The organism is Rhodohalobacter mucosus (genome assembly GCF_003150675.1).
Lineage (GTDB): Bacteria > Bacteroidota > Rhodothermia > Balneolales > Balneolaceae > Rhodohalobacter > Rhodohalobacter mucosus.
In genome coordinates this window covers 173,014-230,684 of sequence record NZ_QGGB01000005.1, presented here as the reverse complement: position 1 = coordinate 230,684, position 57,671 = coordinate 173,014, and the positions used below count along the sequence as shown (strand labels likewise).

Genomic DNA, 57,671 nt, shown 5'->3' with positions numbered 1-57,671 from the left:
ACGTGCCGGCCGATCATATGCTAACCGGAATCAAGGAGATTATCCGTTTCGATCAGAAGGAGCTGGAAGACAGGTTTCAGCTCAACGGATTGAGCGGGATGAGCAATGAGTTTGTGGGGTGGGCAACCGACGGTGTGGAAGGCGGAGGTTTCTTGTACACCAATCGCGACACCATATCCCTGGGACTGGTACTCGGAATCAAGGATATGCGCGAAAAGAATAAGAGTCCTCATGATGTACTGAATCATTTCAAGTCGCATCCCGCAATTGCAGATATCATACGAGGCGGTGAGATTGTAGAATATACGGCTCACGTAGTCTCTTCCGGCGACAAACGCGCTATGCCGAAAGAGCTCTATAAAGACGGAGTTCTTCTGGCCGGTGAATCGGCAAACCTGCTGATGAATGCCGGCAAAGCCATACAAGGCATGGATTATGCCATGAGGTCGGGTATTCTTGCAGCCGAAACCATCGTGAAAGCAAAAGAGAAAAATGATTTCACGTCTGCCACGTTAAGCGGGTACCGCAAGGCACTTGACGACAGTTACGTCATGAAGGATATCAACGGGTTTCAGGATGCGGTACACCTGCTGCACACACCCACAATGCAGCATGACGTTCCCAACCTGATCTGTGATTTCGGCCGTCAGTTTTTCACCATTAAAAATGAGCCCACTCCCAAATCAAAAGATATGCTCAGGGGAGCCATCAAACGGCACTCTTCCTATTGGGATCTGATTAAATTGGGAGCCAAAGGCGCGAAGGCGCTTTAGCAGGAGGATTTTGTCAGTGGTCAGTGGTCAGTGGTTAATTTTGACTGAGGATATCCAATAATCAATAATAAATAATCAATAATCATTTAGAATGAAGCTTTTATCACTTCAGGAACGGCTTGGTTTGGTGAGCTACCGCAATCAGGCTAAATCGGAGATTAAACCGCATATCACGGTTGAAACGGACATTTGCAACTCCACCTGCCCGCACAAGTGCACTACGTACGTCTGTCCGGCCAATTGTTATACCATGGACGACCAGGGCAAGGTCCATTTTCAGGTAGAAGATTGTATTGAGTGTGGAACATGCATGTATGCCTGCGACCAGGGAGCGGTGAGCTGGGAGTTCCCCGATCCGGAAATCGGCCGCGGGGTTACCTGGAATTACGGGTGATGGTGTTTGTTATAAATCGCCGGTTTGATACCAGAGTTCGTTAATTAACCAGCCCTTTTGAAAGGCCTTATTTGGGTTCATATTCTATCATCTGAATCACGAAGTGTTCTTAATTTTTCATTGACACGTCATTCTGCAGAACCTTCTTCCCGTATAATATATCTGACCACATCCTCAAATCCGTTTTCGTCATTCTCGACTACATAGGCATAGCCTCCCTCCACATGAACAATTTTTCTTTCGGAAGGCCAAAGAAATGTTGAATGACGCCCGTCAGAATGGATCACATACCACTTGAATTCATGCCTCTTTTCTGTAATCGCTGACACCCATATTCTCCCCCCGTCGTCACTCACCATGGAATAAAGAGCCGGCCATCTCTCCGGATATTCAGCCGTCTGACGTACTCTCAGAATCTGCTCATTGTGACTGAATTGACCGTCAACGATCTCTTCCTTATCAAGCGGGGCACGTTCGTATCGGTGATAAATCGTATTCAACAGGCCATATTCCGGATCATGCTTTTCCAGAATAAAGTCGGAGGTATTTGCACTAACAATGCGGCCTGTTCTGTCGGCCGCCAACAGTGGGCGAACCGGACGCTCAAGCATAAATGCAGCGGGCTTTCCGGCATAATCGCCAACCAGGTACCGGCTATCGGATTGGATCAGAACAGAGTCTGCCAGTAGCTCACCTGTTCTGCTGACCGTTGCATAAACCACCTCTCTTTCCGGGAAAAACGCCGGATTGCGTGAATCTTTGAAACCAATTAAATAGGTTCCGTTTTCATATCTGTGAATCGGTGTTACAACCGTATGACGTGCAGATACCGAGTCCCTGTATTGTTCAGAACGCACGCTTAATGAATGGGTCAATTCACCGCGCTCTGCATCCAGTACGGTAATCCTCTCAGATTTACCGTCATAAACATGAAGCCTTCCGCCTGAAAACTGAATGTTGTCAATTTGAAGAAACTCTCCTTCATCCCGGCCGTATCCGCCAAATGTTCCGGTTCTGGTTCCATCTGTTTCGAACCTGTAAACTTCCCTTCTCTCCCAGGCTTCACCTGCAATCAGAACGGCTCCTGATTCATCGACCGCCACACCGTTCACGCGATCGAGAAGAAGCGAGTCTTTAAACGCAATATCCCGCTGCAGCGAAATCCGGCCGGTTTCATTCCCGCCGTTGAGTACTGTAAGCGGATCACGGTCGCGGAGGCTTTCTGGCAGTTCGGATCGCTCTGAATTCATACAGCCGGTCACCAGCAATATGATAGCAAGCAGGGTCAGGTAGGTCAGTCTCTTCAACAAAATAGTTCGTTAAAAAATTAGTACGGTTTATCCGGGGAGTTGCTTTTCTATCTCTTCGTTCAGGATATCCTGACGGATGCGTCCGTGTGAAGTACTGAAGACGGCCTCATCGTTCTTCAGAATGATTACCTGGGGTGATTCGTGGCGTATGGAGGTTTTACGCGCAATTTCTGATGAAAGTTCCCGGTTACGAATCACATCAACATAAACAAAATGTACACTCTCAGAATAGTTTGCCATAACCTGTTCAACGGCTCTTCTTGTCATAAAACAGGTTGCGCAGCGGTCGCTGTGTTTGTAGATCAGAACCGGTTTTCCGGATCCATTTACATGCTCTTTCAGATCGCTGAATTCTGACAGATGAACCCACTGAGATGATGCGTCCTGCTCATCTCCCGATAATGCTCTTAACCGGTCAAAAAAACTCACTTTGAATTACCCAGGCATATGCCGATCTCTTTTGCAGTAAGAATGGTATCGCTGTCTAACGGTACGTTTTTGACCTTTCCTGCTACATCCTCAAGCGGTATGCGCTTTATGCTGTTTTGCTGCATTACAATCATGCGGTTAAAATCCTTTTCATCCAGCGCACGGATGGCTGCTGCTCCAAAGCGAAGAGAAATCAGCCGGTCGTACGTTGACGGTGTGCCGCCTCTCTGAAGGTGTCCCAATACCAGTGATCTGGACTCTTTGCCGGTTTTTTCGCTTAAAACATCCTCCAGGTACTCCCCAATGCCGCCAAGCTGCTCCGATTGTCCGGGCTCTTTACCTTTAACAAATCTATGACCGTCCTCTTCAACGGCCCCTTCGGCCGCTACAATAATGGAGTAGGTGTCTCCCTTCCGCTGCCGTTCCATCACTTTCTCAGCTATGGCGTCGACATTAAACCTGATCTCAGGAATCAGAATGGCGTCTGCCGACGCAGAGAGTCCCGAATGAAGTGCTATCCATCCTGCATATCGCCCCATCACCTCCACGATCATAATGCGCTGATGAGACTGTGCAGTTGTTCTGATTCTGTCGATGGCCTCGGTTGCGGTGGTTACCGCCGTATCAAAGCCCAATGAAACATCGCATCCCCAAATGTCATTATCTATGGTTTTGGGTACGCCTACTACGTTTAGACCCTTTTGTGACAGCCGATGGGCGATGTGCATAGAACCGTCTCCTCCTATGGCCACCAGCGCGTCGATACTGTACTTTTCAAACTCCTCTACAACGGCATCCGAACGGTCTTCGAGCTCAACCGAACCATCTTTTTTTGTGACAGGCACCTCAAAAGGGTTTGCCTTGTTGGCCGATCCCAGAATGGTACCGCCCATCATGGTAATTCCTCTTACACTGTCGTAGGTAAGTTTCTTAAATGGATGTTCGGTGTAGATAGACCCGTATCCATTCATAATACCCATCACTTCCCAGCCCCTTCGCAGTGCCGATAGGGTTGCTGAGCGTATCGCCGCATTCAATCCGGGTGCATCGCCTCCTCCGGTGTTAATCGCAATTCTCATACGGGCACCCCGTCATTCAGTTCCATCCCTTCCAGGGCCAGCGCTTCGTCCAGCTTCTCCAGGCCAAGCCCTCTTCGCAGAAGTTCGGGTGTACTGCCGGTAAGGTCGAGAATGGTTGTCTCGACGGCTGGCAGCTCTTCCTGGTCGTCTACAACCACATCCACAATATTATCAAAGCGGCTCAGAAATAGCTCCCGGTCACCGTCTTCCGGATTGGCATGTTCAATCCCGGGAATTTTGGCCGTGGTTGCAAGTACGGGATGCCCCAGTTCATCAATTAAATCAAGGCATATGGGATGGTCGGGCACGCGTATTCCCACGGTTCGTTTCTTCGGGTGAGTAAGAAGCCTTGGCACCTCGCGGGTAGCCGGCAAAATAAAGGTGAAAGGGCCCGGAATGAGTCGCTTGATGAGTTTAAAATTATCGTCTGTCAACGTTGCAAAGGTAGATACATGCTGCAAGCTTTGGCACATTACCGTAAGGTGGCTTTTCTTGTCCATTCGCCGAATCTTCCTGATCCGGTCTATTCCTTTCTTGTTTTGGTAGTCGCACACCAGTGCATATTGGCTGTCGGTTGGAATAACTGCCACTCCTCCGTCGAGCAGTACATCCGTGAGTTCAAAAATTTTTTTCTTATGTGGAGAACCCGGATCCAGTTTTATTCGGTGTGGCATATCATTTATCATATTTTAATTCTGTTTTCAATCTGAAATAAGGTGATCTAAACGTAACGGACTGACTCAAATGGAACACTATGAACAAAGAAAAAATGTAAACCATTAATGAGTCCATCAGCCATTCCCGCCCGCATTTTACCGACAGGGTGATTATTTTTTTAAGGTTTCTTCTACCACTTTAAGCAATCTGTATGGGAAATTCATCATAAATAATAAACTTCCGGTATGATGATCGATACATGCGCTGATACATCGGGTAATCCTTTAGCGAGCATTTGTCCGCAATCGTAATAGATCTGATGGATTAGCCTGATTATCAACGAATTCAGACTGCCTTTTGTTTACCTTATACTGAATAAACAGCAACTAAATCAAAATAATTTTATGGATACAAAGATAAAAGCATGGTGGATGGGACACTCTGCATTTCGATTGGAATCACCTGCGGGAAGTGTTATTTATATTGATCCGTTTTTATCACAGAATCCGTCTACACCCGAGCAATTCAAACATCCGGATGACGTGGATTATATTCTTCTTACTCACGGGCATGAAGATCACGTAGGCGACACCCTCGAACTGGCATCTGAAACAGGATGCACAGTCGTAGCTCAGGTTGAACTCTCAAACCTGCTCAAAAACAGGGGGCTGAAAGATGACCAGCGCATAGAGTTTAACAAGGGCGGAACCGTACACTTTGATGATTTTTCCGTAACACTGGTCAGCGCCAACCACTCATCCTCATTCGATGGTGAATATGCGGGTGAAGCAGGCGGACTGGTTGTCTCTTTTGAAGATGACATCTGTTTCTACCATCTGGGCGACACCAATATCTTTTCTGACCTTGAGATTTACGGTGAGATCTATCAACCGCATGTTGCAGCCGTTCCTATCGGTGATCATTACACGATGGGACCACAGGAGGCGGCGATCTGCTGTGAAATGATTGGAGCAACCATGGCTGTTCCCATTCATTACGGTACTTTTCCGGTATTGACGGGCAAACCCGAAGATTTTAAATCGTTCACCAATGAGTACTGCGATACGGATGTTGTGATCCCTGAGCCGGGCGAACAATTTCTGGGGTCATGATAGACTAACTCTCAGATACGTTGCCTACAAAAGCCATTTTGCGCGAGCAGGATGGCTTTTCTTTATGAGGAAACCCCGGTACATACATCCTGACTTTGAAAAGAGTATAAAGTCTATCCCAAAGTCTCGGGACTGAACTCCGAGCCGCAGGCAATTCCCACGAAGTGAACTGCACGCAGCAGTCAACTACGCATAAGCTTCGTTGACCAAGGGGTGCAGGGTGCAGGGTGCAGGGTGCAGGGTGCAGGGTGCAGGGTGCAGGGTGCAGGGTGCAGGGTGCAGGGTAAAATCTAAATCAAAGATCTCCACCCTCCAATCTCCAATCAGATCCACCCCGTGTCCCTTTCATTACTCCCTTTTCACTTCTGCCTTTTCACTTCTGCCTTCTGCCTTCTGTCTTCTGCCTCACCTGACTGCACAATCCAGCCCCGATGTATTGGCCCGCTGTTTGAGGCGATCTATGGTGTAGGCTACATTGAAGGCATGAGTCCAGCCATAAATGCGCAGCCCGCCGGTAAATGTCCATATCGGGCTGCCACCACGAAAAGACGGGCCTTCACCCTGTCCTGGCAGATTGCTTGCGCCCTCGAGCGCATCAGCAAGGTCACGCTGGGTTGAATAGGATTCAAACGGCTGCGGCAGTTCATCCATAACCAGATGACCTGAACGACTGCAGGCTTCCAGCAGATAGTTCTCTTCGCCGGTGAGGTCATACCCAACCAACAGCATATGAATGCTTGAGAGATAGGACTCCATATCATGATCAAGCGGCGGATTGTAGTACATGCTTCTGGCATGAGTTACCAATGCGCGTTCCACGTCCGGACGATCCCTCATCTGAAGGTATTTGGAAAGCCCGTGTGAGATGTAGTTTTGCGAATATCCGTACCGGTCGATATTGGCCCTGCCTCCCTGTTCTCGCTGCAGTTTCAAAAAGATATTTACCCGGTCGTCCAGCTCCTTACCATAATCATAATCCTTGGTGGCGTCGTACAGTTCAGCCAGATTCCAGATTGACAGGTAGAGCCTTCGGCCTGTGAGTCCGTGGCCACCAAATATTCTCCTTACGTAGTAGTCGCCGGTAAGTTTGGCAACATCCAGTCCGCGGTGGTACCCGTCCAGGTAGTAGGAAGCAATCCAGCCCGGAACCCAGACGTGTGCGGAGAGCATGGAGATCCACTGCTGCCCTGCATGGCGGCGGCCCATGCCCACATAGGGCCAGATTTCATCCTGGGCCGCGTGGTCAAACCAATCGAGGGAACGGTTGGTGTCACCCCGATAATCGCGGGGTACGGGCCAGTGCGTATTGTCCACATCCATTGTATGCCGGCTGGCATCCCTGGCCATATCGTAATATTCCGGATTTCCGCTCCTCATGAAATTGAACCACCACTGAAAATCCTGTGCGGGTTCGTTGTTGGCCCACTGATACCATTCATAATTGAAGAAATAATTTTTCACATCACCGTAATCGAATGTACCGTACCATGGCTCCCAGTCGCGATTAAAGAGCATCCATTTCATTTTATATTCCACGCTGCGCTCCAGACCCTGAAAATTGTGATCTGTGCCCGCAAATGTACCATAAACACCTGAATCGCTATACCAATCGGCACCCGCATGGGCTACAGGGGGATTTAAAACCAGGTTCAGCGAGGTACGGATTGCAGCTTCATCAGCCTCTCCGTCGTGGAAGCTGATTGCCATTTCGGTGGTTTTGGTAAGGCCCTGGGCAAAATTACCCACCATGCCTCCATCAGGCTCCGTATCGGCACGTTCAAAACCCATTGGAATCTCATTGGGTGACCAGGAGTAAGCGTGTAACAGGTTTCTTGCGGAATTGACTGCCAGTTCATTCGGATACTCAACAATCATATTGCGCATTCCGATGCTGATGCTGCGCCTTCCATCGGTCAGCGATATCCATCCTTCCGATTTTTCTGACTCTGTCACAACATCTCCTGCGGAAACCCTGGCTACAAAACCTTCATCGATACGGGTATCCGCACCGGAATTGGCAACAGGGGGAATTCCTTTGGGATCCGGGCCGGTTTGAAACAGAGATGCTTTCTCTCCTTCACCGAGTGAATATTCAAATAATCTAGCCTCCCCTTCTTCCCACCAGTCTCCATCGAGCAGGGATGTGGTTATTTGTTGATTCTCTTCAAGATGATATTGAAGTCCAAAACCCATAGAACGGATCCGGTCATTGGGTTGCGTAAGACCCGGATCACGGCTGCGTACTTCCTCATCCACAAGCTTTTCAGTTTGCGTTCCGATATCCTCATGCTGCCGGCCATACAGCGGACTGCTTTTATCAGGTTTGCCGGTATAGGTAACCGTATGGAGTATTTTTACATAAGATTTGCCGGCATACGCGTGCAGGTAGGTTACAAACGGAGCATTTTCATGTCCCTCGCGTTCGTATTCGTATTCGCCTTCCACCCTCAGGATGGCATGCATGGGGCCGGATCCTTTCTCAATAAAATGCTGATGAACCACAGCTTTTGATGTATCCACGCCCGCATCGTCAAGAAGGTCAAGAAACGTGCCTCGTCCCGCAATACCGGTTAGAATGGTGTGCTCTTCATCAAAACCGTTCATTTCGCTGTTGAACTGCACCCTGTCGATGAAACCGGATTCATTGCGTTTATTGACCCTGATATGCAGCGTGCCGGTATTGATCTCTGCAAATCCGCTTTCGCGCTGATTGTTCTTAAAAATGATCGGGTTCTCCGTAAATACACTCTGACGCACGCTGTCTCCGTACTCAACCGTATACTCTTCGGATTCATCTGCAAAGAAGAAAACCCAAAGCCACTTAATGCTTGTATCCGCAGGTTCCCATGTCGTCACTTCCGTTTTTTGCGAGGCGATCTCCTCTCCCCTTGCATTCAGTACGCGCACATGGTCGGGTGATTGTAATGCCCCTTTTGGAAACGGCAGCCCGAATTTAACGGGGATGCCCGGTTCCGCATGCTGAACCGTTACGGTAACGCTGCCATCCTGTGCCATGGAGCTGCTGCAGCTTCCAAGCAGTGCAGCAACAAGCAGAATGAACATGAAATTGAATAAGCGAAGAGTCATTTTTCTGTTTTATTGACGTTTACATTGCTGCTGGCACACAAGGCCGCTGCACCGAGCACCGCAACGTGCTCGGTTTTGGAAACCATGATTTCAACGTTTTTTAACGAGTTGGGATACCCAAAACTTTTTAATTCACTTTCAAACCCCTCCCGGAACAGCGGAAAGGTGGAGCTTACCGATCCTCCCATTATGATCAGCTCCGGATCAAACGTGTAGAGTACTATCTTAATCGCTTCAGCCACGTGGCCGCCGAATTCAAAGAAGAGTTTTTTGGATGCGGGATCATTGTTTACGGCCCTTTGGTATACCTCTTCACCCCGCACTCCCACCAGGCGACTGAAAAACTGGCCGCTGCAGTAGTGTTCAAGGATCGATTGTTTGTAGGGAATCATCCCAAACTCACCCGCTCCGCAGTTACGGCCTTCATATATTTTGCCGTCCAGTATAATACCGCCCGCGAACCCCGTGCCGATGATCACACCAATCATGTTTTGTTTGCCTCTGCCATGCCCAAACATGTACTCTCCCAGGGCAAAACAATTTGCATCGTTGTTTAGGGATACATTTTTTCCCGTTTTCTCTTCCAGAAGGTCTTTCAGGTGTACTTTTTCCCAGCCGGGGATATTTTGGACGTCGTACACAATGCCCTCATCCGAATCCACGACGCTGGGAACACCGATTCCGATTTCCTCCGCTCCGTTATCAACGGATTCTATCATTTCGGTCATCACATTGAGAACAGACATCACGGATTTATCCTCCGGAAGTTCCCTTCGTTCAAGTGCATTAAGCCTGCCATCCTCAACCAATCCAACCCTGATATTGGTGGCTCCCAGATCAATCCCAATTATTGGTGCATGTTGTGTCATATACAGATCTCCTTAATGAAATGATGTAGCCACTTTACTGGATATGGTGATATATTCGTCTGGCTCACTTATGGTTAGAAAAGCCGGAAAGCCATCACACTCACCGGCTTTGGTACGTTATGAAGATTAGGTTAATTACCCAGCATTGGGAAAATCATTCGAATTTCATCATCTGTTGGCCTGTAACCGTACTCTGCAATTTCAAATGATTCCGCATATCTGAACTGCGAAGCTTTTTCCGGACCATACCATTTTTCCAGTCCGGCACGCTGTTCATCAGACATCTCACGGTTGATCCATCGCTGACGGAGCCAGTCAAGCCTTTCATCCGGATCCTCGGGCACCTCATCAAGGCGTCCTGCAGTCCAGGGGAGCCATTCATACATCTGTGATGTGTGCGCATCCAGTCCCGCAAGCTTGGTTTCAATCACATCATCGATACCCACCACGATATCGTGGCTGAATGGATTCGGCTTTGAAAATCTGTCCTGCATATAAAGAAATACCGGGTTGTTCGCCACAGGAGGCGTATCCGGAGCCACATTCGGCACAATCACCATATAGGAAGCATCTATTACAAGCTTGCCCGCATTCCGGTGATCGGGGTGATAGTCGTTGGGCCGCAATCCGAGAACCACATCCGCATTCCATTCACGAATGGCCCGAATCACATCCATGCGTATATGCAGTTCGGGGAGGAGTTCAGCATCGTGATTGTCAAAGACTTCATACTCTGCAATTCCCAGCCGTTCTGCAGCTTCATGAGATTCTTCTCTCCGTATCCTGGCCAGTGCTCCGCCTCCTTTTTCATGATGTCCTGCATCGCCGTTGGTAAGGGAGAGAAACTTTACTTCATGTCCCATTTCAGCCATCAAAGCTGCAGTTCCACCCATTTTTGACTCTGCATCATCCGGATGTGCAAAAATTGCAATCACACGAAGCGGCGTGTCGGCCGATGTGTTGATCTGGGCGCGTACCGGAAGAGCCGCAGCCAGCATAAAGGAAATTAAGATGAGGTACTTCATGTATACTCCGTTGATATTATTTTAATTGATGTTTTTCATTCGCTTTGTTGTACTTCCCCGGCATACCAAAGGCATGCGGGGAAATATCAACTGAACGAATAGGCATTGATATAATTAACTATTTATAAATGGCCGGTCTGCTTACAGTGGATTTTGAGTCAACGCACCCGGTGATGCATCTATCTCTCTCTGCGGGATCGGATAGAGCAATCTAACATCGGATTCGGTCACACCCTCATCCGAAAGAAAATCGGCCATTATCTGTTGTGCGACACCAAATCGTTTAAGATCGGGCCATCGCTTATTTTCGCCCGCAAATTCGCGGCGTCGCTCCAGGAGCAATACTTCATTATATGGTAGCCCCAGACCTTCTGCGGGATCAACCAGACCGGATCTTTCACGTACTTCATTGATCAAACCCCATCCTTCCGGTGATTCGCCAACAGCTTCTGCGAGCATCAACAATACGTCAGCATACCGGAATACAATAAAGTTGACATCCGAATCAAAAGCGATTGTAGGATTAGAGTCGTACTTCGTGAGATAATCATCACCGCCGGAGGTTATGCCGAATCCATCGATGAAACGATCGTCACCTGCATCATAAGCTGCCAGCAAGTCATCAGTTGGTGTCTGAGGAGCATTTCCGCCACCTACACCACCTGAAATCGCATTGTCCGGAGAGTAGTACTCGGTAAAACCGCTGCCAACTCCGGCTCCGCCTGACTTATACTGAATCTCAAAGATCGACTCGATATTGTTTTCATTACCGATACCCCAGATATCAGCAAAGTCGGGCACCAACTCGTACTGGTTAGACTGTACAACACGACGAAGTGCAGCTTCAGCAGCACCGGAATTGCCGTTAGTCAGTTCTACAAGACCAAGAAGCGTAGCTGCCGCACCGCTGGTTACTCTCCCTATGTCACTACCGGAGTAGGATGCGGGAAGCAAACCCTCTGCGGTTTCCAAATCATCCGAAATCTGATTGTAAATTTCGGTTGCAGACACCTGATTGATAGTTACACTTGGAGATGTGACCTCTTCTAGCTGGAGTGGTATGTTTCCAAACGCTACTGCTAAATTATAATAGACCAGTGAGCGGATAAACAGTGCCTCGCCCCTGATTCGATCACCTAATGCCGGGTCATCCAGTGTAGCCTCATCAAGCCTGCTAAGGATTGTATTGGTGCGTGCAATCACCGCATATCCGCCGGCCCAGGTATTTTCCAGTTCGCTCGCCGTTGTAAGCTCGTCGAACAGTGTGATCCGCTCAAGCGATTCGGCCAGACCGGTTGCACCACCGCCGTTATCCATATTATCGCTTCTCATTTCATTCAGCAGCATGTAGTTTCTGCCATATGCATCATTGGAAGCCAGCCCTGCATAGGCGCCGTTGATGGCTACTACGAAGTCTGTATCCGTTCTGTAAAAGTTCTCAACATTACGGTCTGATTGCGGAGCCAGTATTGTGAAATCTTCTCCACAAGAAACCAGAATCAGTAATGCGGGTATTACCAGCAATATGTTTTTTAAACGTTTCATTGAATTCACCATAGTTTCTTATTTGCGATTAAAAGGAGATGTCGATTCCAAACTGGAATGCTCTAGATAGCGGATAAGCACCGTAATCCTCACCCGGTGTCAGTCCGTTACCCTGCGAAAGGTTTACCTCGGGGTTGAAACCGATGTAGTTGGTCCAAATCGCAACGTTGGTTACCGATCCATACAGTCTCACACTTCTCGCAAAGTTTCCAATCAGGTTTTGAGGCACATTATATCCAAGCGTAATATTTCTCAGCTTGATGTACGAACCATCATCTACCTGGTAGGAGGACGGACGGTTGTTGTTTCCGCCTGAGTTTCGCTCAGCTTTTGGGTGCTTCCCGTTGCCCGGATCCTCTGGAGATCTCCATCGATCGTTCAAAACGGCATAGCTGTTAAAGTTCGCCTCACCGTTTCGAAGATGACGGGCCGTCAGATTGAGGACTTCACGGCCTTCAACACCCTGGAAGAAGAAACTGAAATCAATATTTCTCCAGTTAAACCGGTTGGTGATTCCCCACGTGTAGTCGGGATGATAACTGCCGATCACAGTCCGGTCATTGGCATCAATCACACCGTCGCCGTTCACGTCTTTAAATCGGAAGTCGCCCGGTGTGGGATTGCCTTCCAGATCCTCAGGGGCACTATCAATTTCCTGCTGTGTCTGGAAGATCCCTTCAACCACATAACCATAGTAGGAACCGATCGGGGAGCCTACCTGTGTAATGTGACGAACACCTGCAGCTCCTGATACAAGGATCGGGTCTCCTTCCGGTCCCAGTTTTTTCACTTCGTTGGTGTTGGTCGCAAAGTTGAAATCCGTTGACCAGTTAAAGTTGCCGGTCATATTTCTGGATGTAACCTGGAACTCAAATCCTTTGTTCTCTACCTCACCAATGTTGGTAAGTGCACGTGTGAACCCTGTTACAGCCGGGATGTTTACTTCAAGCAGCAGATCCTCGGTATTACTGATGTAGTAGTCAAAGGATCCATAAATGCGATCTTCCAGTACAGCAAAATCAAGACCCATATTAAGCTGTCTGGTGGTTTCCCACGTAAGCTCCTTGTTTCCTAAAGTCACAGGAGATACGCCTGATACAAGTTGATCACCAAATACATAATTGTTGGATGAAATCAATCCAATAGATCCATAATTCGGGATCAGGAAGTTACCTGTAACACCGTAACTGATCCTGGGCTTAAGTTCATTAAACAGGGTTTGATCCTGCATGAATGATTCCTGAGTCATCTGCCAGCCAAGTGATGCAGACGGAAAGATACCTGTTTGATTATCCACCCCGAATCTGGATGATCGGTCAGATCGAATGGTTGCAGTTAACAAATATCTATTCTTGAATACGTAGTTGGCACGTGCCAAGTAACTTACCAGAGACCACTCTTCAATAAACTGGTCACCGCCGGTAATCTGGCCTCCATTTACGGTTTTAACCTGGTCATCCGGGAAATTCTGTGCAATAACCCGGTTTCGCTCGTCTCGCTGCTTCTGTGCGGTGAAACCCACAACCGTGTCGAGCCTGTGATCTTCACCAAACGTGGTTTGATAGGTCAGCGTGTTTTCCCAGAGCCAGTTAAATCCAAGTGCGGAAGTTGACTCAGCGAATGGCCGCGGAGCACCGCCCCTGTAAGAGAGCTGAGTACCCTGGTAAAAAGAACGTTGGAAGTTATCAATATCATAACCCAGGAGAGACTTAAATGCCAGATTCTCCATGATGTTATAGGTACCGTAAATGTTACCGAATATGCGGTTGTTGTTTATACGCTCGTCGATAAAATCACGAACGGCCAGCGGATGGTTGGTTGTAGTGGTAGCACCACCCAGATCGTTATGGCTTCCGTCCTGCTGCCGGTAGGTTCCGTCGGGATTGAACGGATCAACGACAGGCGATTGCGTCATGGCCGAGTAGATGATACCCGGTGGAGAACCGAAATAGGGAGCATTCGCCGCTTTACGGTCATGCTCGGTAAATGCTGCGTTCAGTCCCAGACCTATCTGAAATTTTTCAGACAAATCGGATGTAAAATTTGCATTCAGTGAATATCGGTTGAATCCGGATCCGTCGATAATACCGGTCTGATCCATGAAACCGCCTCCCACGAAATAGGTAAAGTTGGTACCGCCACCGCTAACAGACATATCATAATTTTGAAGCGTGGAGGTATCCAGTACCAGGTCGAGCCAGTCGGTATCGGTTCCGTCCCAGTTTACATAAGCTTCCGGTATCAGGTGAGTTCCTGTTGCGCCGGAAGCTTCACGACCCGCATTGGTATCAGGATCATAAAGCGGGTTATAGAACGGACTTGCGGGGTTGGTCGGGTCCTGCTGACGCAAATAGGTATTATTTCTCGCGTCTTTGGTGTATTCAATTAATTCTTCGGCATTCATTAATTCAGGAACGTTAAATGCCGATTGAACACCTACAAATGAACGAACATTAATTTGTGGCGGGCTGTCGGTGCGACCACGCTTCGTGGTAATTAAAATAACGCCGTTAGATCCTCTTGAGCCGTAAATAGCAGCTGCAGACGCATCCTTGAGCACCTCAATAGATTCAATATCATTCGGGTTGATGGTTGCCAGCGGGTTCACTTTCGGAGCAGCGAAGCTGGATCTCTGTGATCCTACATTTGGCTGCAAGTTGAAGTTCTGCGAAACAGGCACACCGTCAATTACATACAGAGGCTCATTACCTGCAGAAATGGACCCTACACCCCGAATAATAATTTGAGGAGCGGCACCAGGTTCACCCGTTGATTCTGCTACGTTAACGCCCGCCAGACGACCCTGCAGGGCATTTTCAAAGCTGGAAACCGGTGCGCTTTGAATGGTTTCCGCACGGATGGATGTAACAGCACCCGTTACTTCGGTCCGCCTCTGAACACCATATCCGACAACAACAACATCATCAAGAAGGGCAACGTCCGATTCCATTTCAACATTGATCTCGGTTCTGTCGCCTACGGTAAACTCCTGCCGCACATATCCTACGTATGAAAAGGCAAGTACGGAGTTCTCGTCGGGAACATCAATTTCGTACCGGCCATCCATATTGGTTGTGGTACCTATCTGAGTTCCCACAACAAATACAGTTACACCCATCAGAGGCTCGCCCGTATCGGCGTCGACCACTTCACCGGTAATGACAACCGGTATGTCTTCCTCTGCCTCCTCAACCGGAAGGCTCTCTTTCACCATGATCTGTCTTCTGGAAGTGATAACCGGCTCAAAACCTGTTCCTGAAAGAGCTCTTTCCAATGCCTGGGCAACGCTGATGCTTCTTTCACTGATGGTTACCCTGTCATTGCCGGAAAGTGCGCTTTCATCGAATGCGATTTCAAGATTTGCCTCGTCAGCAATTCTAAAAAGCGCTTCCGAAACTGTCACATCAAACAGACTGACGGAAATTTTATTGGTTAACTCCGGTATTTGCGAGCTGTAATCTTTTACAGAATAGTACGTAACCAGATCGGGCAACGACGATTCTGACGACTGTTTTTGAGTGTATCCCTGAACCGGTGAGAGCGCTGTACTTAATAACATCCCCACCAAAACCGGAATAACTTTTATCAACGTAACGGTTTTCATACGCTTGGTGCTTTTTTTGTTTTTTGTTTGGACTTACTCCATCCTGTTATGTTGTGCTGTTCACACGTTTTACCTTTTGACGAGAATGCGATCCCCGTCCTCCAATACTTCATAATTTATGTTCATTGACTCACGGATTACGTCCATTACTTCTGTAACGGACCTTGTTTTCAGGTTTGCAGTGAATTTATCCTTCAGCTGCCCCTGAACCTCATTATTGATGGTGATATCCACATCATACCATCGCTCGAGTTCCTTAAATACATCCTCCAAATCTGCATTTCTGAATACGATGCGCCCATCCATCCAGCCAAAATAGGAGTCCGGATCCTGATACATTTCGAGTGTCAGACGCCCGTTTTCAGTATTTATCGTACCTTTATATCCCTCATTTACAATAAGCCTGTTCTCCTTATCATTATTATTCCGGAGCTCAACCGTACCGGTTTTAACCACAACCTGGATGAGGTTTTCATTTTCATAATAGCGAACGTCAAATGACGTACCCACCACCTCTACAACCGCATTTCCTGCTTTAATGTGAAATGGCCGGTTCTTATCGCGTTTAATATCAAAAAAAGCCTGCCCCTGCAGCGTAACTTCCCTTGTATCACTGCTGAATCGATCGGGAATTGTTAGTTTACTTGCTGCATTGAGTGTGACACGGGAACCATCGCCCAGCTCGATACCGGCCCTTTCCGCGTCGTACGTTACAATTTCATTGAATACGGGAGCCTGATAACTATTTTCATCAGACTGCTGCGGAGCATATTTCAGGGTAAGTATGCCGGATGTAAAAGCAACCAGTACGAGGGCGGCAACCTTTAACAGGTTGGAAAAGAACTGCTGGCGTTTTCTTATTTTCCTGAAGTGACGTATCCTGGCTCGTTTTTCTTCCGGGTTGCGGTTAATCTTTCCGGATACGCAGTTCCAGTCTTTCTCAAGATTGAGCTCACCTATAATCGATTCGCCCTGCTTCTCCTCTGAGGCTTTCCAGATGCGGTCAACCGAATGAAATATTCTTCTGTTCTCGTTGCTGGCTTCAAGCCATTCTTCCAGCTTACGGGCATCCGTTTCACTCAGTGAGTGGTCGTGATGTCGCGCTATCAAAGCCCAAATGTTGTCAGTATTGCTCATAAATTTTTCTGTATTACTGGAGTGTAGACAGCTTACAGCAGCCCTCCCCCCATTCTTTTTAAAAAATTTTCTGCAGATGGATTTGATTGAGGCGGGGTGCAGGCAGAAACAAATAATCAATAATAAATCATCAATCATCAATCGACAGTCGCAAGTCGTCCATCGTCCATCGCCAGTCACAAGTCGTCCATCGTCCATCGCCCATCGCTCATCGTCCATCAAAATCCTCTCCGTAACCCCTCGGCAGAGATCCGGGCGGTGTTAATGATCGCGCCTCGGGGTCAATGGGGTAGCCCATTTTCCAACCCGGGCTTCACCCGGGGCTATTGATATTCAACGCCTGCGGCGTTGGAAGTAACTAGCCTGCTGAGGCGGCGCAGATTGTTAAATTCATGAATTTGGGATCCTTATGCACCGTCACTGTCCCGTTTGCAGCTTGTCATCCCGAGTGAGAGATCCGTCAGCCGACGGAGATCGAATCGAGGGATCTCCCAGCATCTCATCTGGATAATCTTCCCAATAACACCTCGACATAAAGACGGTGCTGGGAAGGGGCTTCAGGTCTCTGACAGCAAGCCTGAGGCACAATCCAAACAAGCTGATAGCTGATTGCTCCCCGGTTCCTACAGATCCAGATTTTCCCGGAGGAATTTGAGTGATTTACCCATCTGATTTTCCACGGTTTTCCTGGCAATGTTGAGCACTTCCGCAATTTCGGCATAGGACAGTCCGTGTTTTCGGTACAGTATAAATATCGTACGCCTTCTCTCCGGCAGCTGCTCTACAAGCCTCCATACCTTTTCAGAAAGCTCCTCCGTATTGAACTCTTCTGTACGGCTCGATTCGGAGATCTCTTGCTGTCTTTTGAGACGTTTTTCAAGCCTCTCCATCTGCTTCTTTTGTTGCAAAAAGTTGAGTGATTGGTTCCTGACGGCCTGGTACAGATATGCCTTGAGAGACTGCCGGATGTAAAAGTTCTCTTTATTGTCCCAGATTTTAATGTACACTTCCTGAACAACATCCCTGGAAAGATCAAGCGACTTCACATAGCTGTTTGAAAAAACACAGAGCCTGGAGTAGTAGGCCTGAAAGAGCTGCTCGAAGGCCTGACGGTCACCAGCCCTGATCCTTTCAACAAGTTTCTGATGTCGTTCTGTAGGGTGTTTCATGAATCCTGATTCGAACAAAAAGAGATAACGGTTTCAGAGGAGCGCTCTTCCCCGTCACGGATTAACAGCCAAGAGAATGTTATGAGCATAAATTTGGAACAGGCAGCGATCTTAACCGGCGAAAAAAGGATGAATGGCAGTTATCTCTTTTAAATAACGTTTTCAGCAATCAGGTGCAATATGGTGTGTTCTTTGAAAGAAAAAAGAGTGATTTGCAGTTGTATATCAGCCGCTTACAATTGGGCTTCCCACCTTGAAAATCCTTCAATGGAATCGTATTCGGCAAGGCCCAGGCTGTCGTACGTTGCAGCTGTTTTGATGGTCCGTTCGTCGGCAATCATCCAGAATTCACGGCTCATCGAACCCGGATATTTCGGCTGATCCTTTTGAGATGCGTGCTTGAATATGGCACGCCGCTTTCTGAGTCTTTCACCCGGACTGAGCGGTACCGCCATATCAATTTCACTTACGTCCCAATCCTGCCATACACCCCGGTAGAGCCATACATAGCACTCATCCATCCATGATTCACTTTCCAGTGAGTTCAGGGATTCATGAATTGCCTCCCAGCAGATCCTGTGCGTACCATGCGGATCCGACAAATCTCCAGCCGCATACACCTGGTGAGGCTTCACTTTTTTCAGGATACCGGTTATAAGATCCAGGTCTTTCTGACTCAGCTCATTCTTTTTCGCCCTGCCGGTTTCATAGAAAGGCATTTCCAGAAAATGGATATTCTCCTCTTTTACTCCCGCATACCTGCAGGCCGCACGAGCCTCCGCCCTCCGTATCTTTGTTTTCACTTCCAGCATCCGATCGCTGTCCGTATCGCCCGGCTTCTTTTTTTCCACGGAGTCAACCAGTCTTGCATAGAGCTCTTTTTCCTCTTTGCCTGTACTGTAAAGCGAAACAAAATCTGCATATCTGAGCGCTTCATCGTCATAAACGGAAATATTTCCGCTTGTCTGATAAGCTACGTGCACCTCGTGACCGTGCTCAACAAGGCGCATCAGTGTCCCTCCCATCGAAATCACATCATCGTCGGGGTGCGGTGAAAAGATAAGCACACGTTTGGGAAACGGCTCAGCCCTCTCCGGACGATTGGAGTCATCGGCATTGGGTTTGCCTCCCGGCCAGCCCGTGATGGTGTGCTGAACCTGGTTGAATACACGGATGTTCACATTGTATGCGGGGCCGTAGTCCGTAACAATGTCGCTCATTCCGTTTTGGTTGTAATCCTCATCGGTAAGTTTCAGTATCGGCTTGCCTATGGAAAGACTGAGCCAGTTCACCGCTTTGCGAATCTTCCGGTCGTCCCAGTCCACCGGACCCACCAGCCACGGTGTTTTTCGTCTTGATAATTCGGAAGCGGCCGGTTCATCCAGAATTACCTTAATATTGTCATGCTTCTGCAGAAAGGTGGCGGGAACCTTCTCCGATATTTCCCCTTCAACGGCTCTGCGAACAATGGGAGCCTTCGCTTCGCCCCACGCCATCAGGTAAATTTTCTTCGCCTTCAGGATGGTACCAACCCCCATGGTGATAGCCCTTCGCGGAACGTGCTCTTCTCCGAAAAATGCGGGAGCTGCATCGGCGCGCGTGAGTTCATCCAGCGTTACCAGTCTTGTGCGTGTCTTTTCGATGGAACCCGGCTCGTTGAATCCAATATGCCCCGTACGGCCAATCCCCAGAATCTGAACATCGAGACCGCCCGCCTCGCTGATCTTCCTCTCATATTCTGCGCAGTATTCGTACACTTCTTCCCTTGTCAGTGTGCCGTCCGGAATGTGTATTTGCTCATCCGGTATGTCAATATGATCAAAAAGGTGCTCACGCATAAAACGGACATAGCTCTGTAACTCTTCGGGCTGCATGGGATAGTATTCATCCAGGTTAAAGGTGATCACCCGTCTGAAACTGAGTCCTTCCTCCTTATGCAGCCTCACCAGTTCACTGTACACTCGGATAGGCGTGGAGCCGGTAGCGAGACCCAGTACCGTATTCTGGCCTATCTGATTTCGCGCCCGGATGAGGTTTGCAATATCGGATGCCACCTTTACCGACGCTTCCCTTGCATCCGGATAGACCGTTGTTTCAATTTTTTCAAAAATCGTTAAACCGGGATGCTCTGTGTGATTTGCCATGTACGAATTAAATAAATGATGATATGATGTAATATGGTACTGTTTACGATTCCCCTGTCAGCGGCATTTGGGCGGTAAAAAAGAACCTAATCAGATCGATTCTGAAAACCAAGATGGAGTTGATGCATTCATGAGGCAGCTATTAAAAAAATTTCGCTCATAAAAAAAGGAGAGCCGTCCGGAAACGGCCTCTCCCGGTTTAACATTCCGCGTATAAATATTCGGGCTGGGCTTTTGATTAATATTCTCTTTGCCCGAGTGCGGGACCCGAACCCACACCGTCCGGAGCACCCCTGTAATAGCGAAAGCTTTCCGTATCACCGGTGCTATTGCGGAAACGATCCATGTAGGCGCGCCGCTCCTCCGCCGGCAGATCATCCAGCGTCATAAAATAGTCTTCGCTGTTGCCCGGGTAATTGCTTCTGCCCGTCTCAGAAAACTGGCTCAGGTACGCCATTCTGGACTGAATTTTTTGCTCGCGGTAGTCCGAAATGTCAACGGTCATGTTATTCCCTTCCGAACCCCAGAACATGTATTCATTGATGCGGACAGGCTCAAGCCCTTCCTGGTGCAGGTGTTCGGGAAAAATCAGGTGCCATTCCGCAGCGCGGGCTGCATCAACGGCCAGGTAGGCTGCTGCCCTGTGGTCCGCCTTATGCCAGCGCTGATACCTGTAACCGGGCTCAAATGCAATCAGCACATCAGGCTGAAGCTTCCTGTACCACCACACCATACGCTTCACCAGCTCCTCCTTATCGGCAAATTCCACCATGCCGTCGGTATACCCGAGATTGATATAGTTCTCGGCCGGCAGGCCGATGTGGTTCATCGCATTGAGCTGCTCATGCCGTCGGATTTTCTCGAGCCGCTGACGCGTCATTTTTCTGTCGCGGGTACCCACATTGCCGTTTGTAAGCAGCATGATATAGACATCATTGCCATTCTCCTGCAGCATCGCCAAAGTTCCGTGCCGCCCGGCATCGTCATCCGGATGTGCCCCTACCAGTAGAATAGTTTTTCCTGTCCACTCCTCAATAGGCACTTCGGGCTGGGCGTTGGCATAGAGCGGCAGCAGCAGCAATACCGCGGCTGTAAGTATCATTATCTGTTTCATCTCAGGTCATGTTTAAAATGTTATGGTTGAGAGCACGTTTCAGGCAACGGATGCCTGTATTCGTGTTGTTCAGACGACAGGTATCAAGCTCATTACCCCCATCCACATCAGCCGGTTTTTTGCAGATTGAGGCCGGAGCCGTCCGATTCCTGCTCCGGGCCGGCGGGATATGCATCGGTGAACGGCTTACAAATATGCTGCAGTCACTATTTTATCTCTCAAAAGGGTTGCATACGGTACGGTCAAGTTGGTATATTACGAATCTTGAATTCGATTGATGGTTCAATTGCGTAAAACCGCACAATAAATCATTCGGTTTCAGGACTTTTTCTTTAGTGATGTTGATGTACTAGCCCGGGTGGCGGAATTGGTAGACGCGTGCGTTTCAGGGGCGTATGCTGGCAACAGCGTGGGGGTTCGAGTCCCCCCCCGGGCACCAATTCTCGATATGCGATTTCAGATTGACGATGTACGATCTGTGATTTTTACCAGCTGGAAGCTCTCTCCTCTAATTTATGCTCCTTTCTTATGCAATTTCTCCCGGTCATTAGGAAAGTTATGTTTTCACTATCTGAGATTTAGTGAAATAGCCTTTGGAATGTTGGGCAAAATGCATTTCTCGCCGGAATTACTCAGGCCGTTCGAAAGGTTCAGAAGCCTATCCTCAAAGCTGGATCGCTCTGAATAGGGCAGCACACCAAACATTTTCTGCCCGTCTCTGGATAGCGCATAATTATCCTTAACGAAATTGAAGTCCCGGAGTAAATCCGAGGTTACGGATCGGGTATTGACCGCGAAGTCGTAGTGGTTGAGCGGGGTGTATGAATCGGTTTTTTCCGGTTCGGGAATGGTAAGAAGCTGTTCAAGGGAACAGCGCCGGGAACCGCATTGGGTAAGTAAAGACATAAGAATCTCCGTATAATTAAGGGTTTTTGTTCGGAGTTCTTATACCAATAATATACAGTAACTATGGATTTCACATAGAAATCTATTTTATCGAATAATCTACTTTTTTAATTCAATGTCTGTTATTGTGCCGGTCATTAAATAACTACATGAATATTACACCTACTCGATTAAACTGAGGATCAAATAAACCACCAACTGTTGGTTCTTGAATATACTGCGTACCATCACTGTCCGATAGATATTTATATATGACCATAAAGTAGTAATCTTTCACTACATAAAGGGCATAGTGGGTGGGTGGATCCTTAACAGGATCATCTTTATAGATCGCATTTAAGACTCCGTCACATATCCATTGTTCAGACGGGAGTACTAGACGCCTTATTTCAGTCTCGGAAACATCATGTACTATTGATGGAAATGCTTGTTCACGATTACCTCGATTCATCTCAGTAGTAAACAGTTGCGAGACTGAGTAATCTAATATGTCAAAGTAATCATCACAACTCGACTGGGCAGATACCTTTGAGTTGCTAAATATTGTCGAGTAAGCTACGATTATTATAATTATATATATTTTAGAATCCACAACGATCCTCCGGTTCATGAACTAGTTCTTTAGTTGATCCATCATAATATTTCATCACAGTCTCTCCGTCCATGTAGTAAGATGTAATTCCATGTTCCACTGCATATAGTAAATCCCCACTAGAAGTACCTTGTCCTGCTGGTACTCCACTTTCGTAATATTCAGCTCTTTCATCAGGATCTGTAATATTGTATTTATCTAAAAACTTCTCCACAAGACAAGGTACTTTGATCTTTTCACCAGAAATGGTTGGATGGATATGGATAACCGCGATAGCCCCATTTGGTAGGGGTGGAATCGCACCAGTAGTGCAAAAAGTGGTTTCACTCCCTCCATAAAGTTATACTCCTTTCGATTAATATTTCACCCAACCGTTCCGCTAACAACTGAGATCCACACCTCATCAACGTCCTCCGTGTTTCCCTAGCTCCCCTCTTTCTATTCAAATCTGTTTATTTTATTTGAGAATCACACCCTTTTGTAAACCAAAAAACCCCCGCACCGGTAACCCGGAGCGGGGGTTTTTATTTAGAAGAAGAACCTCATTTCTTAGAGATGCGGTAAATCACATTCTTAACCCCTCCCGAAACATAAATATCGCCAGATTGGCCAATGGCTACCCCATCAAATAACCATGTAGGAGGTGCAATACCATCCAGATCAATTGCAGGGCCGCTAAGCTCAAGGTTATCTGCGATTGTGCTTACATCTCCATTCGCCAAGTCGATGCGCGATAACCGTGATGCCCCAGCTTCAACAACCAGCAGTCCGCCTTCTTTATCCCATGCCAACCCTTCCGGACTCATTAATCCCGTAGCTACAGGAACAGGCGTTGTAGGAGTATTGCCGTTAAATTCTATCTGCCAGACATTTCCTGTACCCCAGTCAGCTACCCACAAGGTTTCCCCGTCAGTGGCCAAACCACTTGGCGCAAATACATTGGCGTTGTCTATTGGCAAGATCATCGATTGGTCACTTGCCCGTACGACGCCGCCAAGGCCCAAATCGGACACTGCTATGTCATTTTTAAACCGAATGGCATCTATTGGAACCGCCATTGGAAAAGTTTCAATGACCTGCTCAGATTGTGGATTCCAAACCTGAACTACTGAACCAAAATAGGAAGACACAATCAGATTCTCTCCGTCCGCAGAAAGAGTAATTGGAGAGGTCAGCACAGGTCCGGGAAGTAAGCTGCCTTTATAAACATTTTCTTCTCTGCCGGTGAGACCATTTAATTGGTACAATGTAAATAAGTTGGCAACAAACAAAGCATCTTTATTATTTGATCCAGGTAAAACGGCCATGCCCATAGGTGCAATCATCCCACCACCGCTTATGGTGCGTGGCTGACCACTAGGTAGAATTTCTACTACCGATCCAAAGTTGGCATTAGAAATATATAAGGTACCATCGGAGTCAAAGGCCAGGTTGTCAAGTCCCTTTTGAATTTTTATAAAGAGTGTTTTTTCTCCGGTCAAGGTATTTAATTTGAAAACTTCACCTGTTTGATCCAGAACGTGTAGCACTCCTTTGGAATCAAACTTCGCGGCTGCAGGGACTGTGAAGCCCCCGGCTACAATTTCTACGGTACCATCTCCAAAAGGATCAGTAGAGGTTGGAGTTCCAGGACCTCCGACATTTACACGAACCACAGCCCCACCTGCAAATAACGGTCCGTATAATTTACCATCTGAGCCGAAGTCGAATGCATTCAAAAAGCCAAGTGGAAAAGGATTTGCCGGAGTGGAAGCAATGATTTGCCTCGGTGGGGCAATAAGGTCCGGGTCCAGCTCATATAATCCATCTCCCAAAAAAGCGAGTCCCACAAATAGACGTCCCTCATCATTAAAGGTAATAGGATTGACGCCAGGTGCAACAAACTGCTTAGTCACCAACCCTTCCGGGGTCATACGGCCAACCTCACCTTTAAATAAATCAGTCCAATAAAGCGACCCATCCGGTCCAAAAACCAAATCATCAGGAGAAATCACTCCATCCCCTGGGCCAAGTCTCTCAATAATCCTGCCGTTTTGCTTATTCATCACAATTATTTCCTGACCGGCAAAACTAGCAACATAAAGATTGCCATCCGGACCGAAGTTTAGACCATTGGTACCTTTTATGGGAGCTCCTGTATAAATCTCCTTCACAAGGACTTTTGAATCCTGATACTTCTTATCAATCGTCGAATCAAAAGTAGAAGTCTCTCCATTAAAATCGGCACCTCTTTGCTCGTCTACGATGGAATCACATCCCATCACCGTCAGAGCCATGACCAGCATCAGGGTAAACCCCTTTAAAAGGTTTAGCCCGCTGTCTGCCCGGCTCTTATGTACTGTGTTAATAAGATTGCTTGGTTTATTATTCATCCTGTCACCCCTTTTTTTTGTTAAGCACAAGGTTATCCCGATGCTTTAGATTTTCAATAAACAAATTAATTTTGACTGTTGATTATTTCTATAGTTATTAATCAATTAATTAGAAACATTTAATTTATTTAAACCACAATTTGTAAGCCTTTAAAACCTTATGTAAGAGGTCACCTTTTTTTGCTTTCACTAATCTGTGTACTCCCCTCTTCGCAACTACGGTTGATACATCAAAATCCATGGATCAGTGGCTCCCCTAATCACGGATCAACTTCCGAGATTCAGTAAGACTGGAAAAACTCCTCCTATAAACCAAAAAACCCCCGCACCGGAAATCCGGAGCGGGGGCTTTTCTTTTGAAAACACACAGACCATTTTTTGTTCAGGCTGAAAACGTCTCACTTTTCTCAGCCTTTAATCAACACAACACTGCACAGTCTTCACTCTGGTGCAGTTCACAAACCCGGCAGCTATTGCTGTGGCCGCCGGATGTACCCCATAAATACGTCAAATCATTTACTCCTTTAAAATCCATTCCAGACAACCGTCCACTTCACAGGGACGAAACTGCCTGTCTCATCATAACTGTAGCCGATCACTTCTCCACGGTCGTTTACCGCTCTTGCCAGACTGTTGCCGCCGTAGCCGGGAAGTTCCATCATGCCAAACTCTTCACTCCAGAGGAATGCCCTGGAAACACCGGGAGCCACGCTGCTGTACCCCGCGATCTGTCCATAGTCGTTGATATCCCACGCCGTGCTCCAGTCGCCGCCCAGCGTACCGAGCCGGGTAACCCCGTCGTCTTCACTCCACAGAAACGCTTCACTCTGTGAGGATGCACTGCCGTACAGATCATTCTGACTGAAACTCTGTTCTGCGCCGGCTGCCGTTTCTCCCCAGGGAAATGATTCCGCAGAAAAAGTGCCCTGCACAAGCATCTCAGCCACATGAGCAGGATCGTAAACGCCGCGTGTATTTGTGGCTTTCAGCAATCGGTCCGCCGAAAACTTCTCCTCTGCTCCGGCAAGTGCGTTGCCCGACATCTCCGGGGATGCATCAGACGAAACCAGTATGGATCCGACCACCTCGCCGGCATTGTTTACGGCGTTGGGCCGGCCGGAACTGAAGCCCGAATAGGTTCCAAGTCCGCGCAGTCCGCGCTCTTCATCCCATTTATAGGCACGGTTTGTAATGGTGTAATCCAGTCCGACCACCAGCCCCATATCGTTGATTCCGCTTGACCAGCCGTTTCTGGTTATCTCCCGGATATTGTGCGAGTGATCCCAGACGAATCCGTAAAACTCGTAGTCGTAATAGGATCCGTATTCATCTTCGTAGACCAGCTGTTCGCTTACCATTTCACCGGCAATCTCACCTTGGTTATTGATGTCGTACACTTCGATCTGATCTCCCATTGGAATCTGCACTTCCGAAAGGCCGCCATCGGGATTCCAAAGCATCAGCTTGTTTCCGCGGCTTCCGGCTACCATGCCATCGTCATTGATGGCGCGGGCAAAGATGTTGCCCATGTTAACTGTTCCCAGATTTTCATCCCAGAACAGATTTCCCCCAATTACCTGTCCGCGATTGTTGATGTCCCAGGCAACCGAAAGGCCGGCCGTCTCCGCCAGGTTCACCATCTCCACGCGGTATCTGCTCGCTTCCAGCATCAATCCGTATGAGTCGCTGCCTCCCCTTACAAGCACAGCGTAGACTGAAAAGTCATCAAATTCGTACCCGCGGTATTCCGCATTCACAGCCGTAAGGATGTCATCCACAATAGTTGAATTGTAGGCGGGTGTACCGTTCCGGAGCATATCCTGATTGAGGGTATTCACGTCCGGATTGCGATGGTCAAAATCGAGGTGCGGCGATAGGACCCACAGTGCGGCCTGCAGTTCCAGGCGCGTCGCATTAGTTTCTGAATCTGTAAATTGACGGCGTGTATTGAGCAGATAATTAACCCTGTCCCATTCACTGCTTCCCTTCGTGGTTAAAAGAGTTACATTGCTGAAGAGCGAATTCCCCGTGGTCAGGTCTCTGTCGGGAAAGATACTCCAGCCTTCCCTTTGGTTTGATCCCGGAATTGCAACCTGACGCAGGCCGTCTATCTGAGCCCTGTACATCGACTCTTCACCCTGCACGATCGACATTTTTAAATTGCCTGCACCGTCGATGGGAGGCAAATCAAAAGAGATGGGTAAAGACGCATCAGTGCCGGTATCAACCGGAGCATTCTGAATGGTATCGCAGGAGGCGAGAAATGCTGCAAAAAGAAAACATGCAGTAAGCAACCGCAGAAACTGCGGACTCAGACTGCGTCCCTTTTCCTGAATCGATAAATGGTTGTATATGCTGGTCAAGATGATTCACTTAAAAATGCAAGAACCTGCGAAATCCTTTTCTCCAAACCACTCTGTGCAGGTTAAGCACTCTGTATTCTGTATTCTTACTTCACTCGTCAGCAGCTTGTCAGGCCGCCGTCTTTCCTGATACTTGTAACTCGTAGAATTCAATCTGAACCAACTTACTAAAAAAGCGCCAATATGCGTCCTCCTGCAGCATTATAATCTTTTAATACTGGCGTATACAGATAAGCTCCCCTGCCGGGGAAAAGCTCTATTTTATGGGTAGTCAGACAAGAAAAGCGGTGCCTGACAGGAACAAATCCGTACGGAATGGATTCAGTTATTGGTTTCTAATTTCCAGAAAGCGATGCCGCCGGCCTGCTTGCCCACTTCAACTACATCTACCAGTTCATGGGTTTCCAGGTCAATGATATCGACGGAGCCGGGCTCGCCCCCAATCCCTTCCACACTGATAAATGCATAGCGGTTATCGGGGGATATCACAACTCCGTGTGTTACCATGCGGCTGTTTTTGATTTTGGCAAGCTGCTCTCCCGTTTCAATATCCCAGATTCCCGTAGCACCCTCTCCCTTGTACGATACAACCAGCTTTTTTCCGTCAGGTGTGGGTTCCAGGTTGTACGGGCCCCGGCCCGGCGACTCCAGAACACGTTCCACAGCCCAGCTGTCCGTATTCACTACATAGATCCTGTCGTTTCCGTTGCCCGCAACATACACTTCGGGTCTGTTCGGGCTTGGTGATGCCCAGGTCGGTTTCACTACAGGTTCGGACATCATGGGGTGACCGGAATGATCCATTTCCATTGCAGCTGAAGCGTGATTCCGTTGTTCCTCCCCGTTCAGATTCAGTACACGGTTTACAGCAAGCCCGAATGCGTCCATCTCAAAAAGCTCATCCGTCATCATGGATGTGTGGTACTGACGGGTACCGTCCGGCGAGAGCCGGCTGCCGTGCGGCATGATGCCCGTTTCAATCCGTTCAATCTCGGCCATGCTCTCCCCGTCAACTACCGAAAGGGAGCTTGGAACATGATCGCCGTGAAGGTTGAAATTCACAACGTACACCCAGCCGGTTTGTTCCGATACATCCAGGGAAGCCGGGAACATCCCCAGTTCGGTCCGTGTAATCAACCGGTCTGTGCCTGTTTCGTATTTGTAGAGATGTCCGTAGGGCATGCCGTGCCCCATGCTCACATACCAGTAATCACCCGACGGATCCACTCCAAGCCCGTGCGGGCCCTCCGTTTCGGTTGGAAACTCACCCACGGTAATCACCTTATCTATAGCTGCCTTTGCCTCGTTCGCATCAAATGTGATCAGCGATACCTGATCTTCCGATTCCGAAGCTACGTAAAAGGAATAGGACTGTCCGAATGCCTCAGCAGAAAACATAAGAAGCACAGATGCCGCCATTAGCACCAGTCCATTGCATTTAACGCAAATTAAAAAGGGTTTCCTGCCCGGGCGCAATTCAGTGACTTTTTCCATCTTTCAACTATCGCTTAATTCACTTCCTCATTTTGCTCTTCTGTAAGCTTGAACGCCCACAGGCCTGAATTCCAGTCCGACACAAAAATATGCCCTTTGTACGGCTGCGGACCCCAGGCCATGGCCGCATTGGGAATATGTCCCTCATGGTGGGTCGTTACATAGTGTGCTATTTCGCGGCCTTGTGCATACAGGTCTCCCATCAGTTCACCGGAAATATCTACCACCCTGAGCCCTCCGTTGTAATAGGCAATATATAGTATATCGTCCTCCACCCAGAAGTTGTGAGTTCCCGCTTCCGGAACACGGTAGCTTGCCACCTCTTCGGGGTTGTCCCAGTCATCAAATTTGATGAAATGGATCCATCCGGCAGGAATGGTGGGACGATCCTCCGTATAGAGTCCGTTGGGAAATGCCTCATCACCCGCTATCACGTAAAAATCGCCTGTTGACTGACTCTTGAAAGGAAACGCCGCGTGGTTCCATCCGCTCGGGTAGGAGTACCGCGCAAGCTCCACGGGATTTGAAGGAGAGCCAAGGCCCAGCTCCACACCTTCCGGCGACAAAGCATTTGCGTTGCTTCCCACATCGGCGACAACAATCCCGTCGCTCCAGTTCGAGGAATAAGCCATGCCGTTTTCAATCCAGACATCGTGAATGGAGTGCCCCGGGGTATCGAGTTCAAACCTGCTCACCCGGTATGGGTTTGAGGGATCCTCGATGTTGATAATATCATACCGCGTGCCGTTGTTTACCGCGTAAACGTGATCTTCATAAATAAACGCGTTGTGAACGCCGCCCGTTAATTCATCGGTATATTCCGTAATAACGGATACGTCACGGGGATTGGTCACGTCCAGAATAACGATACCGTTTCTCCGGTTTGAGGCGCCCTCGCGGGTGATTACCGCAAGCCGCCCGTCTTCGGAGATTTTTACATCATTCACCGTTCTGGCATCCACGGTAACCGTATCGGTCGGGATGATATTGGCAGGGTTTGTAACTTCCCAGAAATAGGCCTCCCCGTTTCCTCCCCATGTGCCCGTAATGGCATAATCGCGGCCGTCCACGCCTTCCCATATCCATAGATCTGAGGTATGGACGTTTGCCACCAGCGCATGGCCCACCAGTTCGATATCGCGCGACACATTCCGCGGATTGATTCTGACCTGCTGTTGTTCTACCGTATTTCCGTTTTTGGCTACCAGTGTATAGAAGCCGGGTTTGTTTGCCACAAACCTTCCTTTCTGATCGATTTGTGCCGTGGCTCCCTCACCCAGCTGGTCGTCGGGCTCCGCAAGAAAGGAGTAGCTGATTCTGGCATCCTCCACCGGCCGGCCGTTTCCATCCATCGCAACAGCGTTCACGTGCAACACGTCCCCGGTTCTTGCCTCAAGAACATTATTCCCTATCTCAACACTTCGTACCGGATTGGGCCGTATGGTAATCCTTTTTGTTGTTTCAATACCTTCTGCCGAGACGCTTACAGTGACATTACCAGGCTGTAGAGCCCTGAAATGGCCGAATTGAGATATTTCCGCACGGTTTCCGTTATTCACGGCGAATGTGACATCCACATCATCACGGGTCAGCCCTGCTTCATCCAGAACCTTGTGATGAAGCCTGAGCGACTCCCCTGTGTAGATCTGTTCGGGTGCATTGGTAATTTCAATTCTGTCGAGAGGCGGATAGGCAACTACAACCGGAACCTCCTGCTGCACTCTGTTCCCCTCTTCATCAATATAAAGTGCAAAGAGTGTGTAGGAACCGGGCTTCATCGCCGTCGCTTCGCCCGATCTGCTCACCGGCATGTCGCGGCGTGCGCGGGAAAAGAAACGGATTTCTCCGTCAACCGGATTGCCGTTTTCATCGGTGATCTGAGCCGTGAGCTGTACTTTTTCTCCCACATCCAGCCTCAGCTCGGCAGGCGTGACGGTAACGGTCGCGGTTTGCGCCCACAAGAGAGTTGGTACGGCAAGAATACCAGGAATAAGAATGAATAGGGATCTGATCAGCTTTCGCATAAGAGATAAGTTAGGTTGAAAGTCGGAGCCTCAAACAGGACGGTATATAATTAACAGAATCTGAGGATAAAGACAACACAAAGCGTACCGGCCTTCTCTACCCGGAAATCTGTTCCTGTCGTTTCCCGGCCCAGAAAAGCATCACCAGGTCATAAACCGCATGCGCCGTCATGGCCGCTACAATACCCGAAAGCTCAAACAGAAAACCGAGCATCACGCTGAGCCCGAGCAGGAGCACCGTAAACAAAATATGTCCGGCCGATTTGATACTGATGTACCCGTGAATGGCGATGAAGAGCACGGAGGTGAGCCAGATACCGATCAGCGGCTGAATGGTGCCCCTGAACAGGATTTCCTCTCCCGCACCGGCGAAAAGGGAGATCTGAACCTTGTCGAAAAGGGTAAATTCTGCACGTGAAATAATTCTGAATATCATAAAGTCGTCGAGCACTTTACTCATGGGCGGACGCGTAGAGAAGAAAAGAATGACAAGCGCGGAGGCCACACCCGCACCCAATCCCGTAAGCAGCTGTTCAACAATCGGTTTCCCGGTAAAAAAGACAGACAAAAGGCTCTCTCCGATAACAAAATAGTATAGAAGCGTGGCTATAAACAGGTAGAGAACCATAGACCCAAGCGACATTCCCAACAGCTCCCTGGAGCTCAGGTTCAGGTCCTCTTCCGTAAACATCTTATCGGGCTTATTGTCGCCGCTATCCTCCATATAGAGATAAATCGGGTTATGTTGAACTGGTATACGCGTTACGCATCCAAAGAAACGGGTTTTTCATCTCAAGACCCAATGCTCATCCCTGCAATAAAAATTCTGAATATATGAAACTGTAATCCATGGTTTCCGTAGAGTTGACCGGATCTAAGTACAGTCAACCAACTATACCTTACGAATATGAAGTCAAATAAATCCAGAGCAGCCATTCTTATTCCAATTATTTTTCTCTGCGCCCTTTCTGTACCCAGGGCACAGGGTGTTGTATTCAGTGAAGACAATTACGGAGAAGATGCCGAGCTTGTCGATCGAATGGCCCATTCCGACACGGATTATGCCATGACGACCCGCGAGGGCTCCATTGATTTTATGATCGCAGAAAAGAGTATTGTTATTCAGTTCAGCGATTCGTTTATGACCAACTTGCGGGAAGAACTGGATGCTGAGACCAGCAAAGAACCGGATGACTCCCATTTTGCCACCGTCATTAAATCGATGGTGAGCAGCGGCGTGAGAACCATGCTCGACCGTGCAATTGCCATACCTTTTACCGAAATAAGTGATGTATATATCGCTGAGGGGCGGCTTGTGATTAAAGACCTGGACGGCAAAGACCTCTTTGGCGAAATGGAAGTGAATGACCGAAAGGTTATGGAAGACTTCCGCAGGCGGGATGCACGCAGGTTTGTTGCGGAGGCTGAACGGCACATGCCCTGAAAGGACAGGCATTTTGTAATGTGACTTTCCCGGAGGCCCACCCCCTTACCGTCACTTATTATCTGTTTTGGAGTTGTTTAAAACCTTGAACTATCCTGCTGATTCTTTAGATTACAGGCATAAATCTAAAATAATTTAGTAAACCAATGCACATTCGACTCCTTCTTCTGTTCAGCACAATGTGCCTGGTTCTATTTACAGGATGCTCTTCAATCAGTGCTCCCGAAAAAGCTGTCTACTCGCTTTCGGCTGATGAAGTTGTAACCTCAGATCAGGCTGAACGCATAGGCGATGCTCTGTCACTCTAACCGAATAACACGCAATTTGCCATTGCGATCATAGATGACTCCACAGCCCGATACTACGGAGCAATCCGCACTGCCGACACCCTCAAAAATATGAGCAATTCTGAGAGCGTTTTTGAAATAGGCTCCATTTCCAAAGTATTCACCTCCACTCTGCTGGCACATGCAAGTGTTGAAGGAGGTATAAATCCGGATGAGCCCATTAGAAACTATCTTGAAACGGAGATGAAAGACAGTGCGGAATTTACGTTTATGCAACTGTCTAATCACACTTCGGGACTGCCCAGGTTACCGCCCGGATTTATCTGGAATATGCTGCTGAACACAAGTAACCCGTACGCCTATTTTGGTGAAGAAGACCTGATAACCTACCTGAGAGAAGATGTAGAGCTGGAGTATGAACCCGGTGAAGAGCATGCCTACTCAAATCTGGGCGCCGGACTATTGGGCTACGCTCTTGAACAAGCTGAGGGAGCATCCTATGAAGAGCTCCTGAACCGTCATATTTTCCGCCCTTTAGGCATGACCCGTTCGACAACAGTTCAGGAAGGTATTCAGCAGTATCTCGTTCCGGGCCTGGATAAACGCGGCCGCGAAACATCCAACTGGGACCTGAACGTACTGCAAGGGGCCGGTGCAATCTATTCTACGGCGCATGATCTGTCCCGCTTCGCCCTCGCCAATTTTGACCCCTCCAATGAGGTGTACGCTCTGGAAAGGCAAACCACCTTCAGCAATGAGGAAGAGAACCTGGAAATAGCCATGGGCTGGATTATCAGCACGCGCAGCTCGGGAGACCGCTGGTACTGGCACAATGGGGGCACCGGCGGCTACAGAACAATCATGGTTATCAGCCCCGAAAACAACCGCGGCGTTATCGTGCTGTCAAACATCTCGGCCGGCCATTCAGAGGCAGCTGAAATTGACCGGCTCGGCTTTGACCTGATGGGATCTCTAAGCGATACGGATCAATAAATCTGGGTGAGTGCGATAACAGATTGTATTAAAGAATCCTTGCCTCTTGAATCAATCCTTCATCTCAAATACACGCATAATTAAATGAGTGGTTTAAAAAGGCGGGTCATCGTCATCATAGGCTCCGAAGTCAATCACCTTTTCATCACCCGGCATTCCTCCCTCGGGGGCCGCCCCGGATGATGAGTCTCCCCTCTCCACTTTCCAGGCCTTTACATCCGTATACCACCTTCCCTTGTACTCACGGCTCTGAATGTCAATCCATGCCGTCAGGGTTTCGCCCTCCTGTACGTTGTTCTTGTCAATCTGTTCTCCCCACTGGGTGATGCATACCAGCCGCGGAAATTTACCGGGGGTTTCCAGGATAAAATCCTGCTTCTTCCAGGGACCGTTCTTCCCCTCTCCCGACTGCATCTCCAGTATTTCCTTCACCTTGCCTGATATTTTCAGATCCATTGATTCCTTGCCTGTCTTAAAAGTTAAGCAGCCGGATAGACTGCACTGTGTAAATAAGAATGAAGTAGGCCGGATTCAAGCTTCATTTCCGGAATCCGGCCAACGGTGAACCGTTATTTGGCAGGCGCAATGCTGACTTCTTTTCCAAGCTGTTTGTCGAGCGTGCTTACCGACAGATACAGCTCCTCGAAAGAGGTTATCTCAAAGTATTGGGTCTGTATTTCGGAGGTGATGAAATCGGTATGGAGCACACGGTCTGCATTGTAAGAGTGCACGTCGATATCATCCTCAAAAATATGTTTTGTTTCACCCGAAGAGGAGATGATTCCCGCACCGTAAATCCTAGTGTTTTCCTTAAGTTTTATCAGCCCGAATTCGATGGTGAACCAGTACAGCCTCTGAAGCTGCCTTTCAACGGTTTTATTGTGTCCGTATTCCACCCCAAGCCGGCCGAACCCCTCAACAAATTTTGCATACTCGGGATTCATTAAGAGAGGAACATGGCCAAAGATGTCGTGAAACATATCCGGTTCCTCCAGATAGTCGAGCTGATCCATGCTGCGCAGCCAGGTGGAAGAACAGAATTTCTTCTCGGATAGCAGTTTGAAAAACCGGTCCACGGGAATCAGTCCCGGCACAACCACGATCGACCAGCCGTTTTCTGCCATCAATTTTTCGTTCAGCTCATCAAAGTCCGGAATTTTATCAGCATTCAGCACATCACCCAGTTTTTCAAGGCAGCTCATATATTCCGGATGAGCCCTCCCCTTTAGTGTCTCGGCCTGCCGGCTGAAAAGTGTTCGCCAAACGGTGAAATCCTCGTTTGTGTATGCTGAATAGTCCTGTCTGATATCGTTCATATATACGCTGATGAAATAGATTTTTTATAAAATTAAAACCTAACAAAATGAAAATGTCATGCTTTAGTTCCATAAAGAGTTCATTTCCCGGCAGCAGTAAACATGTCGTCATGATTTGAAAAGCATTGAACGATCCGTTTTACAGGTTGCTACAGTAGCGAATTATCCCTTACTTCCGTTCTCTCACTCAAATAAAACGACCCGATTATGTTGACCAGACTTCTATCTACTCTTCTGTTATCTCTTTTACTCCTTGTGTCGTGCACGGGCGACCGTGACAGCCTCTATGAGATGCTGAATCTTGAAGAGATTACCATTGACCAGCTTCACGAAGGATATGAAAACGGCGACTTCACTATTCAGCAGGTCACCCGGGCCTATCTCGACCGAATTGAATCGCTTGACAAAGACCGGCTCAATTCCGTTCTCACGGTGAATCCGAATGCGCTTGCAATAGCCGATTCTCTCGACAGCGAACTCCAGGCCGGTGAAATACGCAGACCGCTGCACGGTGTGCCCATTCTTCTGAAAGACAATATCAATACATACGATATGCCAACTACCGCAGGATCGCGGTTTATGGAGGGATCTGTACCTCCTGAGGATGCCTATATTGCCCGAAAACTGCGTGAAAACGGGGCGGTTATTATCGGTAAAACCAACCTGAGTGAGTGGGCCAATTTCCACAGCAGCTTTTCATCCAGCGGATGGAGCGGACTGGGCGGCCAGGTCAATAACCCCTACGACCTAACCAGGAACCCTTGCGGATCCAGTTCAGGCTCCGGAGCGGCAGCCTCCGCAAACATGGCAACACTCACTATCGGTACGGAAACCAACGGCAGCATTGTCTGTCCATCGAACGCAAACGGCATAGTTGGCCTGAAGCCAACCGTAGGACTTTGGAGCCGCAGCGGCATCATACCGATCTCTTACACCACCGACAGTGCGGGCCCCATGGTGCGAACCGTTCGTGATGCGGCTCTTCTGCTCGGAGCCCTCACAGGAGTGGATCCCGCAGACGACAAAACGGCCGCCAGCGAAGGCAACAGCTATACGGACTATACGCAGTTTCTGAATGAAAACGGCCTCGAAGGAAAGCGAATCGGTTTTTATACCCAGCCGCTCGGAAATCACTTCCGGGTTGATACCCTGATGCACCAGACGATCCGACAGCTCGAAGAGCTGGGTGCCGAGATTGTGGAAATTGATCAAATAGGAGGCAACATCGGCGGCGATGCGTTCCAGGTGCTGCTCTATGAATTCAAACACGGACTGAATGAATACTTTGCATCACTGGGAGAGGATGCGCCGCTCAGCAGCATGGAAGAGCTTGCAGAGCTGACGAGAAATACACCGGTTGAAACCGAGCGGTTCGACCGTGACCTGATTTTAACAGCGGCCGAAAAAGGCGGTCTTGACTCCGAAGAGTATCAAAATGCACTCGAAAATATGCTCTCCGGCAGCAGGGAGAACGGCATGGATAAAGTGATGGACGAAAACAATCTGGATGCGATTGTGGCGCCTACAGGATCACCCGCCTGGAAAACGGACCTTATTCTGGGTGATAACTTTCAGCTCTCAAGCAGTTCTCCATCCGCCCGCGCGGGCTATCCCATCATCAGCCTTCCCATGGGTAATATTGACGGACTTCCCGTCGGCGTCTCCTTCTTTGGACGCGCCTGGAGTGAGCCGGTACTTCTCGAAATCGCTTATGCATTCGAGCAAGCCACGGATAACCGCCTGGTACCTGAACTCTAAGCGGTTCTGGCAGTCAATATCCACCCCCTTTCAAATCGGAAGGGGGTATTTCGTCTGCTTCACATTAAGGGCCTGCCGGAATCCAGGACGGTGACACCTTATGTTATAAAGACGTGACACGATCACCCTCGATTTTTCATTTCTTGACAAGAAATTGTTCATCAAAAATCACCTGGTATGAAACACACCCTCAATTCTATTCAGAAACAATGGATCGAAGAGAATGAGACGGATTTTTCCGATCTGAAGGCACTTTTTTTGAACTGCACCCTGAAAAAGTCCCCGGAAGTGTCGAATACCGCCGGACTGATGTCACTTTCACAGCAGATTATGAAAGCCTGCGGGGTTGCTGCAAAAATGATCCGGCCTGTGGACTACGACATAGCATCCGGAGTTTATCCGGATATGACGGAGCATGGCTGGGACAAGGATGAATGGCCCGACCTCCAGAAAGAGATCCTGGATGCCAATATCCTGGTGATTGGTACGCCCATCTGGCTCGGTGAAAAATCATCCGTGGCAAACATGGTGATTGAACGGTTATACAGCTTTTCGGGCAAACAGAATAAAAAAGGGCAGTATATCTACTACGGGCGTGCGGGTGGATGTATCATAACCGGTAATGAGGATGGGGTTAAGCACTGCTCCATGAGCATCCTTTACGGTTTACAGCATATCGGGTACACTATCCCACCCCAGGCGGATGCGGGCTGGATTGGTGAAGTGGGTCCGGGTCCCTCCTACCTGGATGAAAATTCGGGGGGTCCGGAGAATGATTTCACAAACCGGAATACCACCTTTATGACCTGGAACCTGATGCATACTGCAAGAATGCTGAAGGATAGCGGCGGCCTGCCGGCTCATGGGAACCAGCGATCACTCTGGCCCTGACAAAAAATTGAGGCACCCCGGTTTCAGACCCTGAAATAGTAGACGCTGAAGTATTTGTCCGGGTCACTCCACATCGCTTCGAGCCTGTACCCCTCTCCAAAAAGTGCTTCTACCTCATCAGGACTATACTTGTATGAATTTTCGGTATGAATGGATTCTCCTTCCATAAAAGATACGGTAACGCCTGATAGTTCTACCTCGTGATCGGCCCGGCAAACCAGGTGCATCTCTATCCGGCCTTCCTCTTCATTGTAAAACGCTTTATGGCGAAACAGGCGAGGGTCAAAAGCCGCATCCAGCTTATCATTCAGGTGATTCAGTATATTCAGGTTGAATTCTGCAGTTACACCCTTTTCATCGTTGTAAGCACGCTCCAGTATCTCTTTCGGCTTTTTGCGGTCCACGCCGATCAGTATTCCTCCGCCGGGCAGCATAAGCGGCCTGTGCTGTTTCAGAAAACCCGACGCCCTGTCGGGGCGGAAATTCCCGATGGTTGAGCCCGGAAAGAAAATGATGGTCCGCTCTCCATTCAGATCACCGGGTAAACTGAAGGGTTCCGTATAGTCGGCGGGAACGGGTATAACATTTAAATTTTTGTACTCAGACCGGATCTGATCGGCACTTTTCATAAGAAATGCTTCCGATATGTCAACCGGATAATAGACGTGCAGATCTTTCAGGTGATCCAGGAGCATCCGCGTCTTCAGGCTGCTTCCGCTGCCGAATTCAACCAGATCTATTCCTTTTCCGATTGTACGGGAGATATCACTCATGTTTGATGTTAAAATCGATATCTCGGTACGGGTTGGATAATACTCAGGCAAACTGCATATCTGCTCGAACAGCTCCGATCCCCTTTCATCATAAAAATATTTGCTGGGCAGACTTTTCTGCGGTCGCTGCAAGCCTTTGAGGATCTCCTCCGCGGCAATCCCGCTTGCAGTTTCAGATTCATTCATCGGCACACGGATTTGTATAATTTCATGTCATCTCTCGTGAATCCTTATCAGCTTTCATGCAAATCTTTTGCAAGCCGGATTCCTGAAAACTGCCATCGTGCATTGGCGTGAAAAAAGTTGCGGTAACTGCGGCGAATATGGGATTCGGGTGTGGCACAGGAGCCCCCGCGAAGCACGTATTGATTGACCATAAATTTTCCGTTGTACTCTCCCAGAGCGCCCGGAAAAGGCTTGTAACCGGGATAGGCAGAGTAGGCACTTTGAGTCCACTGCCAGGCATCACCGAACATCTGGATCAGATCATCGCCGGCTGTTACTCCCTTCGCAATTCCTGCGGGATGTACATTCATGCTTTCAACAAAGTGTCCCTTCAACTCCGCTTTTTTCGATGCAGCTTCCCACTCTTTCTCCGTGGGCAGACGCACTCCGGCCCAGCGTGCATATGCGTCCGCTTCATAATAGCTGATGTGTGTAACCGGTTCATTCAGATCCAGCTTTTCCACTCCGTTGAGCGTATAGTGATGCCACTCGCCGTTACGTTTAATCCAGTACAAAGGTGAGGCCCACTCTTCGCGCTCAACTGCAGAAAAACCTTCATCCAGCCACCACTTCACCTCACCGTACCCGCCGTCGTTCATAAACTCAAGGTACTCACCGTTTGTTACCAGGCGGTTCGATATGCCAAAGGGGTAGAGATAATTTTTATGCTCCGGAAATTCATTGTCATACCCGAATTGGCCTCCGGGATGGCCTACTTCATAGATCCCTTCATCGAATTCAACCCAAGAGAGCGGTCCCGGATCGGCTGCAGCATCACGAGTTCTCTCCAGGAAGATGGGATATAGGGGGTTTTGAGCGAGCAGAAATTTAAGGTCTGTCAGTAGAAGCTCCTGATGCTGCTGTTCGTGGTTGAGCCCTATTTCAACAACCGGCTCCCACTCCCTGAATGACTCCTCATCCAGACCGGCAATGAACTTGTGCATGTTATCGTTGATGAACTCACGGAACTCAAAAACCTGCTTTACCGTAGGACGTGATAAATTTCCGCGCTTGTCCCTGCAGTGAGGGTCGCTGGTCTGCACATAATAGGAATTGAAAATGTAATCGTACTGAGGATGGAGTGATTCATAATCCGGCATCCCTTTTTTCAGAACAAACGCCTCAAAAAACCAGCTTGTATGTGCCAGATGCCATTTCACCGGGCTTGTTTCTTCAACAGCCTGAATTACAAAATCTTCTGTTTCAAGGGTCTCGGTCAGTTTTTCGGTAAATGAACGAATTATGTCGTATCGCTCCAGCAGCCTCTGTTTATTTTCTGAAACGTCTTTCTTTGTGGTACTGAGAACATCACTTTTCATAATATTTACCCTGTATATTTTACCATTTTTCGAGAAAACAATAATTTCCGCAGTATAGTTTTAAATCTCTTTCTTATAATCAATTTTTGATAACAAATTCAGCCTTATCATCCTGAAAGTAACATTAATTGCCTAATGGTTGTAAACGAATTGTATAGAGATGCCTTTTTATGGAACTTACATCTCATCAGGCGGTTCAATACAGATTGAATAAGAAGCACAAAATTTAGGATCTGACAGGAGTTGGCAAAAAAAATCCCCTTTTTAAGAAAACTGAAATACTTTGGGTTCTCTGTAATTGCGACATGTTCAGGTATCCTGTTTCTGATCGTTTTTCTCACCTATACGGGTCTCTTCGGACCGGTGCCAGGCACAGATGAATTGCAGCAGGTCAACCGGCAGCAGCACACGATTTTCTACTCGTCCGACGGAAAACAGATCGGCACTACCCGCAAACAGAACAGTATCCATACAGAGCTTGAGGATGTGAGCCCTGTAATGGTTGACGCACTCCTTTCCATTGAGGATGTTCGTTTTTACGATCACAACGGCATTGACAATCGTGCGCTTGCAAGGGTTCTTGTTAAAACCATTTTACTGGGGCAGGACAGCGGCGGCGGAAGCACGCTAACCCAGCAGCTTGCAAAAAACCTCTACCCGCGTGAGTACAGCCATGGTTTTTTCCTGATTACGGATAAGATCCGTGAAATGATTATTGCAAGCCGTATGGAAGCAATCTTTTCAAAAGAAGAGATCCTGACCCTTTACCTGAACAAGGTATCATTCGGTGAAGACACCTTTGGAATTGAGATGGCGTCAAGAAGATTTTTTAATACGTCTGCCTCTGACCTTACACTCCGGCAGGCAGCGGTGCTGGCCGGATTACTGAAAGCAACCACATCATACAATCCATACAGAAATCCGGAATCATCGAAAGAGCGCAGGGATGTTGTTCTTCGACAGATGGAGAAGTACGGGATGATCAGCACCGAAGAGGCGGAAGCCGCGATAGAACAGCCCCTGGTTACCGACTACACGCGCTACCGGGAGCCGGATGATATCGCCCCCTACTTTCTGGAGATGGCCCGCCGTGAGCTCACGGAGATTCTATCCGCTCATTCAGGCAGTAAAAACTCTTCATATAACGCATCCAGCGATGGCCTGGAGGTCGTAACGACCCTGGATACGCGAATCCAGCAGGCTGCCGACGCTGCCATTTCAGAACGGATGAAGTACCTTCAATCCATTCTGGACCGGGAAACCGGCCGGAGCCCCATATTCGGAATGGACGACCCCGACATTCTGCAGGCATGGAAACAGACCGGGCAGTACCGGGAACTGGTATCACAAGGGCTCACCGATCAGGAAATCGAAGACATACTGCATACGCCTGTTAATACCTCTCTGTTTACCTGGGACGGCTATCGTGATGTCCGGATCTCGCCCTACGAGGAGCTCAAGCACTATCTTACATTTCTGAATGCGGGTTTTGTTGCCCTCCACCCCTATTCAGGACGAGTGATGGCATGGACGGGCGGCATCAATCACCGGCATTTCCCCTACGATCAGGTAACTGCACACAGGCAGCCCGGTTCTGCATTTAAACCGATTCTTTATGCGGCCGCTCTTGAAAACGGGAGAAAGCCCTGCGACTATCAGCGTAACGTTCTGGCACAATATGCCGACTATGACGGCTGGACACCCCGCAACCATGAGGAGGAGTATGGCGGACGCTATTCACTACAGGGCGCTCTCTCGCAGTCGATCAATACCGTAGCGGTACACGTTGCCATGGAAACAGGCGTCGAAAATATTCAACAAACTGCGTCCGCAATGGGTATCCGATCACCCATGCCGGAGGCTCCGTCGATAGCGCTGGGTACGGCCGAGGTGTCGCTGCTGGAACTCACGGCTGCATATACCTCTTTCCTGAATAGCGGTCAACCGTCGAAGCCGGTATTCATTCAGGAGATCCGGAATTCTGACGGAGAACGAATCTATTTTCTGGATGACAGCCTGAACACATCCGCCGAGATTGTGAGTAGGGAGTCGGATATATCGGGTATCACCCCTGAAACCGCGGGCGCAATGGTTCAAATGCTTCAAAAAGCAGTAAATGAAGGCACCGGTGAACCCCTCCGTTCAGAGTTTGGTATCCGTCATGCACTGGCGGGAAAAACAGGCACCACGCAGCAATTTACCGACGGCTGGTTTGTCGGGTTCACGCCCGATCTGGTCTTCGGAACCCGGATAGGCGGCTGGAACAACCGTGTACGGTTCAGGGAATTTCCGGCCTACGCTTCTCAAACCGCACTGCCCGTTGTGGGTGGGTTTTTGAACCGACTTTCGGAGAATCCCGAACTGAATGCGGCAGAAAACCGTTTTCCGTTGAACGTAACCAATACATCCTTTACCCTTTCGTGCCCCGATTTTCAGAACGACAGACTCCGCGATCGCATACTGGATTTTTTTACCGGACGTGACAGCGATGACCCCCGCATTATCGAAGGAGAAGAACAGAATTCTGACAGTACAAAGAAAAAAGGAGGCTTCTTCAGGAGGCTGGGCAGGGCACTCGGCATCCAGTAAAGTGATGACATTAAAGTGCCCACCCAGGCAGCGATTCGGCACTTTCTCACACCGCATACGGCTTCTGAAATAACAGACGGAACAAATCCATCATGCATCAATCACACTTTCTGATTACCGATTTTTCGAACCTGGCTCACCAGAAATGGCAGATAACCAATGATTCGGTGATGGGTGGACGCTCAGACAGCGGGTTCCAGATCAACGCAGAGGGGCATGCGGTATTTCTGGGCAGGGTTTCGCTTGAAAACAATGGCGGGTTTGCTTCCGTCAAAAATCACGAACCCCTGAACCTGACCGGATACCGCAGCATTCGGATAACCCTTAAGGGGGATGGAAAAAGGTACAGCTTTCGCCTGCAGACCGGCACTGCAGGGCAACCGGATCGCTGGAGTTATGAATATCGGTTCGACACCAAAAACGGTGACCGGGAAATCGTTGATTTACCCCTCAATGAGTTTCGTGCTGTGTTCCGGGGCCGGTCCGTTCCTGATGCTCCAGCCTTGAATGCATCCCAGATCATGCGGTATGGTTTCCTGATCAGCGACAAGCAGGAAGGACCTTTCAGGCTTGAGATAGAGAAAATCGAAGCCGTTTAACCTGAGTTCAATACAGAAGTTTGTCGAACTCACTTCATGTAAATCCCGGTCAGGAGCGATTCAGCAGGTTGCCGTCTTCATCCCACTCTGCAATGCGGCTGCGCTCCTCCAGCTTAATGCATTCTTCCAGCGTTTTACGGTCATAGCTCAGTCCATGCTTGCGAAGCACATTGTCAGGCACACCGTCCCAGAATCCCGGCCGGTTGCCGACATACCCCAGGTACTGTATGCCCATCTCGCTGGTGAAAAAGCCGGTTGCGGCCAGATTTCTCATTCGGTTAAAAAACCTGACACCGTACTCCATATCGGATGATGCGGAGTCGGGCCACGCGATGTCGTCAATCACCTCCATTCGCTGATCCTGGCTGCAGTCCAGAAAACCGGATCCGAAGCGGCTTCTGCACTGACTGTTCAGCCACATGAGTCCTCCCCTCGTCGGCACCTGAAAAGGCGGGTAATCTTTCATCATAAACTCGATAAAGTCGGGCACCCCCGCATCCGTTGCGCTTCCTGAGTCTCCATCGGCCGGAATAATGATATCGGACAGAACCGCCACCATCTTCATCTCCTCCTCTGTAAAAAAGGTCTCCGACCTGAGTTTTTCATCCAGGGCCTTTTCTTCAGGGGTACGTCCGTAACCTCCCCCGTTATTCCTTATAATTTCTTCGCTCGTCCTGCGGTCCTCCTCGGTGCAGCCGCCGCTCATAAGAAATCCGGCACCAAACGAACCGGCAAGCAGCAGTTTAAGATGTTGTCTTCTGTCCATCGTTTTCTGATTGATTTAAAAGATTATTTCTTTCGCCATCATTATCCAAAGGCTTCAGAATCAGCTGTCAATTAAAGATTTCCCTTCCGCATCTCATCGGCAATATACTCCGATGTTCTCCAGGAGAGTGCAAGAATGGTCCAGGTTGGATTCTTGTCAGCCTGTGACACAAAAGAGCCTGCATCCACAACAAACAGGTTTTTACAGTCGTGTGCCTGGCCGTAGCTGTTCAAAACCGAACTGCCGGGATTGTCACCCATGCGGGTTGTTCCCACTTCGTGAATAATCCTTCCAGGCGTATGCAGTCCGTAATCACTGTCTTCTCCCGGCTTATCACCCAGAAGCGTCCCGCCCATTGCAGTAAGGATCTCCTCGAATGTATCGTGCATATGCCTGGCCTGCTGCCGTTCATGATCACTCCACGTGTAGTTGAAACGCAGAACCGGAATGCCGTATTTATCGACAGTGCCGGGATCAATCTCACAGTAATTATCATAGCGCGCAATGCACTCTCCCCGGCCTGAAATACCCACCGTTGAGCCCCATAATTTTCGGATATCCCGCATCAGGCCCACACCGTAACCGCCATTGGGCGATGGATTGCCCATTTCATCCCGTACGTACTGCCGCATGGTATCCATCCCGAAACCGGTTCCGTACATCGGCATTCCCATACCTCCCCAATACTCCAGGTGGTAGCCCCTCGGAAAATCGAGTTTACTGTTGTCAAGCCACCAGGGCGTATAGACGTGAAGCCCTCCAACTCCGTCCTCGTTGTACCGCTCACGGTCAATCAGTTCGGGAAGAATCGCCATCCGGTCTGCGCCGGTTGAATCATGAAGGTACCGGCCCACTACACCGCTGCTGTTTGCAAGGCCGTTCGGATGCGCAGGTGATTTAGAGTTCAGCATTATTCGTGCCGTTTCACAAGCCGACGCTCCGAGGGCCACTGCCCTTGCATCAATTCTGTACTCTTTCATATCGCGCTTGTCGATATAGATTACACCGGTGGCCTCGCCGCTGCCGTTCGTGGTAACTTCGCGAACCATCGCCATGGTATAAAGATCCACCTTCCCGCGCTCCATAGCCGGTTGCAGCAGACAGGATCCGGAGGAAAAATCACCATACACATTGCATCCGCGGTTACACTGATTACAGAAAAAGCAGGCGCCCCTGCGATTATTTACGGGACGCGTAAGTATGGACAGCCGCGACGGGATTACCGGAATATCGACCTGCCGGGCACCTTTTTTTACATAAAGTTCGTGAAGCCTTGGCTTGGGTGGCGGCAGAAAAAAACCATCCGGATCATCTTCAAGTCCCTCATTGGTGCCGAACACCCCGATCAGCTTGTCAACACGGTCGTAATAGGGCTTGATATCCTCATAACTGATGGGCCAGTTATCGCCCAGTCCGTCGATCTCTTTTCGCCTGAAATCCTTTGGCCCGAAGCGCAGCGAAATCCGGCCCCAGTGATTGGTGCGGCCTCCCACCATGCGTGACCTGAACCAGTCGAAACCGGTGCCGTTTTTACGGGTATAGGGCTCCCCGTCAATATCCCAGCCTCCCCATGCTGCATCAAAATCTCCAAACGGACGAACGGTACCTGCGCCTCTTCTGGGTGACTCCCACGGCCAGCGGAGCTGTGTGCGATATTCATCCAATGCGGGGTCATAATCCCCACCGGCTTCAACTACGGCTACAGAAAGTCCCTGTTCAGAAAGTATTTTTGCGGCCATACCACCGCCGGCCCCCGAACCGACAACAACTACATCATACCGGTCGCCCTGTGTCTTAATCTCCATTCCAAATGAATTTTAGCTTATTCTTAAAACAATCATTCAGAATGTGTTTTATTTTTCCCACAGATCAAAATGGAAAGCGCCATTTTTTACTATCGGACAGGAGTTTTCAGGCTGTCTCAAATTTATCAGCCACTTGCTCTCCGGCAGGTACGGAATCACATAGCGATTTTGCAGGCCATTGCGGCTGTTACTCCTCGTCGGCGATAACGATCTCGTTGATTTTGTCTCCCTGGCGGATATCGTCAATAATATTGAGCCCCTCCGTCACTTTGCCGAATACCGTATGGTTTCTGTCGAGATGAGCGGTATTTTCGCGATTGTAGCAGATAAAAAATTGAGATCCTCCCGTATTGCGCCCTGCATGAGCCATCGACAGTACACCGCGGTCATGGTATTGCTTCTCTCCGTCGAGTTCACAATCGATGCTGTAGCCCGGTCCTCCGGTGCCGTCCCCTTTGGGGCATCCGCCCTGAATTACAAATTCCGGAATCACACGATGGAATGTTAATCCGTCATAAAATCCATCTTTCGAGAGTTTAATAAAATTTGCCACGGTACCGGGGGCATCGTCATCAAAAAATTCCACCTGCATGTCACCCTTTTCCGTTCGGATTGTTGCTTTGCTCATGGTACGGATCAATCTGTTTTTTACTTTTTAGTTTTATATATCGGTTTCAATCTGAAATCAGGAAGCTGCTTTCTGCCTGAGTAACTCAACAAAATCATCATGATTTATCTGAGCTGAAAGCATGTCAATAACCGCCTGTGACGATATCGAGACTCGCGTGAATGCATGGACCACGGATCCCTCACCGAAAAATTCTGTTTCAGTCATCGCATCGCCCACCGGCATTGACTCCACGGCATTTCTCAGGTTTCTGATAAACGCAGCGCTTTCAAGTGAACCGTTTGCTCCGCCTGCTGTTAGTTCCCTTCTGATCTCTTCCGCATATCTGTCGATTTCAAAACGCAGATTTTTTATAGCTGTCTGTTCAGAAAGTTCACGGGCTTCCTCCCTGTCGGCAGAAACAGCTCGTGCAAAGCCTGTAAAAGAAGCTGAGTCCGATTTCGAGGTGGTGAGAGCACTGTACCATGACGGTTGATTTGTCCCCGCCGTTTCTTCAACAGATGCATCGCCTTCATCTCTTCCCTGATCAGTGGTTGCACATGATGAAAGTGTGAGCAGCAGAATCCCCGACATTAGGATAGAAAAACGTCTCATGAATAAAATTTTATTTGAATTTAGAACAACTGATAATAACCGTCAGTACCCTGACCGGTTCGTATTTTGAATGTCAAAGATCGATGGTTTTTTAATGAATCGGTAATCTCTTTTTCAACTTCATCCAGGGTATGAACCCGATTCCCGTTGATTTCCGTAATTTCACCTCCTTCCCTGAGTCCTCTGTTCCATGCTTCTGAACCTCTTTGAACACGGTGCAAATAGAGGTTGAAACGATCCGGATCTTCAGGTGTGGCAAGTGCGCGAATGCTGAATCCAAGTTCACGGAAGCTTTGCTGTTCAATGCCGCTGTTCTCATCTCCTGGAATTTCTTCCCACATCTCGGGCTCAGGCCCCAGTTGTTCTTCATCAAAGTTGTTTTCGGGTATTGTCTGCGTCTCCTGCACAATAGGCTGCATCTCTTCAAGCACAACATCCGTTTCCAGCTCTTCCCGGTCTCGCCAGATGGTTAATGTAACCTGATCATCGGGACGGAACATGGCCACTTTTTCCTGCAGCTGATTGGATTCACTCACCGCCACACCGTTCACTTTAAGAATGATATCGGATGATTGTACACCGGCCTTTGCAGCCGCACCGTCCTCCACCGTATCTATGATAAGAACGCCCGAAATTTCATTGAGCCCCGCTCTCCGGGCTGTACTTGCCGTAACCGATTCAATGGTGACACCCAAAAGTCCTCTTTTCACCTCACCGAATTCAATGATATCGCGCGCGATTTTGAGGGCCAGGTTGCTGGGAACTGCAAAACCGTATCCCTGATAGCTTCCCGTCTGAGTGGCTATGGCGGTATTGATACCAATCAGTTCACCGCTGGTGTTCACCAGGGCACCCCCGCTGTTGCCGCGGTTAATGGCCGCATCCGTCTGAATAAAGCTTTCGATTCGCCTCAGGTCATCTATGATTTGCACTTCACGGCTCAGGGCACTTACAATTCCTGCCGTTACCGTAGACCTGAGCCTGAACGGATTGCCAATAGCCAGAACCCATTCGCCCACTTCCAGACGATCTGAGTTTCCAATCACTGCATTCTGAAGGTTTTCAGCATCAATTTTAAGCACGGCCAGGTCCGTACTGGGGTCTCGTCCCACCACCCTTGCATCAAAAGTACGCTTATCATCCAGCGTAACATTAATTCCATCCCGTACCGCACTTTCAATAACATGATTGTTTGTGAGAATATATCCGTCGGCCGTGATAATTACACCGGAGCCAACCGTACGGGTTCGCGGAAGATACCGGTCCCAAAAATTTCCACCATCTTCCTCCTCTCCGGGACTCATTTCTCTTCGATCGCGCGCATTGATCAGTGTTTCGATATAAACAACCGACGGGGTTACGGTTTTAGCAATCGTTTTGAAAACAAACCGGTCATCAATCTTTTCCAGCTCATCATCCGTCCATATTGGAGATTCACTTCTGTTTACCTCCGTCACCTTCACTTCAGCAAGGTCGAAGGAAAAGGTACCCTGTCTGAAAAACATCAGGATCATACCCAAAAGCACTCCGATGAGCACCAGCAGGATTCCGGAAAGTATTTTATCGCGAATCTTCATGTTAGTTTTTTAGTATCTGCTCAAAAATGGCATCCGATTTTCTGGGCCGGGTGCCCTCGAAATGGTACCGAAAGTATCTGTCTAAATACTCAATGAGCTCACTTAGTTCACTTTGTGACAATTTTAATGTAAAAATACCTGAATTCATAGAATGCAGCGATTCCCGCACAAAGGCAAACTGCAGGGGTGTAAGCCGTATCGACTCACTTCCCTCTGCGATTTCAGAAATCGTTCCGCTTTCAATGTTCATATACCCTGATCCGGATTCTGTTCCCGAATCATTTGAAATTGTAGTATCCGGCTGAAGCCCGACCCCCGCCGCATCGGCCAGCCTGATTTGCAGATAGGGAAACATGATCCTTGATACATGCTCACGATCGTTGATCCAGGAGAGCATCTTCACAAGCAGCTGAAAAAGGTCTTCATTCGGTTCATGGCTGTGTATGATCTGAGATGTAAGTTCAAGTGCAGTAACGGAAAGCGCCATCTTCTCAAGGTCGGTCCTAAGATTATCAAGCTTGAGGAGGTATGAAACGTCCGAGAGTGTCTGAACCTCCCGCGTTTCCTTCATAAAAATAACCGCTTCGAGGATCTGACCCGGCACAAAAAAAGCAGCCAGTTTACTTTTTGGACGCCTTGCTCCCTTTGCAATAACCGCAACTTTACCATGCTTTCGGGTAAAAAGTGTCACGATCAGGCTCGACTCCTGAAAGTCGACAGACCTTAAAACAATGGCTTCGGTTTTCGTGATCATGGATCATGGTTTAGGCTTCAGGCTTTCCCGAAGTCTCGGGACTGCGAACTGCACGCAGCAGGCTTCAGGCTTCAGGCTTCAGCGGTCAGAATGGAAAATAAATCAGAGATCTACAACCGCTCCCGTCCCGAAAGCTTTCGGGATCGGGACCAATCGCTGATATTCCGTCTCACGTTTGACCTCTGACGTCTTCCTTTTGCCTTTTGCCTTTTCACTAAAAAAAACAAAACTAATCATGTATCCAGCCGCGGTCTTCCAAAAACTGCACCATGGCAGGCAGAAAAGTAAGGGCGGAAAGAAGGGTCATACCGATACCGATTGTAGCCATAATTCCTATCGATTGCAGACCGGGATGACTTGTAAACAACAATCCCGCAAAACCCATCATTGTGGTAAACGAACCGATACTGATATGCTGCCCCGTACTTGAAAGTACGTTCCACATGCTTTTTCGTCCCTCGTCACGGTATCTGTGTGCAAGGTGTACCCCGTTATCGCAGCCAATTCCCAAAATGGCGGGAAGCACAACCAGATTATAAAAATTGAATTTCAGGCCGAACAGCAGCTGTATCCCGAAAAGCCAGAGAAGCCCGACGATCAGAGGAATCAGGGCAATCATTGTCCACCTGATATGCCCGAACGATATCCAGATAAACAGAAACACAATGATGAACGTAGCCGTAACCATATACGGACTTTCGGTGCGCATCAGATCAAGCATGGTGGCTGCTACAATGGATGTACTGGCCGCGTGATACTCACGGCCGTTATCCAGAACAACTTCACCCACCTCCTCTTTGAAGGCTATCGATTTAAGTCCGTCCGACAAACCCGATTTGGGATATATAATGACAAAGCGGCCGATCTCCCCTTCGCGGGTCATAAACCGGTTTTTCAGATAGTCAGGTATCCGGTTTTCATCCAGCGGTTCTTTTGTCTGTGAACCTCTTCTGAGTATATCCAGATTTTCGTCCTGCTGATCCCGGATAAAGTCGTTTTGAAGCAACTCCCTGATTTCTGCTATGTATCCCAGTTTTTCCTGAGCCATCTCGTTGTTTGGCGGAAATCGTTCCTGAAGTGCCTCCACCTCATCAATCATTGTGTCAGGATTTTCATTTTTTATCTCGCGGATCTCCTCCAGCAGCCGAAAAACATCCTGATCATTCTCAGCAATGATATATGCAGGATTGCTGCGGGTACTCTCATCCACTCCGCTTGAAAACTCTTTGAATTGCTCATATTCGGGAAATGTAGGCTCAAGATTCGAGAAGTTATATTCAAACCTGAGGTTGGTCGAAAAGAACAGTACAACCGCCGACACCAGAACCCCTGCCGTTACCACCGTACGGGCATACGGGTAGCGTTTGATTAATGCCCTGGACTCGTAGTCCTCTGATTTTGGATTCAGAAGAATCCAGTTCCATCGTTCAAAAATCACCAGTAGTGCAGGCAGTATAAAAAGCATGCAGGATACCGCAAAAAGGATCCCGATGCCCGAAATAAACCCGAATTCGGAGAATCCCCTGAAGTCTGCAAACATGAGCACAAACAGTGCCGATGCCGTAGTAAGCGCTGAAACGATGATTGCGGATCCGGTTTTCTCATAGGCTGCGATCACGCTGTCTTCTATCGTCACACCGTCCGATCTGTACTCAATGTAGCGCGCGTAATAGTGAATACCGTAGTCGATGCCAAGCCCGAACAGGATCACAAAAAGTACGGAGGTCATTGTATTCAAAAGGCCAAGGTAGAAATAGGTGATTCCGAATGTCCACATCAGGCTAATCAGAAGCGGGATGCCAATTACAAGTACAGGCACCGGCATTCTTAAAACGTGTCCCAGGAAAGAGTGCTTTCTGTATTTCTCATCTGCCTGCTGATAATTGAGATATTTTTTGATGAAAAAGTAGAGCATAACCAGCAGTATAACGCCCGATATTCCAAGGCCGAAGCTGTTGAAAACATCATTCATTATTGACTGGAACTCATTCAGATGCCGTTTAAGCCTTCCGCCGTACTGAACCTCCATCTCCGGGTGGTAGGATTCAGGGTCCAGCCGTTCAACCAATGACTCATAGCTGCTGAATAGGTCTTCCAGGTAGCGGATATCGCTTTTTGAACCGGCCGGGTAGAGGTCGAAAACGACTAGCGTGCTGTCATCATTTACAGGGTATTCCGAGGGGATAAATTCATCGTAACTTTCCCGGAAGTCATCTATCTCCGGCTCATCGCTATCCCCCTCTTCTTCAAAATCATCAAAAAAGTCTACCAGGAAGGGATTGGCTTCCTCGCGAGCCGTTTCAATTTCGTTCTCCAGATACCGTTCGATCTCCTGAAGTTCCTCGATTGTAGCCAGGTAGAGTGCGTTATCTTTCAAAACATCTGTTTCCCGCCTGAGATCAGCCCGGTTAAAAAAAGGATTGCCCGTTCTTGAATACTCCATATTCAGGCTTTCCTGCACCAACCTTTCAGCAAACCGGATATTGGCCTCAAAATCGGGTGACTTGATTGCAACCTGCATCGGTGTTTCACCGCCTGCAGTCTGTTCCAGCTCCCGGAGTGCCTGCACATTCTCATTCGATTCGGGAAGCAGGTTTGCAATGTCCGTATCTACAGTTAAACGGGAAGCAAAAATAGCCGCAACAGCTGCCAGAATAATAGAAAAAGTAACAACCAGGTAGGGGTGGCTCACATTGTACCGAACAATTGGCCTGAAAAACCGGATTAGTTTGTGCATTAAGACGTTGACTGTGCTTTTAAAAACCTCTGAAAATAAGATTTTTCGCTGAAAGATTCGGATGCATGCATTGAAAGAACCAACATTTTTACATTGAAGAATGTTTATGTGTCTCTCAACGGCAGAGTGGGTGTAATCGTGCCGCCATCAATTTTCAATTCACCTTCACAGTCTGTCAAGTCGCTCCTTTGCCCTGTCGATAGCTTCTTCGGCTGCCCTCTGCTCAAGTGTTGCCAGGTAATATCGTTTTGCAGATTCCGGATTGTTGAGCAGTTCGTTGGTTCTTCCTGCAAAATATGCGGAAAACGTATGGAACTCCCTCTCTCTGCGATTTGGCAAATCCAGGCCGGCCCGGTAGGATGTGATAAATGCTTCCAATGCAAGCCGGTATTCTCCCGTATGATAATAGGCTCTTCCCAGCCAGTGAAATATTTCTTCCCGAAGCACCGTATAAAATTCAGCCTGGGGTCCCAGTGAATCCCAGTAACTGATTGTTTCAAGCGCAAACTCCCGGGCTTCGCTGTACTTGTCCATCTGTATCAGTGACCTTGCATAGAGCCGCCTGTAATACCCGTTATCAGGATAGGATTCCACAATATCCTTAAAGATAAAGGATGCATCTTCATATTCATTTTCGTAGTTAAGCAGAATATATCCGAGGAAGTAGGATGCCTCGGGACGCGCGAAAATTCCATTTTCCGATGCAATGCGCAACATTCTGAGCCCCTCTTCATAATCACCTTCAGGCAGAAACCAGGATACAGCCCGTACTACCGGATAATTCTCGGGGATATAGGCTGAATAGTACTTTTTTAATCCCTCTGCGAAATCGTTGTCCGGCAAATCCGGCATAACCTCCACCAGACGCTCATGAGCCTGAAAAGCACGTCTCCCCAGATTCATACTGGTAATCCAGTTTTCCCTGTTCGAATTGTGCCGGGCTGCATAAGCGTTCGAAACGGCCCTGACAATAAGTGCATCGGGGTGATCGGGAGATCTTCTGAGCACCCTGCCCGCTTCAAAATCAGCCTCCTTCATCTTTGTAAAAAACGCTTCATCATATTCTGTACCGGGCAAATCCTGAAGTACATACCACCAATACTGCATTCCCTCCCAAAGATCCCACATCGGGTGATCGGGATACTGATCCATCCATGGGGAAAGAATATCGAGAGCTGCTTCCGAATTTCTGTTGTAAAGTGAATCTATCGCCTGGCGAGCGTGATCTTTAAAAGCTTCATCCTTTATCAAGACGGGTACCTGGGCTTGCACCCCGTTTGTACAGGCACCGAGCAATAAGATGACGGTCCCTGCCGCAAACAGTATTCTCTTCAGGATTTTCATTGCAAAATAGGTCTTTAAACGCTTATCCGATGTCTGTAAGCTCGGTATTACTTGAGGTATTCCAGCAACCATCCCTCCGTAAGGTCGATTACCTCGGAAAAAGGTTCGGGGAAGTCGTCTTCTTCAAACGGATGAGAAACGCCAAAGGTATGTCCCGTATCCTGAATAATGCGAATCTCCTTGTCGTCGGAGGGTGATTGCCTGAAGAGTTGCTCTGTATCGGTACCGGGCACCGCTTCGTCGTCTTTTGCCGCAATGAACAGGGATGGTATGTGAAGCTCCTGAATACGGGTAAGCGCCGTCAGGCGACCTGCATTTTGGACGGCATCCTCGTAAACCACTTTATCCATTCTCATGGTTTGACCGGTCCTCGCATTTTTGATCTCTGTATATCCTTTCTTTGTCCAGTCACCGATCATCTCCTCAGTCCATCGTTTATTGTAATCAGCTACTGCATTCCAGGTTACCAAACACTGGATCTCTGAGTACTCTGCAGCGGCTGCAACGGCTGTGTAGCCGCCCCGGGAGTGACCTATGATTGCAATCCGGTCTGTGTCGAGCGTAAATTTATCGCTGCTTATCTCGCGCGTTTTAATGGCTTCGATTACCGTACCGATATCTTCCAGGTCGCCGGTCAGCGTCTGGCCTGCAAATAGTTCCGGTTCATCAAAGTCTGTCATTCCTTTTCCTACCCCGTTGCGTGACAGGTTAATGGCAACTATTGCAAATCCTGCCCTTGCAAACTCTTCACAGGCATCGGGAAAAGCTCCCCAGTCTTTGAACCCTTTAAAACCGTGTATAAACAGCACTACCGGCAAAACAGATCCGGGACTGTTTACCGGGGCATATAGATCATAATAAATGGGCAGGTTTTCGCGTGACGGTACGGATCCGGTTTTTTTTAGTACGCTTGTGTAACTCATGCTTCCTGTTTGTTAAAGTCGAGTGTATCCAGTTTTACGAGTTTTCTCAGGTCATTGATCTCCTTCTGCCGCAAATATCTCCAGCGCCCCACCTTCAGGTCCGCATCAGTAAGCCCCGCATACCGCGTGCGTTTAAGTTTTACAACATCTGCACCAAAATAGCCGATTATTCGCCGTATAAGATGATTTCTGCCTTCAAAAACAGATATCTCAATAGTGTCGGGCCTGAGCAGATCGCGTTTTACCTTTGCAGGTTTTACGGGACCGTCGTCCAGCTCGATTCCCGACTGCATCTTTTCCAGTTCTTCATCACTCAGTAATCTGTCGCTCGTTACCTCATAGGTCTTTTTCACCCTGTAACTGGGATGCATAAGCCTGTGGGCAAGATCCCCGTCATTTGTCAGGATAAGAAGGCCCATCGTATTGCGGTCCAGCCTTCCTACGGGATAGACCCGGTAACCGGTTGCATCTTCTACGGCATCCAGAACCGTATTTCGGTCTTTTTCATCACTTGTGGTGCTTATGGTATCTTTTCCCTTATTCAGCAGAATATAGACAAATGGTTCAAGTGTAAGCCGCTGGCCGTCTGCCACCACTTTATCGGAAGGTTTTACTTTGATTCCGGGCTCTTTTACCTGCCTGTCATTCAAAAAAACCTTTCCTTCCTCAATCAGAAGATCAGCGTCTCTTCGGGAACAGAGCCCCGCATGCGCAATATATTTATTAATACGAATTTCATCTTTCAAATAGGGCTTTTGATCGGCACGATTCGATTTTTGGGGAGATGAGTCCGCTTTTTTGGCTTTGCGTCCATAAGATTTTGATGGCCGCTTTCGCCTGTTCGGTTTTTCCTCATTTCCACCGCTTCGATTGCCGCGCGTATTTCTCTTGCGTGAATCCGGTGTAGGTCTTCTTTTTTTCTTTTGCATGTATTCAATAAAGATGATTCCGGGACCGAATCAAACATCCCGAATAAGGTAACAATACGTATAATGAGTGGTCAGGTAAATATAAAAAAGTTACCTTTCGATAACCTGTTCGGAGAAAACATACAACTTAGAACGATCCATGCCAAAAACTGCGAATAATCTTTTATCTGCGAACCGGCTATGGGCAGAAAAAATCAAAAAACACGACCCGGATTACTTTTCCAATCTTTCACGGTCGCAGTCTCCTGATGTTCTCTGGATTGGATGTTCTGACAGCCGTGTTCCCGCAACCCAGATCGTAAATGCTGAACCCGGTTCTATTTTTGTACACCGAAATATTGCGAACCTGGTTCTTCACAGTGATATCAATTGTCAGTCGGTCATTCAATATTCGGTTCAGGTGCTCAGGGTTCGGCATATTATTGTTTGCGGGCACTACGGATGCGGTGGTGTGCAGGCAGCACTTGGAAAAGACAGGCTGGGGCTGATCGATAACTGGCTCAGTAATATCAAAACAATCTATGTTGGGCACAGGGATGAAATCGATTCAATTGAAGATGAAACAGACCGGGCCAAACGGCTCGTTGAGCTGAATGTGAAAAGCCAGGTAAAACATGTGAAGGAGAACCCGTTTGTGCAGCATGAATGGGCAACGCATCGCGACCTTTGGGTGCACGGTTGGGTCTATGACCTGAGTACAGGCCTTATCAATGACCTCAACATTACCAGCGGACAGGAAACCTACATAGACGCTTACTCCTGAATTCCGGCTTTCTTACGGTTCAGATTTGTTTCTGGTGGCGTGTCCGTAATCCAAAAGTACCGGAGAAGAAATGAAACAAGATTCCGAAAAGAACAAACAGAATGCTATTTCCTTTTATCGCACCGCCTACATGGGTAAACCTGAAAAGGCTGTTGAATTGTATGTGGGTGCTGACTACATCCAGCACAACCCTCTAATAGGCAACGGTAAAAAAGCATTTATTGCCTATTTCGAAAAAATGGCAAAAGAGTATCCGAATAAGGAGATTGAATTCCTGAGAGCAGTGGCAGAAGATGATTTAGTAGCAGTCCATACCCATCAAACCTGGCCGAATGATGAAGAGTATGTAACGATGGATTTCTTTCGCTTTGATGAGAATGGAAAAATCGTTGAACATTGGGATTCGATTCAAGTGGTACCTGATGAAACGAAGAGTGGAAATCCAATGTACTGAACAAGCACTTTGCCAACGCATCATGACGGCCGATCTCACGGCATCCCGGCTACCCTCAATAACTTATACTGAATTGCAGGCAGTGTCGTACCCCGTCACCTGCAGTTTACGACTGAAGTCTTTTTTTATTAGGGAATAATGAATCGACAATTGCTGCCATACGGCACGATTCACGCTGAAGTCGCAAAGATGTGAAAGTGCTTAATAAGAGACCATTTTACATCGCGCACTCCGGTCCTGCCGGCAACGGGATCACGAAACTTTGTTATTCACCCTGACCCAGAGAGTAGGCGCGTTGTCCGTCAAACTCATAGAGGTTCTCGGTTTTAACGATATCGATGTTATGCTCATCCATTCCGCTCAACAGTGCAATGATGTCTGAAGGCTGCAGATCGCCGTTTACAGAGACAAAACGGCATCTCCAGTGATCTGTACAAAACGTTTCCTCAAGGCCTTCGGGCCACACCTTGGTCCCCCTGTTTGTAATCATGATCAGCTCCATCTTGTCTGAAAGAGATCCAAGACCCTCTTTCAGCATCTTGGCAAGATCATCAGGCTCACCGGGCTGCCAGCAGGCAAACAAATCCACGCCTTTCAGCTTTCTTTCAACGTTTTTAGAGGGCTGGTTCTCACCCCGGCTAAAAGTCAGCTGAACATTGAGCGGTTCATCACTTTCAGGATAATGCACGGGACGGAGTGCCTCAGGCTCCTTGCCAAGCCTTTCAATTACGGCTTTTTCGAACTCATCGGTTGTCAGCAGCTTATCTGAGATCTTTTTGTCATAAATATCGGCCGTATGCAGCCCCTCTTCGAGTGTTTTAAGCCACGCATTTTGAATGGTTTCAGCCGTTTCGGTATCCCCCAGGTGAATGAGCATCATGACGGAGGCCATCAGCAATCCGGACGGGTTCGCAATATTCTGCCCTGCAATATCAGGTGCAGACCCATGAATGGCTTCGAACATGGCACACTGTTCACCAATGTTTGCAGAACCTGCAAGTCCG

At 48.4% G+C, this 57,671-nt stretch carries 47 protein-coding genes and 1 tRNA gene (2 of these 48 only partly in view); 13 read left to right on the top strand and 35 right to left on the bottom strand.

The window, feature by feature from the left end:
• Positions 1-773: the 3' portion of an FAD-dependent oxidoreductase gene (locus DDZ15_RS06545; protein ID WP_109646275.1), read on the top strand. The gene continues 553 nt to the left of window position 1, outside the view; 773 of the gene's 1,326 nt are visible here — the last part of the coding sequence; its start codon lies beyond the left edge, outside the window; its stop codon occupies positions 771-773.
• A gap of 91 nt (positions 774-864) precedes the next feature.
• Positions 865-1,167, top strand: a complete 303-nt coding sequence (locus tag DDZ15_RS06540) for a ferredoxin family protein (RefSeq protein ID WP_109646274.1) — start codon at positions 865-867, stop codon at positions 1,165-1,167.
• 128 nt (positions 1,168-1,295) lie between these two features.
• Here the strand turns inward: DDZ15_RS06540 and DDZ15_RS06535 are convergent, their stop codons facing one another.
• Genes DDZ15_RS06535 through DDZ15_RS06520 form a run of 4 tightly spaced genes read right to left on the bottom strand, consistent with a single transcriptional unit; the run spans position 1,296 to position 4,659 of the window.
• Positions 1,296-2,474 carry an NHL repeat-containing protein gene (locus DDZ15_RS06535; RefSeq protein ID WP_109646273.1) on the bottom strand — a complete coding sequence of 393 codons (1,179 nt, stop codon included), beginning with the start codon at positions 2,472-2,474 and terminating at the stop codon, positions 1,296-1,298.
• Between the two features lie 30 nt (positions 2,475-2,504).
• Positions 2,505-2,906 carry a bacillithiol system redox-active protein YtxJ gene (gene ytxJ / locus DDZ15_RS06530; RefSeq protein ID WP_109646272.1) on the bottom strand — a complete coding sequence of 134 codons (402 nt, stop codon included), beginning with the start codon at positions 2,904-2,906 and terminating at the stop codon, positions 2,505-2,507.
• Positions 2,903-3,985: a 6-phosphofructokinase gene (locus DDZ15_RS06525; protein WP_109646271.1), complete on the bottom strand. Its 1,083-nt coding sequence runs from the start codon at positions 3,983-3,985 to the stop codon at positions 2,903-2,905. The genes ytxJ and DDZ15_RS06525 overlap by 4 nt, the downstream gene beginning before the upstream one ends.
• Positions 3,982-4,659 carry an L-threonylcarbamoyladenylate synthase gene (locus tag DDZ15_RS06520; RefSeq protein WP_158278637.1) on the bottom strand — a complete coding sequence of 226 codons (678 nt, stop codon included), beginning with the start codon at positions 4,657-4,659 and terminating at the stop codon, positions 3,982-3,984. The genes DDZ15_RS06525 and DDZ15_RS06520 overlap by 4 nt, the downstream gene beginning before the upstream one ends.
• 387 nt (positions 4,660-5,046) lie before the next feature.
• Here DDZ15_RS06520 and DDZ15_RS06515 point away from each other — a divergent pair, with 387 nt between their 5' ends.
• Positions 5,047-5,754, top strand: a complete 708-nt coding sequence (locus DDZ15_RS06515) for a metal-dependent hydrolase (RefSeq protein ID WP_109646269.1) — start codon at positions 5,047-5,049, stop codon at positions 5,752-5,754.
• 405 nt (positions 5,755-6,159) lie between these two features.
• Here the strand turns inward: DDZ15_RS06515 and DDZ15_RS06505 are convergent, their stop codons facing one another.
• The 9 genes from DDZ15_RS06505 to DDZ15_RS06465 form a co-directional block, all read right to left on the bottom strand.
• A complete protein-coding gene (locus DDZ15_RS06505; RefSeq protein ID WP_146198531.1) occupies positions 6,160-8,841 on the bottom strand; it encodes an exo-rhamnogalacturonan lyase family protein in 2,682 nt (893 codons plus the stop codon).
• Positions 8,838-9,710, bottom strand: coding sequence for an ROK family protein (locus DDZ15_RS06500; RefSeq protein WP_109646266.1), 873 nt, complete (start codon positions 9,708-9,710; stop codon positions 8,838-8,840). The genes DDZ15_RS06505 and DDZ15_RS06500 overlap by 4 nt, the downstream gene beginning before the upstream one ends.
• Before the next feature lie 131 nt (positions 9,711-9,841).
• Positions 9,842-10,735 carry a PIG-L deacetylase family protein gene (locus DDZ15_RS06495; protein ID WP_109646265.1) on the bottom strand — a complete coding sequence of 298 codons (894 nt, stop codon included), beginning with the start codon at positions 10,733-10,735 and terminating at the stop codon, positions 9,842-9,844.
• A 141-nt stretch (positions 10,736-10,876) separates the two neighbouring features.
• On the bottom strand, positions 10,877-12,280 hold the full coding sequence (locus tag DDZ15_RS06490) for a RagB/SusD family nutrient uptake outer membrane protein (RefSeq protein ID WP_199222899.1): 1,404 nt from the start codon (positions 12,278-12,280) through the stop codon (positions 10,877-10,879).
• 28 nt (positions 12,281-12,308) lie between these two features.
• The gene (locus DDZ15_RS06485) at positions 12,309-15,884 is read right to left on the bottom strand and encodes a TonB-dependent receptor (RefSeq protein WP_242978908.1); all 3,576 of its coding nucleotides are present in this window, start codon (positions 15,882-15,884) and stop codon (positions 12,309-12,311) included.
• A 69-nt stretch (positions 15,885-15,953) separates the two neighbouring features.
• Positions 15,954-17,021, bottom strand: coding sequence for a FecR family protein (locus tag DDZ15_RS06480; protein ID WP_158278636.1), 1,068 nt, complete (start codon positions 17,019-17,021; stop codon positions 15,954-15,956).
• A gap of 623 nt (positions 17,022-17,644) precedes the next feature.
• On the bottom strand, positions 17,645-18,190 hold the full coding sequence (locus tag DDZ15_RS06475) for an RNA polymerase sigma-70 factor (RefSeq protein WP_109646262.1): 546 nt from the start codon (positions 18,188-18,190) through the stop codon (positions 17,645-17,647).
• Positions 18,191-18,423: 233 nt separating this feature from the next.
• On the bottom strand, positions 18,424-20,334 hold the full coding sequence (gene nagB / locus DDZ15_RS06470) for a glucosamine-6-phosphate deaminase (RefSeq protein ID WP_109646261.1): 1,911 nt from the start codon (positions 20,332-20,334) through the stop codon (positions 18,424-18,426).
• Between the two features lie 238 nt (positions 20,335-20,572).
• Positions 20,573-21,448, bottom strand: coding sequence for a PIG-L deacetylase family protein (locus tag DDZ15_RS06465; RefSeq protein ID WP_109646260.1), 876 nt, complete (start codon positions 21,446-21,448; stop codon positions 20,573-20,575).
• A 352-nt stretch (positions 21,449-21,800) separates the two neighbouring features.
• On the opposite strand from DDZ15_RS06465, the gene DDZ15_RS06460 reads away from it, so the two are divergent.
• Positions 21,801-21,887: transfer RNA gene (locus DDZ15_RS06460), tRNA-Leu, on the top strand.
• Positions 21,888-22,015: 128 nt separating this feature from the next.
• On the opposite strand, the gene DDZ15_RS06455 is transcribed toward DDZ15_RS06460, so the two are convergent.
• The 7 genes from DDZ15_RS06455 to DDZ15_RS06425 all read right to left on the bottom strand — a co-directional run bounded on the left by DDZ15_RS06455 (position 22,016) and on the right by DDZ15_RS06425 (position 31,923).
• The gene (locus tag DDZ15_RS06455) at positions 22,016-22,354 is read right to left on the bottom strand and encodes a hypothetical protein (protein ID WP_109646259.1); all 339 of its coding nucleotides are present in this window, start codon (positions 22,352-22,354) and stop codon (positions 22,016-22,018) included.
• Positions 22,355-22,935: 581 nt separating this feature from the next.
• Complete coding sequence (locus DDZ15_RS16600) at positions 22,936-23,160, bottom strand: hypothetical protein (protein WP_146198530.1); 225 nt, start codon at positions 23,158-23,160, stop codon at positions 22,936-22,938.
• A 328-nt stretch (positions 23,161-23,488) separates the two neighbouring features.
• Positions 23,489-25,318 carry a Vgb family protein gene (locus DDZ15_RS06445; RefSeq protein ID WP_109646257.1) on the bottom strand — a complete coding sequence of 610 codons (1,830 nt, stop codon included), beginning with the start codon at positions 25,316-25,318 and terminating at the stop codon, positions 23,489-23,491.
• A 524-nt stretch (positions 25,319-25,842) separates the two neighbouring features.
• A complete protein-coding gene (locus DDZ15_RS06440; protein ID WP_109646256.1) occupies positions 25,843-27,681 on the bottom strand; it encodes a hypothetical protein in 1,839 nt (612 codons plus the stop codon).
• A 321-nt stretch (positions 27,682-28,002) separates the two neighbouring features.
• Positions 28,003-29,079: a YncE family protein gene (locus tag DDZ15_RS06435; RefSeq protein WP_199222898.1), complete on the bottom strand. Its 1,077-nt coding sequence runs from the start codon at positions 29,077-29,079 to the stop codon at positions 28,003-28,005.
• A 110-nt stretch (positions 29,080-29,189) separates the two neighbouring features.
• Complete coding sequence (locus tag DDZ15_RS06430; protein ID WP_109646254.1) at positions 29,190-31,199, bottom strand: LVIVD repeat-containing protein; 2,010 nt, start codon at positions 31,197-31,199, stop codon at positions 29,190-29,192.
• A 97-nt stretch (positions 31,200-31,296) separates the two neighbouring features.
• Positions 31,297-31,923 carry a CPBP family intramembrane glutamic endopeptidase gene (locus tag DDZ15_RS06425; RefSeq protein ID WP_109646253.1) on the bottom strand — a complete coding sequence of 209 codons (627 nt, stop codon included), beginning with the start codon at positions 31,921-31,923 and terminating at the stop codon, positions 31,297-31,299.
• Positions 31,924-32,106: 183 nt separating this feature from the next.
• Here DDZ15_RS06425 and DDZ15_RS06420 point away from each other — a divergent pair, with 183 nt between their 5' ends.
• The 3 genes from DDZ15_RS06420 to DDZ15_RS06415 all read left to right on the top strand — a co-directional run bounded on the left by DDZ15_RS06420 (position 32,107) and on the right by DDZ15_RS06415 (position 33,923).
• The gene (locus DDZ15_RS06420; protein ID WP_109646252.1) at positions 32,107-32,643 is read left to right on the top strand and encodes a hypothetical protein; all 537 of its coding nucleotides are present in this window, start codon (positions 32,107-32,109) and stop codon (positions 32,641-32,643) included.
• A 146-nt stretch (positions 32,644-32,789) separates the two neighbouring features.
• Entirely contained in the window at positions 32,790-32,951 is a 162-nt protein-coding gene (locus tag DDZ15_RS16690) for a hypothetical protein (protein ID WP_158278635.1), read from the top strand.
• A 21-nt stretch (positions 32,952-32,972) separates the two neighbouring features.
• A complete protein-coding gene (locus DDZ15_RS06415) occupies positions 32,973-33,923 on the top strand; it encodes a serine hydrolase domain-containing protein (RefSeq protein ID WP_109646251.1) in 951 nt (316 codons plus the stop codon).
• A gap of 93 nt (positions 33,924-34,016) precedes the next feature.
• Here DDZ15_RS06415 and DDZ15_RS06410 read toward each other — a convergent pair whose 3' ends face one another.
• Both DDZ15_RS06410 and DDZ15_RS06405 read right to left on the bottom strand, forming a co-directional pair.
• The gene (locus DDZ15_RS06410; RefSeq protein ID WP_109646250.1) at positions 34,017-34,379 is read right to left on the bottom strand and encodes a DUF3127 domain-containing protein; all 363 of its coding nucleotides are present in this window, start codon (positions 34,377-34,379) and stop codon (positions 34,017-34,019) included.
• 113 nt (positions 34,380-34,492) lie between these two features.
• The gene (locus DDZ15_RS06405; protein WP_242978906.1) at positions 34,493-35,239 is read right to left on the bottom strand and encodes a phenylalanine 4-monooxygenase; all 747 of its coding nucleotides are present in this window, start codon (positions 35,237-35,239) and stop codon (positions 34,493-34,495) included.
• A gap of 207 nt (positions 35,240-35,446) precedes the next feature.
• On the opposite strand from DDZ15_RS06405, the gene DDZ15_RS06400 reads away from it, so the two are divergent.
• Together DDZ15_RS06400 and DDZ15_RS06395 are read left to right on the top strand one after the other, a co-directional pair.
• Entirely contained in the window at positions 35,447-36,997 is a 1,551-nt protein-coding gene (locus DDZ15_RS06400; protein ID WP_109646249.1) for an amidase, read from the top strand.
• Positions 36,998-37,174: 177 nt separating this feature from the next.
• A complete protein-coding gene (locus DDZ15_RS06395) occupies positions 37,175-37,888 on the top strand; it encodes a flavodoxin family protein (protein WP_109646248.1) in 714 nt (237 codons plus the stop codon).
• A 23-nt stretch (positions 37,889-37,911) separates the two neighbouring features.
• On the opposite strand, the gene egtD is transcribed toward DDZ15_RS06395, so the two are convergent.
• Together egtD and egtB are read right to left on the bottom strand one after the other, a co-directional pair.
• Entirely contained in the window at positions 37,912-38,847 is a 936-nt protein-coding gene (gene egtD, locus DDZ15_RS06390) for an L-histidine N(alpha)-methyltransferase (RefSeq protein ID WP_109646247.1), read from the bottom strand.
• A 47-nt stretch (positions 38,848-38,894) separates the two neighbouring features.
• Positions 38,895-40,205 (bottom strand): ergothioneine biosynthesis protein EgtB, encoded by a 1,311-nt coding sequence (egtB, locus tag DDZ15_RS06385; protein WP_109646246.1) that lies wholly within the window; start codon positions 40,203-40,205, stop codon positions 38,895-38,897.
• Positions 40,206-40,448: 243 nt separating this feature from the next.
• Between egtB and DDZ15_RS06380 the strand changes: the two genes are divergently transcribed.
• Positions 40,449-42,794 (top strand): transglycosylase domain-containing protein, encoded by a 2,346-nt coding sequence (locus DDZ15_RS06380; protein ID WP_109646245.1) that lies wholly within the window; start codon positions 40,449-40,451, stop codon positions 42,792-42,794.
• Positions 42,795-42,886: 92 nt separating this feature from the next.
• Positions 42,887-43,393, top strand: a complete 507-nt coding sequence (locus tag DDZ15_RS06375; protein WP_109646244.1) for a CIA30 family protein — start codon at positions 42,887-42,889, stop codon at positions 43,391-43,393.
• A 49-nt stretch (positions 43,394-43,442) separates the two neighbouring features.
• Here DDZ15_RS06375 and DDZ15_RS06370 read toward each other — a convergent pair whose 3' ends face one another.
• The 10 genes from DDZ15_RS06370 to DDZ15_RS06325 all read right to left on the bottom strand — a co-directional run bounded on the left by DDZ15_RS06370 (position 43,443) and on the right by DDZ15_RS06325 (position 55,450).
• Positions 43,443-44,159, bottom strand: a complete 717-nt coding sequence (locus DDZ15_RS06370; RefSeq protein WP_109646243.1) for a gluconate 2-dehydrogenase subunit 3 family protein — start codon at positions 44,157-44,159, stop codon at positions 43,443-43,445.
• Between the two features lie 71 nt (positions 44,160-44,230).
• Positions 44,231-45,964, bottom strand: coding sequence for a GMC oxidoreductase (locus DDZ15_RS06365; protein ID WP_109646242.1), 1,734 nt, complete (start codon positions 45,962-45,964; stop codon positions 44,231-44,233).
• Between the two features lie 187 nt (positions 45,965-46,151).
• Positions 46,152-46,592 carry a peptidylprolyl isomerase gene (locus DDZ15_RS06360; RefSeq protein ID WP_109646241.1) on the bottom strand — a complete coding sequence of 147 codons (441 nt, stop codon included), beginning with the start codon at positions 46,590-46,592 and terminating at the stop codon, positions 46,152-46,154.
• Positions 46,593-46,649: 57 nt separating this feature from the next.
• Positions 46,650-47,186 carry a hypothetical protein gene (locus DDZ15_RS06355; protein WP_146198529.1) on the bottom strand — a complete coding sequence of 179 codons (537 nt, stop codon included), beginning with the start codon at positions 47,184-47,186 and terminating at the stop codon, positions 46,650-46,652.
• A gap of 20 nt (positions 47,187-47,206) precedes the next feature.
• Positions 47,207-48,763: a trypsin-like peptidase domain-containing protein gene (locus DDZ15_RS06350; protein ID WP_109646239.1), complete on the bottom strand. Its 1,557-nt coding sequence runs from the start codon at positions 48,761-48,763 to the stop codon at positions 47,207-47,209.
• Position 48,764: 1 nt separating this feature from the next.
• Positions 48,765-49,517 carry a DNA repair protein RecO gene (recO, locus tag DDZ15_RS06345; protein ID WP_109646238.1) on the bottom strand — a complete coding sequence of 251 codons (753 nt, stop codon included), beginning with the start codon at positions 49,515-49,517 and terminating at the stop codon, positions 48,765-48,767.
• Positions 49,518-49,746: 229 nt separating this feature from the next.
• Positions 49,747-52,254 (bottom strand): efflux RND transporter permease subunit, encoded by a 2,508-nt coding sequence (locus DDZ15_RS06340; RefSeq protein WP_109646237.1) that lies wholly within the window; start codon positions 52,252-52,254, stop codon positions 49,747-49,749.
• A gap of 165 nt (positions 52,255-52,419) precedes the next feature.
• Entirely contained in the window at positions 52,420-53,598 is a 1,179-nt protein-coding gene (locus tag DDZ15_RS06335) for a hypothetical protein (RefSeq protein ID WP_109646236.1), read from the bottom strand.
• 47 nt (positions 53,599-53,645) lie between these two features.
• The gene (locus tag DDZ15_RS06330; protein WP_109646235.1) at positions 53,646-54,521 is read right to left on the bottom strand and encodes an alpha/beta hydrolase family protein; all 876 of its coding nucleotides are present in this window, start codon (positions 54,519-54,521) and stop codon (positions 53,646-53,648) included.
• The gene (locus DDZ15_RS06325; protein WP_109646234.1) at positions 54,518-55,450 is read right to left on the bottom strand and encodes a pseudouridine synthase; all 933 of its coding nucleotides are present in this window, start codon (positions 55,448-55,450) and stop codon (positions 54,518-54,520) included. The genes DDZ15_RS06330 and DDZ15_RS06325 overlap by 4 nt, the downstream gene beginning before the upstream one ends.
• A 139-nt stretch (positions 55,451-55,589) precedes the next feature.
• Here DDZ15_RS06325 and DDZ15_RS06320 point away from each other — a divergent pair, with 139 nt between their 5' ends.
• Both DDZ15_RS06320 and DDZ15_RS06315 read left to right on the top strand, forming a co-directional pair.
• A complete protein-coding gene (locus DDZ15_RS06320; RefSeq protein ID WP_109646233.1) occupies positions 55,590-56,213 on the top strand; it encodes a carbonic anhydrase in 624 nt (207 codons plus the stop codon).
• Positions 56,214-56,283: 70 nt separating this feature from the next.
• Positions 56,284-56,667, top strand: coding sequence for a nuclear transport factor 2 family protein (locus DDZ15_RS06315; RefSeq protein ID WP_109646232.1), 384 nt, complete (start codon positions 56,284-56,286; stop codon positions 56,665-56,667).
• 265 nt (positions 56,668-56,932) lie between these two features.
• On the opposite strand, the gene DDZ15_RS06310 is transcribed toward DDZ15_RS06315, so the two are convergent.
• Positions 56,933-57,671, bottom strand: the 3' portion of a protein-coding gene (locus DDZ15_RS06310) for an NADP-dependent isocitrate dehydrogenase (RefSeq protein ID WP_109646231.1). Its footprint extends 734 nt past the window's final position; only the last 739 of its 1,473 coding nucleotides appear in the window; its start codon lies off the right edge, out of view; its stop codon occupies positions 56,933-56,935.

Coding starts and splice junctions, on each gene's coding strand:
- DDZ15_RS06540 (WP_109646274.1), top strand. CDS start 865: ATGAAGCTTTTATCACTTCAGGAACGGCTTGGTTTGGTGAGCTACCGC.
- DDZ15_RS06525 (WP_109646271.1), bottom strand. CDS start 3,985: ATGAGAATTGCGATTAACACCGGAGGAGGCGATGCACCCGGATTGAAT.
- DDZ15_RS06520 (WP_158278637.1), bottom strand. CDS start 4,659: ATGCCACACCGAATAAAACTGGATCCGGGTTCTCCACATAAGAAAAAA.
- DDZ15_RS06515 (WP_109646269.1), top strand. CDS start 5,047: ATGGATACAAAGATAAAAGCATGGTGGATGGGACACTCTGCATTTCGA.
- DDZ15_RS06505 (WP_146198531.1), bottom strand. CDS start 8,841: ATGACTCTTCGCTTATTCAATTTCATGTTCATTCTGCTTGTTGCTGCA.
- DDZ15_RS06500 (WP_109646266.1), bottom strand. CDS start 9,710: ATGACACAACATGCACCAATAATTGGGATTGATCTGGGAGCCACCAAT.
- DDZ15_RS06495 (WP_109646265.1), bottom strand. CDS start 10,735: ATGAAGTACCTCATCTTAATTTCCTTTATGCTGGCTGCGGCTCTTCCG.
- DDZ15_RS06490 (WP_199222899.1), bottom strand. CDS start 12,280: ATGAAACGTTTAAAAAACATATTGCTGGTAATACCCGCATTACTGATT.
- DDZ15_RS06485 (WP_242978908.1), bottom strand. CDS start 15,884: ATGAAAACCGTTACGTTGATAAAAGTTATTCCGGTTTTGGTGGGGATG.
- DDZ15_RS06480 (WP_158278636.1), bottom strand. CDS start 17,021: ATGAGCAATACTGACAACATTTGGGCTTTGATAGCGCGACATCACGAC.
- DDZ15_RS06475 (WP_109646262.1), bottom strand. CDS start 18,190: ATGAAACACCCTACAGAACGACATCAGAAACTTGTTGAAAGGATCAGG.
- nagB (WP_109646261.1), bottom strand. CDS start 20,334: ATGGCAAATCACACAGAGCATCCCGGTTTAACGATTTTTGAAAAAATT.
- DDZ15_RS06465 (WP_109646260.1), bottom strand. CDS start 21,448: ATGAAACAGATAATGATACTTACAGCCGCGGTATTGCTGCTGCTGCCG.
- DDZ15_RS06455 (WP_109646259.1), bottom strand. CDS start 22,354: ATGTCTTTACTTACCCAATGCGGTTCCCGGCGCTGTTCCCTTGAACAG.
- DDZ15_RS06445 (WP_109646257.1), bottom strand. CDS start 25,318: ATGAATAATAAACCAAGCAATCTTATTAACACAGTACATAAGAGCCGG.
- DDZ15_RS06435 (WP_199222898.1), bottom strand. CDS start 29,079: ATGTTTTCTGCTGAGGCATTCGGACAGTCCTATTCCTTTTACGTAGCT.
- DDZ15_RS06430 (WP_109646254.1), bottom strand. CDS start 31,199: ATGCGAAAGCTGATCAGATCCCTATTCATTCTTATTCCTGGTATTCTT.
- DDZ15_RS06425 (WP_109646253.1), bottom strand. CDS start 31,923: ATGGAGGATAGCGGCGACAATAAGCCCGATAAGATGTTTACGGAAGAG.
- DDZ15_RS06420 (WP_109646252.1), top strand. CDS start 32,107: ATGAAGTCAAATAAATCCAGAGCAGCCATTCTTATTCCAATTATTTTT.
- DDZ15_RS16690 (WP_158278635.1), top strand. CDS start 32,790: ATGCACATTCGACTCCTTCTTCTGTTCAGCACAATGTGCCTGGTTCTA.
- DDZ15_RS06410 (WP_109646250.1), bottom strand. CDS start 34,379: ATGGATCTGAAAATATCAGGCAAGGTGAAGGAAATACTGGAGATGCAG.
- DDZ15_RS06405 (WP_242978906.1), bottom strand. CDS start 35,239: ATGAACGATATCAGACAGGACTATTCAGCATACACAAACGAGGATTTC.
- DDZ15_RS06400 (WP_109646249.1), top strand. CDS start 35,447: ATGTTGACCAGACTTCTATCTACTCTTCTGTTATCTCTTTTACTCCTT.
- DDZ15_RS06395 (WP_109646248.1), top strand. CDS start 37,175: ATGAAACACACCCTCAATTCTATTCAGAAACAATGGATCGAAGAGAAT.
- egtD (WP_109646247.1), bottom strand. CDS start 38,847: ATGAATGAATCTGAAACTGCAAGCGGGATTGCCGCGGAGGAGATCCTC.
- egtB (WP_109646246.1), bottom strand. CDS start 40,205: ATGAAAAGTGATGTTCTCAGTACCACAAAGAAAGACGTTTCAGAAAAT.
- DDZ15_RS06375 (WP_109646244.1), top strand. CDS start 42,887: ATGCATCAATCACACTTTCTGATTACCGATTTTTCGAACCTGGCTCAC.
- DDZ15_RS06370 (WP_109646243.1), bottom strand. CDS start 44,159: ATGGACAGAAGACAACATCTTAAACTGCTGCTTGCCGGTTCGTTTGGT.
- DDZ15_RS06365 (WP_109646242.1), bottom strand. CDS start 45,964: ATGGAGATTAAGACACAGGGCGACCGGTATGATGTAGTTGTTGTCGGT.
- DDZ15_RS06360 (WP_109646241.1), bottom strand. CDS start 46,592: ATGAGCAAAGCAACAATCCGAACGGAAAAGGGTGACATGCAGGTGGAA.
- DDZ15_RS06355 (WP_146198529.1), bottom strand. CDS start 47,186: ATGAGACGTTTTTCTATCCTAATGTCGGGGATTCTGCTGCTCACACTT.
- DDZ15_RS06350 (WP_109646239.1), bottom strand. CDS start 48,763: ATGAAGATTCGCGATAAAATACTTTCCGGAATCCTGCTGGTGCTCATC.
- recO (WP_109646238.1), bottom strand. CDS start 49,517: ATGATCACGAAAACCGAAGCCATTGTTTTAAGGTCTGTCGACTTTCAG.
- DDZ15_RS06340 (WP_109646237.1), bottom strand. CDS start 52,254: ATGCACAAACTAATCCGGTTTTTCAGGCCAATTGTTCGGTACAATGTG.
- DDZ15_RS06335 (WP_109646236.1), bottom strand. CDS start 53,598: ATGAAAATCCTGAAGAGAATACTGTTTGCGGCAGGGACCGTCATCTTA.
- DDZ15_RS06330 (WP_109646235.1), bottom strand. CDS start 54,521: ATGAGTTACACAAGCGTACTAAAAAAAACCGGATCCGTACCGTCACGC.
- DDZ15_RS06325 (WP_109646234.1), bottom strand. CDS start 55,450: ATGCAAAAGAAAAAAAGAAGACCTACACCGGATTCACGCAAGAGAAAT.
- DDZ15_RS06320 (WP_109646233.1), top strand. CDS start 55,590: ATGCCAAAAACTGCGAATAATCTTTTATCTGCGAACCGGCTATGGGCA.
- DDZ15_RS06315 (WP_109646232.1), top strand. CDS start 56,284: ATGAAACAAGATTCCGAAAAGAACAAACAGAATGCTATTTCCTTTTAT.